Source organism: Streptomyces sp. NBC_01451, assembly GCF_036227485.1.
GTDB lineage: Bacteria > Actinomycetota > Actinomycetes > Streptomycetales > Streptomycetaceae > Streptomyces.
This window is the reverse complement of sequence record NZ_CP109479.1, coordinates 6243304-6300974: the sequence shown is the minus strand read 5'-3', so window position 1 is coordinate 6300974 and position 57671 is coordinate 6243304. Positions and strand designations below refer to the sequence as shown.

General features: G+C 70.1%; 45 protein-coding genes and 2 pseudogenes (2 of these 47 only partly in view). 28 read left to right on the top strand and 19 right to left on the bottom strand.

Annotated features, from left to right (window positions below; genetic code table 11):
• On the bottom strand, positions 1-389 hold the 5' portion of the coding sequence (locus OG595_RS27690) for a GAF and ANTAR domain-containing protein (protein ID WP_329276618.1). It extends 307 nt beyond the left edge of the window; 389 of the gene's 696 nt are visible here — the first part of the coding sequence; its start codon is at positions 387-389; the stop codon falls past the left edge of the window.
• Positions 390-798: 409 nt separating this feature from the next.
• Between OG595_RS27690 and OG595_RS27685 the strand changes: the two genes are divergently transcribed.
• The 5 genes from OG595_RS27685 (at position 799) to OG595_RS27665 (ending at position 6013) form a co-directional block, all read left to right on the top strand.
• A complete protein-coding gene (locus OG595_RS27685) occupies positions 799-1206 on the top strand; it encodes an STAS domain-containing protein (protein ID WP_329276616.1) in 408 nt (135 codons plus the stop codon).
• 654 nt (positions 1207-1860) lie between these two features.
• Positions 1861-2652: a GAF and ANTAR domain-containing protein gene (locus OG595_RS27680; protein WP_329276614.1), complete on the top strand. Its 792-nt coding sequence runs from the start codon at positions 1861-1863 to the stop codon at positions 2650-2652.
• A 6-nt stretch (positions 2653-2658) separates the two neighbouring features.
• The gene (locus OG595_RS27675) at positions 2659-3390 is read left to right on the top strand and encodes a GAF domain-containing protein (protein WP_329276612.1); all 732 of its coding nucleotides are present in this window, start codon (positions 2659-2661) and stop codon (positions 3388-3390) included.
• Between the two features lie 87 nt (positions 3391-3477).
• Positions 3478-3717: a heavy-metal-associated domain-containing protein gene (locus tag OG595_RS27670; protein ID WP_329276610.1), complete on the top strand. Its 240-nt coding sequence runs from the start codon at positions 3478-3480 to the stop codon at positions 3715-3717.
• 19 nt (positions 3718-3736) lie between these two features.
• Positions 3737-6013: a heavy metal translocating P-type ATPase gene (locus OG595_RS27665; RefSeq protein ID WP_329276608.1), complete on the top strand. Its 2277-nt coding sequence runs from the start codon at positions 3737-3739 to the stop codon at positions 6011-6013.
• Between the two features lie 738 nt (positions 6014-6751).
• Here OG595_RS27665 and OG595_RS27660 read toward each other — a convergent pair.
• Together OG595_RS27660 and recD2 are read right to left on the bottom strand one after the other, a co-directional pair.
• Positions 6752-8050, bottom strand: coding sequence for a citrate synthase (locus OG595_RS27660; protein WP_053743838.1), 1299 nt, complete (start codon positions 8048-8050; stop codon positions 6752-6754).
• Between the two features lie 240 nt (positions 8051-8290).
• Complete coding sequence (gene recD2, locus OG595_RS27655; protein ID WP_329276604.1) at positions 8291-10555, bottom strand: SF1B family DNA helicase RecD2; 2265 nt, start codon at positions 10553-10555, stop codon at positions 8291-8293.
• 183 nt (positions 10556-10738) lie between these two features.
• Here recD2 and OG595_RS27650 point away from each other — a divergent pair.
• Positions 10739-11962 (top strand): annotated as a pseudogene (locus tag OG595_RS27650) (RNA-guided endonuclease InsQ/TnpB family protein).
• Between the two features lie 113 nt (positions 11963-12075).
• Here OG595_RS27650 and OG595_RS27645 read toward each other — a convergent pair.
• Positions 12076-12441: a hypothetical protein gene (locus OG595_RS27645; RefSeq protein ID WP_329276601.1), complete on the bottom strand. Its 366-nt coding sequence runs from the start codon at positions 12439-12441 to the stop codon at positions 12076-12078.
• Positions 12442-12714: 273 nt separating this feature from the next.
• Between OG595_RS27645 and OG595_RS27640 the strand changes: the two genes are divergently transcribed.
• The 5 genes from OG595_RS27640 (at position 12715) to rbsD (ending at position 18795) form a co-directional block, all read left to right on the top strand.
• Positions 12715-13797 (top strand): LacI family DNA-binding transcriptional regulator, encoded by a 1083-nt coding sequence (locus OG595_RS27640; RefSeq protein WP_329276599.1) that lies wholly within the window; start codon positions 12715-12717, stop codon positions 13795-13797.
• Complete coding sequence (locus OG595_RS27635; RefSeq protein WP_329276597.1) at positions 13794-15332, top strand: sugar ABC transporter ATP-binding protein; 1539 nt, start codon at positions 13794-13796, stop codon at positions 15330-15332. Before OG595_RS27640 ends, OG595_RS27635 begins: the two co-directional genes overlap by 4 nt.
• On the top strand, positions 15322-17277 hold the full coding sequence (locus OG595_RS27630) for an ABC transporter permease/substrate-binding protein (RefSeq protein ID WP_329276595.1): 1956 nt from the start codon (positions 15322-15324) through the stop codon (positions 17275-17277). The genes OG595_RS27635 and OG595_RS27630 overlap by 11 nt, the downstream gene beginning before the upstream one ends.
• Positions 17278-17377: 100 nt before the next feature.
• Positions 17378-18403, top strand: a complete 1026-nt coding sequence (locus tag OG595_RS27625) for a ribokinase (protein ID WP_329276593.1) — start codon at positions 17378-17380, stop codon at positions 18401-18403.
• Positions 18400-18795 (top strand): D-ribose pyranase, encoded by a 396-nt coding sequence (gene rbsD, locus OG595_RS27620; protein ID WP_329276592.1) that lies wholly within the window; start codon positions 18400-18402, stop codon positions 18793-18795. The genes OG595_RS27625 and rbsD overlap by 4 nt, the downstream gene beginning before the upstream one ends.
• A 22-nt stretch (positions 18796-18817) precedes the next feature.
• Here rbsD and OG595_RS27615 read toward each other — a convergent pair whose 3' ends face one another.
• The 4 genes and pseudogenes from OG595_RS27615 to OG595_RS27600 all read right to left on the bottom strand — a co-directional run.
• The gene (locus OG595_RS27615; protein ID WP_329276591.1) at positions 18818-19465 is read right to left on the bottom strand and encodes a dihydrofolate reductase family protein; all 648 of its coding nucleotides are present in this window, start codon (positions 19463-19465) and stop codon (positions 18818-18820) included.
• Between the two features lie 467 nt (positions 19466-19932).
• Positions 19933-20730, bottom strand: coding sequence for a sugar phosphate isomerase/epimerase family protein (locus OG595_RS27610; protein WP_329283238.1), 798 nt, complete (start codon positions 20728-20730; stop codon positions 19933-19935).
• Positions 20731-20780: 50 nt separating this feature from the next.
• Entirely contained in the window at positions 20781-21938 is a 1158-nt protein-coding gene (locus tag OG595_RS27605) for a dihydrodipicolinate synthase family protein (RefSeq protein WP_329276589.1), read from the bottom strand.
• Positions 21935-23176: pseudogene (locus OG595_RS27600) on the bottom strand (Gfo/Idh/MocA family protein); the annotation flags it as partial. The gene OG595_RS27605 and the pseudogene OG595_RS27600, both read right to left, overlap by 4 nt.
• Positions 23177-23395: 219 nt before the next feature.
• Here OG595_RS27600 and OG595_RS27595 point away from each other — a divergent pair.
• Positions 23396-24442, top strand: coding sequence for a LacI family DNA-binding transcriptional regulator (locus OG595_RS27595; RefSeq protein WP_329276587.1), 1047 nt, complete (start codon positions 23396-23398; stop codon positions 24440-24442).
• 438 nt (positions 24443-24880) lie between these two features.
• On the opposite strand, the gene OG595_RS27590 is transcribed toward OG595_RS27595, so the two are convergent.
• Positions 24881-25654, bottom strand: coding sequence for a maleylpyruvate isomerase N-terminal domain-containing protein (locus OG595_RS27590; RefSeq protein WP_329276585.1), 774 nt, complete (start codon positions 25652-25654; stop codon positions 24881-24883).
• 695 nt (positions 25655-26349) lie between these two features.
• Between OG595_RS27590 and OG595_RS27585 the strand changes: the two genes are divergently transcribed.
• The 5 genes from OG595_RS27585 (at position 26350) to OG595_RS27565 (ending at position 30084) form a co-directional block, all read left to right on the top strand.
• Positions 26350-26745, top strand: coding sequence for a nuclear transport factor 2 family protein (locus OG595_RS27585; protein ID WP_329276583.1), 396 nt, complete (start codon positions 26350-26352; stop codon positions 26743-26745).
• Between the two features lie 900 nt (positions 26746-27645).
• Complete coding sequence (locus OG595_RS27580) at positions 27646-28086, top strand: hypothetical protein (RefSeq protein WP_329276581.1); 441 nt, start codon at positions 27646-27648, stop codon at positions 28084-28086.
• Positions 28087-28088: 2 nt separating this feature from the next.
• Positions 28089-28724: a hypothetical protein gene (locus tag OG595_RS27575; RefSeq protein ID WP_329276579.1), complete on the top strand. Its 636-nt coding sequence runs from the start codon at positions 28089-28091 to the stop codon at positions 28722-28724.
• A gap of 172 nt (positions 28725-28896) precedes the next feature.
• Positions 28897-29532: a hypothetical protein gene (locus tag OG595_RS27570; protein ID WP_329276577.1), complete on the top strand. Its 636-nt coding sequence runs from the start codon at positions 28897-28899 to the stop codon at positions 29530-29532.
• 105 nt (positions 29533-29637) lie between these two features.
• The gene (locus OG595_RS27565; RefSeq protein WP_329276575.1) at positions 29638-30084 is read left to right on the top strand and encodes a hypothetical protein; all 447 of its coding nucleotides are present in this window, start codon (positions 29638-29640) and stop codon (positions 30082-30084) included.
• Positions 30085-30171: 87 nt separating this feature from the next.
• Here OG595_RS27565 and OG595_RS27560 read toward each other — a convergent pair whose 3' ends face one another.
• Entirely contained in the window at positions 30172-31599 is a 1428-nt protein-coding gene (locus OG595_RS27560) for an alkaline phosphatase family protein (protein ID WP_329276574.1), read from the bottom strand.
• Between the two features lie 248 nt (positions 31600-31847).
• On the opposite strand from OG595_RS27560, the gene OG595_RS27555 reads away from it, so the two are divergent.
• Positions 31848-32822, top strand: a complete 975-nt coding sequence (locus OG595_RS27555) for a bifunctional helix-turn-helix transcriptional regulator/GNAT family N-acetyltransferase (protein WP_329276571.1) — start codon at positions 31848-31850, stop codon at positions 32820-32822.
• A gap of 10 nt (positions 32823-32832) precedes the next feature.
• Positions 32833-33645: a sugar phosphate isomerase/epimerase family protein gene (locus OG595_RS27550; protein WP_329276569.1), complete on the top strand. Its 813-nt coding sequence runs from the start codon at positions 32833-32835 to the stop codon at positions 33643-33645.
• Positions 33646-33648: 3 nt separating this feature from the next.
• On the opposite strand, the gene aroA is transcribed toward OG595_RS27550, so the two are convergent.
• Complete coding sequence (gene aroA / locus OG595_RS27545) at positions 33649-34896, bottom strand: 3-phosphoshikimate 1-carboxyvinyltransferase (protein WP_329276567.1); 1248 nt, start codon at positions 34894-34896, stop codon at positions 33649-33651.
• A 488-nt stretch (positions 34897-35384) separates the two neighbouring features.
• On the opposite strand from aroA, the gene OG595_RS27540 reads away from it, so the two are divergent.
• The 6 genes from OG595_RS27540 to OG595_RS27515 all read left to right on the top strand — a co-directional run bounded on the left by OG595_RS27540 (position 35385) and on the right by OG595_RS27515 (position 42312).
• Positions 35385-37232, top strand: coding sequence for a glycoside hydrolase family 3 protein (locus OG595_RS27540; RefSeq protein WP_329276565.1), 1848 nt, complete (start codon positions 35385-35387; stop codon positions 37230-37232).
• A 214-nt stretch (positions 37233-37446) separates the two neighbouring features.
• Complete coding sequence (locus tag OG595_RS27535; RefSeq protein WP_329276563.1) at positions 37447-38124, top strand: hypothetical protein; 678 nt, start codon at positions 37447-37449, stop codon at positions 38122-38124.
• Positions 38125-38347: 223 nt separating this feature from the next.
• Positions 38348-40897: a sensor histidine kinase gene (locus OG595_RS27530; RefSeq protein WP_329276561.1), complete on the top strand. Its 2550-nt coding sequence runs from the start codon at positions 38348-38350 to the stop codon at positions 40895-40897.
• Entirely contained in the window at positions 40894-41322 is a 429-nt protein-coding gene (locus OG595_RS27525) for a roadblock/LC7 domain-containing protein (protein WP_329276559.1), read from the top strand. The genes OG595_RS27530 and OG595_RS27525 overlap by 4 nt, the downstream gene beginning before the upstream one ends.
• Entirely contained in the window at positions 41319-41708 is a 390-nt protein-coding gene (locus OG595_RS27520; RefSeq protein ID WP_329276557.1) for a DUF742 domain-containing protein, read from the top strand. Before OG595_RS27525 ends, OG595_RS27520 begins: the two co-directional genes overlap by 4 nt.
• A 25-nt stretch (positions 41709-41733) precedes the next feature.
• On the top strand, positions 41734-42312 hold the full coding sequence (locus tag OG595_RS27515) for a GTP-binding protein (RefSeq protein WP_329276555.1): 579 nt from the start codon (positions 41734-41736) through the stop codon (positions 42310-42312).
• Between the two features lie 77 nt (positions 42313-42389).
• On the opposite strand, the gene OG595_RS27510 is transcribed toward OG595_RS27515, so the two are convergent.
• From OG595_RS27510 to OG595_RS27490, 5 genes are all read right to left on the bottom strand, one after another.
• Positions 42390-43850 (bottom strand): aminopeptidase, encoded by a 1461-nt coding sequence (locus OG595_RS27510; RefSeq protein WP_329276553.1) that lies wholly within the window; start codon positions 43848-43850, stop codon positions 42390-42392.
• A gap of 130 nt (positions 43851-43980) precedes the next feature.
• Positions 43981-44376 carry a hypothetical protein gene (locus OG595_RS27505; RefSeq protein ID WP_329276551.1) on the bottom strand — a complete coding sequence of 132 codons (396 nt, stop codon included), beginning with the start codon at positions 44374-44376 and terminating at the stop codon, positions 43981-43983.
• 143 nt (positions 44377-44519) lie between these two features.
• The gene (locus OG595_RS27500; RefSeq protein ID WP_329283235.1) at positions 44520-48224 is read right to left on the bottom strand and encodes an ABC transporter ATP-binding protein; all 3705 of its coding nucleotides are present in this window, start codon (positions 48222-48224) and stop codon (positions 44520-44522) included.
• A 243-nt stretch (positions 48225-48467) separates the two neighbouring features.
• Positions 48468-49514, bottom strand: a complete 1047-nt coding sequence (locus tag OG595_RS27495; RefSeq protein ID WP_329276549.1) for an esterase-like activity of phytase family protein — start codon at positions 49512-49514, stop codon at positions 48468-48470.
• A gap of 156 nt (positions 49515-49670) precedes the next feature.
• On the bottom strand, positions 49671-50531 hold the full coding sequence (locus tag OG595_RS27490) for a serine hydrolase (RefSeq protein WP_329276547.1): 861 nt from the start codon (positions 50529-50531) through the stop codon (positions 49671-49673).
• A gap of 259 nt (positions 50532-50790) precedes the next feature.
• Here OG595_RS27490 and OG595_RS27485 point away from each other — a divergent pair, with 259 nt between their 5' ends.
• A complete protein-coding gene (locus OG595_RS27485) occupies positions 50791-53130 on the top strand; it encodes a glycosyltransferase family 39 protein (protein ID WP_329276545.1) in 2340 nt (779 codons plus the stop codon).
• A gap of 253 nt (positions 53131-53383) precedes the next feature.
• Positions 53384-54193: an endonuclease I family protein gene (locus tag OG595_RS27480; protein ID WP_329276542.1), complete on the top strand. Its 810-nt coding sequence runs from the start codon at positions 53384-53386 to the stop codon at positions 54191-54193.
• 109 nt (positions 54194-54302) lie between these two features.
• On the opposite strand, the gene OG595_RS27475 is transcribed toward OG595_RS27480, so the two are convergent.
• Both OG595_RS27475 and OG595_RS27470 read right to left on the bottom strand, forming a co-directional pair.
• Positions 54303-54947 carry a hypothetical protein gene (locus OG595_RS27475; RefSeq protein WP_329276540.1) on the bottom strand — a complete coding sequence of 215 codons (645 nt, stop codon included), beginning with the start codon at positions 54945-54947 and terminating at the stop codon, positions 54303-54305.
• Positions 54948-55535: 588 nt separating this feature from the next.
• Positions 55536-56270 (bottom strand): ferritin-like domain-containing protein, encoded by a 735-nt coding sequence (locus OG595_RS27470; protein WP_329276539.1) that lies wholly within the window; start codon positions 56268-56270, stop codon positions 55536-55538.
• 581 nt (positions 56271-56851) lie between these two features.
• Here OG595_RS27470 and OG595_RS27465 point away from each other — a divergent pair.
• Positions 56852-57286, top strand: coding sequence for a DUF6193 family natural product biosynthesis protein (locus OG595_RS27465; protein WP_329276538.1), 435 nt, complete (start codon positions 56852-56854; stop codon positions 57284-57286).
• Between the two features lie 10 nt (positions 57287-57296).
• Here OG595_RS27465 and OG595_RS27460 read toward each other — a convergent pair whose 3' ends face one another.
• A protein-coding gene (locus OG595_RS27460) for a thiamine pyrophosphate-binding protein (RefSeq protein ID WP_329276536.1) crosses the window boundary here: on the bottom strand, positions 57297-57671 show its final stretch. Its footprint extends 1314 nt past the window's final position; 375 of the gene's 1689 nt are visible here — the last part of the coding sequence; its start codon lies off the right edge, out of view — the gene reads right to left on this strand; its stop codon occupies positions 57297-57299.

Below are 57671 nucleotides of genomic sequence, written 5' to 3'. Positions count from 1 at the left end.
GCCCCGCGCTGGTGGTAGAGGCTGAGCACGCCGCAGACGCCGTCATGCCGGATCGGGACCGCCGTGACGGCGGTGAACCCCGCCCGCAGGACGGCCGGGGCGAAGCGCGGCCACCGGGTCCGGCTGATCGGGCGGGCCATGGGCAGGTCGACGAGCAGTTTGCCCGTGTGAGCGGTGCACGCACCCGGCCCTTCGAGCAACTGGCTCTGCAAGCGCTCCAGTCGGCACGTCCTGTCGTCGCTCGCCGAACTCTGCGCAGGGTGGCCGTCGAGGGGGAGGAGTACACACCCGGCCGCTTCGACTCGGGGCAGGCCGACCGCGTCCTGGACCAGCCGGTGCAGCAGACCTTCCTCGTCCTCAATGCGCACCGCGTCGTCGAGCAGACGCAACAGTGCATTTTCTACTCGGGGAGATTCTCCGGGGGCTGCCATGTCCGTACGCGACACCTGCTTCCGGTCCGGGAGCGAAGTTCTGGGAACTGTCCTTTCCACAGGACACCCAACCATGGGCCGACGACAAGTCAACCGTCGATATTGCGCCTGCCGAGGGCGGATATCGAGATGCCGAAAAGACCGGACAAGGCTATGTCGCGTATCGAATGAACAGGCGTTACGGTCCGATGTCGTCCGACATGAAACCGAAACTGTTCGCCGGTACGAACCAGGTGGTGGCGCCATTTCGCCGTGGTGTACGAAGGTGCTGCCGACCGGGACCCCGTCGGTGCCGCCGGGTCAGGGCCAAGGTCGGGGAGCGGTCCGGTCCTGCCCGGCCATCCGCGGGATATCGCCGGAGGTTCCCATGAGCGTCGACGAATCCGGCTTCGTCATGCGTGAACACATCATGCGGACGGATACGGAGAACACCATTGTCACCATTGTCATCGAACTGCGCGGAGAGATCGATATCCAGGCGTCCCTCACTCTGACGCCCCGGACGGACCGGCTCGTCGCCGGGCAGCCGCTGGACCTGGTGGTCGACCTGCGCGCGGTGACCTTCCTGGACGGCGGTGGCCTGCGGCTCCTGGACCGGATCCAGGATCGTGCCGTCGCCCGCGGTGGAGAACTGCGGATCGTGCGCGGCGCGGCGCGGGTGATGCGGGTCTTCCGGCCGGCGTGCGCCGAGCGGGACTTCACCTTCCTCGACGGTCTGCCCACAGGGCCGGGCCAGGACGACGGCCGTCCGCCCTGCGCGATCGGCGTCGTCTGACCGACCCCGAATCGAGTGGCCCGGCGCGGCTGTCCGCACGGCCGCCCTGTCGCCTCCCGCACCGGAACCCGGTTCCTCCTGCCCGCGAACCCGGCCGGCTCCCTGTCGTATACGACCGGGTCCGCGGCGTGACCATGGGGCACCGTCGGCGCGGGATGGTTGATGCCCCATGGCCGCTCAGGAGTTCCGAAACCGCCGCGCGGCCTTCCCCGGCAGCTCTGCCGGCTCCCCCACGGGGAAGGCCGCCGTCCCTGCCTGCGGGGAGGCGCCCTCAGCGACAGCCCTGCGGAGGTCTCGGGCGCGGCGGCGCGATGTCCGGCCACCGGCCGGGAGGACGTACCGCACCCCGTCTCTTCGGGCCGATCCACCGTGCGGGCTCCCGGCACAGGACGGCCTCGGGAGGCGCTCCGGGCAGACCTCGACCACGGTCGCGGATCGTTCCGCCCTTCCACATGCCGGCTCCCTGATACGGAGGTCAGCTACCGAGCACCTGCGCGCCGGGGTCCTGGGCATCCGCCACGATAGAAGGCGCACGGCAACCCCGACCAGACGTCCATCGGCCACAGCGGGAGGGTTGCCGGTCCGGTTCACGGCGGTGCGCAATACTGACCCCTCACAGTGGATGGCCGGGCATGACCGGCGGAGGTGTGACAGGTGTGGTCCCAACAGCGCGGTGACGACCCCTGGGACCGGCAGCACGTCACGGATGCCCTCGCCCGGGCCTCCCGGGGACCGGGCACCAGGCAGGTGCCCGCGGCATTGTGCCAGGCGACTTTGCGGCTTCTCCCGGTGACCGGCGTCTCGGTGTCCCTGGGCGCGGGCAACTCCGTACGCGCCCTGTGGTGCGCCAGCGACGAGACCGCGGCCCGTATCGCCGAGGCGCAGTACACGCTCGGTGACGGCCCGTGCCGGGCCGCGCTGGAGCTGGCGGCGCCGGTTCTGGCCGCGGACCTGACCGGGGGGCCCGATGCCCGCCGGTGGCCGGTTTTCTCACAGGCTGCGGTCGAACTGGGTGTCCGTGCGGTGTTCTCCCTGCCCCTCGGGACCAGCGGGCAGGCCATCGGCACCCTCGACCTGTACCGCGACGCCGTCGGCGCCCTGTCCGAACGGGAGCTGCGGATCGCTCTGCTGGTGCGCGACGCCGTCACCTACGCCGTGCTCAACCAGCTGCCCGGGGCGGAGGACAACGGCCGGTCGGCCAACGGCGGAGTAGCGTCGTGGGTGGAAGCCGCGGCGGCCGATCACGCGGAAGTCCACCAGGCCGTGGGAATGATCATGGTTCAGCTGGGGATCGACCCCCGGCAGGCGCTCGACCGCATGCGGGCCCGGGCCTTCGCCCAGGGACGCACGGTCACCGAGGTGGCTCGTGACGTCCTCACCCGCTCGGTCCGCTTCCACCCGGACGAGGACACCCGGCGCCGCGGTACAGACGAAGAGGGACGGTGAACGGTCTTGAACCGTGAACAGCAGCTCGCCGAGGCATTCGTCGGGCTCGCCGACACCCTCGCCGACGACTTCGATCCCGTCGGCCTTCTCGACCGGCTCGCCGAGCACTGCGTCGACCTCACCGGCGCCGACGAGGTCGGCATCATGATGGCCAACGCCCGGGGCACCCTGCGCACCATGGCCGTCACGGACGACGGGGTCGCCCTGTTCGAGCTGTTCCAGCTCCAGACCGGGCAGGGACCCTGTCTGGACTGCTACCGCACCGGGCAACCCGTCGACAGTGCCGACCTCCGTGAGGACACCGCCCGCTGGCCGCGGCTGGCGCCGCCGGCGGTGACGGCGGGCTACCGCGCGGCCCACGCCGTGCCCCTGCGGGTGGGACAGCAGACCCTCGGCTCCGTCAACGTCCTTCTCACCACGCCCGGTGGGCTGCCCGCCGGCGAGCTGCGGCTCATCCAGGCCCTCACCGACATGGCCGCCCTCGCCCTGATCCACTACAGCCCGGAGCCGACCCGCCCCACGGACATCCTCACCCGCGCCGAGTCGGTCCTGGCCGCCAAGGCCGCCGTCGAGATGGCCTCGGGCATGCTCGCCGAGCACGGACGGCTGACCCCGGCCGCGGCCCTGCGGGCCCTGCGCGCCTACTGCGCGGGAAACGGAGGCCGGCTCAGCGCCACCGCCCAGGCCCTCGTCAGACGGGAGCTGGACCTCTCGACCGTGCTGGCCGCCTTCCGGTGATCCGGTTGGATTAGTACCCCCCAGGGGTATAGCCTGAGTCTCCCAGGACGTCCCACGGGACCCGTACGCCCCGACGAGGAGAACGACATGACCACGCACACCGACACCCCGGGCTCCGTCACCGCCGTCTACCAGGTGACCGGCATGAGCTGCGGACACTGCGAAGGCTCGGTTTCGAGTGAGATCTCCGAGCTTGCCGGAGTGACCTCCGTGAAGGCCGTCGCCGCCACCGGCGAGGTCACCGTGGTGTCCGAGGCCCCGCTCGACGAGGCCGCCGTACGCGCCGCGGTGGACGAGGCCGGCTTCGAACTCGCCGGCCGGGTCTGACCGTACGGACGCGGCGACCATGACCAGTACCGGTACCGAGGCCCCGGCAGTCACGCCCCACGAGGTCGAGCTGACCATCGGCGGGATGACGTGTGCCAGCTGCGCGGCCCGCGTCGAGAAGAAGCTCAACCGCATGGACGGCGTCCTCGCCACGGTCAACTACGCGACGGAGAAGGCGAAGATCGCGTACGCCGACGGGGTCGGGGTCGACGAGCTGATCGCCACCGTCGTGAAGACGGGGTACACGGCCGAGGAGCCGCCCCCGCCGGTCGTCGTCGACGAGGCGACGGACGTCGGGCGGGACGCGGACCCCGAACTCGCCGGGCTGCGGCAGCGGCTCCTCGTCTCCGTGCTGCTCGCCGCGCCCGTCGTCCTGATGTCCATGATTCCCGCGCTCCAGTTCGACAACTGGCGCTGGCTCTCGCTGACGCTGGCCTCACCGGTCGTCGTCTGGGGCGGACTGCCGTTCCACCGGGCCGCGTTCACCAACGCGCGGCACGGCGCGGCCACCATGGACACCCTGGTGTCGGTCGGCACGCTCGCCGCGTACGGCTGGTCCCTGTGGGCGCTGTTCCGGGGCGACGCGGGGAAGCCGGCGATGCCGGGGATGGACGGGATGGGGATACGGGAGAGCTTCTCGTTCACCGCCTCCCGCACCGGCGGCACCTCGGAGATCTATCTCGAAGTCGCCGCCGGGGTCGTCGCGTTCATCCTGCTCGGACGCTATCTGGAGGCCCGCGCCAAGCGCCGCTCGGGCGCGGCTCTGCGGGCCCTGATGGAACTGGGCGCCAAGGACGTCTCCGTACTACGCGGCGGGCGTGAAGTGCGCGTTCCCGTGGGTGAGTTGGCGATCGGAGACCGGTTCGTCGTGCGGCCCGGGGAGAAGATCGCCACCGACGGCACCGTCGTCGAGGGTGCCTCGGCGGTCGACGCGTCGATGCTGACCGGCGAGTCGGTGCCGGTCGACGTGAGCGCCGGGGACGCCGTCACGGGCGCGACCGTGAACGCCGGGGGCCGGCTGGTCGTCGAGGCCACCCGCGTCGGCACGGACACCCAGCTCGCGCGGATGGCCCGGCTGGTGGAGGACGCGCAGAACGGCAAGGCCCAGGTGCAGCGGCTCGCCGACCGGATCTCCGGGATCTTCGTGCCGGTGGTGCTGCTGATCGCCGTCGGTACGTTCGGTGCCTGGCTCGGGGTCACGGGCGACACGGTCGCCGCCTTCACCGCCGCCGTCGCCGTCCTGATCATCGCCTGCCCGTGCGCCCTGGGCCTGGCCACGCCGACCGCGCTGATGGTCGGCACCGGGCGCGGGGCGCAACTCGGCATCCTCATCAAGGGCCCGGAGGTCCTGGAGTCCACGCGCCGCGTCGACACGATCGTCCTGGACAAGACGGGCACGGTGACGACGGGACGCATGACCCTCCAGGAGGTGTACGTCGCCGAGGGCGCCGACGAGAAGCAGGTGCTGCGGCTCGCGGGCGCCCTCGAACACGCCTCCGAGCACCCGGTCGCCCGAGCCGTGGCCGCGGGGGCCGCGGAACGGGTCGGGGCGCTGCCGGAGGCCGAGGACTTCGAGAACGTGCCCGGGCGGGGCGTACGCGGACGCGCGGACGGCCACGAGGTGGTCGTGGGACGGCTCGCGGACGGGCTGCCGGGGCCGCTGCCCGAGGAGCTGGCCCACGCGAAGGCGGAGGCCGAGAGCAGTGGACGTACGGCCGTCGTGGTGGCCTGGGACGGCGTGGCGCGCGGTGTCCTCACCGTCGCCGACGCGGTCAAGGAGACCAGCGCCGAGGCGGTGCGCGAGCTGCGCGCGCTGGGGCTCACGCCGGTGCTGCTGACCGGGGACAACCGGGCGGTGGCGGAGGCCGTGGCGAAGGCCGTCGGGATCGAGCAGGTGATCGCCGAGGTTCTGCCCGAGGAGAAGGTCGACGCCGTACGGCGACTCCAGGGCGAGGGGCGGACCGTCGCGATGGTCGGCGACGGGGTGAACGACGCGGCGGCGCTGGCCACCGCCGATCTGGGCCTGGCGATGGGTACGGGCACGGACGCGGCGATCGAGGCGAGCGACCTGACACTCGTGCGCGGGGATCTGCGGGTGGCCGCCGATGCCATCCGGCTGTCCCGGAGGACGCTCGCGACCATCAAGGGCAACCTGGTGTGGGCGTTCGGCTACAACGTGGCCGCGCTGCCGCTGGCCGCCGCCGGACTGCTGAACCCGATGATCGCGGGGGCCGCGATGGCCTTCTCGTCGGTGTTCGTGGTGACGAACAGCCTCCGACTGCGTACGTTCCGCTGAGATCGGCCCCTGACCGGCCGAAGTTACCGGCAGTACGCACAAGTAGGTGTCATAGTCCCTATGGAGTCCGACGCCAGCCTCACATAAGCTCTTCACAAGGCTCGCGCATCATCCTTACGCTTGGACCCCGGTCGCGACAACCGGGATCCCGCGTACCTAAAGGACATATGCGCGAGACGCAGATCACAGTGCTGTGAACGTAACCATCGAAGGGCTTCGAACGTCTAAGTTGGCGATGTCGGACAACGTCTTGGGGGGCGTTGGACGACGTCTGAGGATGTCTTGGGGGACGTCCTCGGAGATGCGTTGCCGGGACACGTACACCGGGAAGCTTGAGCGGCCCACCCCAGCGTGCGCGTCCCGGCACACCGCACACAGCAGGAGTACGGCGAGTTTTGCTCGTTTTGCTCGACAGCCGCCCCGGCGGCGCGCACAACAACGGCTGCTTCGGCGGCCTGCACACCAGTGATAGCGAATTCAGGCGCTGTCCTCCGAAACGCCCGGCCGGATCCCGTGGGGGGAATCCGCACCGGGACATGGGAAGGCGCCCTGTACGCCGGCCCGTGGGGGGACCGTCGGCAGGGCGCCTTCCGCTTTTTCGAACACGAACAAGGTCAGCGAAGCCGGATGTGGTTCACCCGCGTCCCAAAGGGGCGCGGGGAACTGCGCGACCAGCCACGACGAACCCGCGGGTCACGACGGACCCGCGGTTTCAGTGCCGCACTTCCCGCGGAGCTACTAGCGCTGCTCGACCGGCACGAAGTCGCGTTCCACCACGCCCGTGTAGATCTGGCGCGGGCGGCCGATGCGCGAACCCGGCTCCTTGATCATCTCGTGCCACTGGGCGATCCAGCCCGGGAGGCGGCCCAGCGCGAACAGGACCGTGAACATCTCGGTCGGGAAGCCCATCGCGCGGTAGATGAGGCCCGTGTAGAAGTCGACGTTCGGGTAGAGGTTGCGCGAGACGAAGTAGTCGTCGGAGAGCGCGTGCTCCTCCAGCTTCAGGGCGATGTCCAGCAGCTCGTCGGACTTGCCGAGGGCCGAGAGGACGTCGTGCGCGGCAGCCTTGATGATCTTCGCGCGCGGGTCGAAGGACTTGTACACCCGGTGGCCGAAGCCCATCAGGCGGACGCCGTCCTCCTTGTTCTTCACCTTGCGGATGAAGGAGTCGACATCGCCGCCGTTCGCCTTGATGCCCTCCAGCATCTCCAGCACGGACTGGTTGGCGCCGCCGTGCAGCGGACCCCAGAGCGCGGAGATGCCCGCCGAGATCGACGCGAACATGTTGGCCTGCGAGGAACCGACCAGACGGACCGTCGACGTCGAACAGTTCTGCTCGTGGTCGGCGTGCAGGATCAGCAGCTTGTCCAGGGCGGAGACGACGACCGGGTCGAGGTCGTACTCCTGCGCCGGCACCGAGAACGTCATACGGAGGAAGTTCTCGACGTAACCGAGGTCGTTGCGCGGGTAGACGAAGGGGTGACCGATCGACTTCTTGTACGCGTACGCGGCGATCGTCGGAAGCTTGGCGAGGAGCCGGATCGTCGAGAGGTTGCGCTGCTTCTCGTCGAACGGGTTGTGGCTGTCCTGGTAGAAGGTCGACAGCGCCGAGACGACCGACGACAGCATCGCCATCGGGTGCGCGTCACGGGGGAAGCCGCGGTAGAAGTTCTTGACGTCCTCGTGCAGCAGGGTGTGCTGCGTGATCTCGTTCTTGAACACGGAGAGCTCGTCCACGGTCGGAAGCTCACCGTTGATCAGCAGGAACGCCACCTCAAGGAAGGTGGAGCGCTCGGCGAGCTGCTCGATCGGGTACCCGCGGTACCGGAGGATGCCCTCCTCGCCGTCGAGGTAGGTGATCGCGGATTTATAGGCGGCGGTGTTGCCGTAGCCGCTGTCCAGCGTTACCAGACCGGTCTGAGCGCGGAGCTTCCCGATGTCGAAGCCCTTGTCGCCGACGGTGCTGTCGATCACCGGGTAGGTGTACTCGCCGTCGCCGAACCGCAGTACTACAGCGTTGTTGGTGTGCTCGCTCACGTCATCCCTCACCGACGTTGTGCCTCTTCTTCGAGGTGCCCTGACTGTCTCTACCATCCCCCATTTGGCGCAGGAGAGTGCACTCGGGGTCGACCATTGGGCCTATTGGCGGCACTGAGTGCCGCCAAGCTACTCATCCTGCCCCCCTTCGCCCTGGTTCCGGAAGTGCCCTGTGACCATTGTGACTCATTTGATCGATCATTTTTCGCGATCGTTTCAACGAAACGACGGCCGCCACGGCTAGGAACGCAGCCGGAAGTCCAGTGCGGTGCAGCGCCGTCCCGCGGACACCGTGCGCACCGCCTGGCCTATCGCCCTGCGTGAACCGACCAGGACGACCAGCTTCTTCGCCCGGGTGACGGCCGTATACAAAAGGTTGCGCTGGAGCATCATCCACGCGCCCGTGGTGACCGGGACGACCACCGCCGGGTACTCGCTGCCCTGGGAGCGGTGGATGGTCACGGCGTAGGCGTGGGCGAGTTCGTCCAGCTCATCGAAGTCGTACGGCACTTCCTCGTCCTCGTCCGTCAGTACGGTGAGGCGCTGTTCCACCTCGTCGAGGGAGGTGACGACGCCGACGGTGCCGTTGAAGACGCCGTTCTCGCCCTTGTCGTAGTTGTTGCGGATCTGCGTGACCTTGTCGCCGACGCGGAAGACCCGGCCGCCGAACCGCTTCTCGGGGAGGTCGGGGCGGCCCGGTGTGATCGCCTGCTGGAGCAGCCCGTTGAGGTTTCCGGCGCCCGCCGGGCCCCGGTGCATCGGCGCGAGCACCTGGATGTCCCGCCGGGGATCCAAGCCGAACTTGGCCGGAATTCGTCGTGCAGCCACATCGACGGTGAGCCGGCCGGCCTCCTCCGTGTCGTCCTCGACGAAGAGGAAGAAGTCCTTCATGCCGTCGGTGACGGGATGCTGCCCGGAGTTGATCCGGTGCGCGTTCGTCACCACGCCCGACTGCTGGGCCTGCCGGAAGACCTTGGTGAGCCGGACGGCGGGGACCGGGCTGCCGTCGGCCAGCAGGTCCCGCAGGACCTCGCCGGCGCCGACGCTGGGGAGTTGGTCCACGTCCCCGACGAACAGCAGGTGCGCGCCCGGGGCCACCGCCTTCACCAGCTTGTTGGCGAGCAGCAGGTCCAGCATCGAGGCCTCGTCCACCACCACCAGGTCGGCGTCGAGGGGACGGTCCCGGTCGTAGGCCGCGTCGCCGCCGGGCTTCAGTTCCAGGAGGCGGTGGACGGTGGAGGCCTCGGCGCCGGTGAGTTCCGCCAGGCGCTTGGCGGCGCGGCCGGTCGGGGCGGCCAGCACCACCTTGGCCTTCCTGGCGCGCGCCAGCTCCACGATCGAGCGGACCGTGAAGGACTTGCCGCAGCCGGGGCCGCCGGTGAGGACGGCGACCTTCTCGGTCAGCGCGAGCCGGACGGCCGCCTCCTGCTCGGGGGCGAGATCGGCCCCCGTACGCCCCCGGAGCCAGGTCAGCGCCTTGTCCCAGGCCACGTCACGGAAGGCGGGCATCCGGTCCTCCCCGGTGCGCAGGAGGCGCAACAGCTGGGCGGAGAGGGAGAGTTCGGCGCGGTGGAAGGGGACGAGGTAGACGGCTGTCACGGGCTCCGAGTCGCCCTCGGGGCCGGGGACCTTCTCCCGCACGACTCCGGGGTCCTCGCCCTCCTCCGGGGGCGCCGCGAGTTCGGCGAGGCACTCGATGACGAGGCCCGTGTCGACCTGGAGGAGCTTCACCGCGTCCGCGATCAGGCGTTCCTCGGGGAGATAGCAGTGGCCCTGGTCGGCGGACTGCGAAAGGGCGTACTGGAGGCCCGCCTTGACGCGCTCGGGGCTGTCGTGCGGGATGCCGACGGACTGGGCGATCTTGTCGGCGGTGAGGAAGCCGATGCCCCAGACGTCGGAGGCGAGGCGGTAGGGCTGGTTCCTGACGACGGAGATCGAGGCGTCGCCGTACTTCTTGTAGATGCGCACGGCGATGGAGGTGGAGACCTCGACGCTCTGGAGGAAGAGCATGACCTCCTTGATCGCCTTCTGCTCCTCCCAGGCGTCGGCGATCTTCTTCGTGCGCTTGGGGCCGAGGCCGGGCACCTCGATGAGCCGCTTGGGCTCCTCCTCGATGATCCGGAGGGTGTCCAGGCCGAAGTGCTGGGTGATCCGGTCGGCGAAGACCGGGCCGATGCCCTTGACCAGGCCCGAGCCGAGATAGCGGCGGATGCCCTGGACGGTGGCGGGCAGGACGGTCGTGTAGTTCTCGACCGTGAACTGTTTGCCGTACTGCTGGTGGGAGCCCCAGCGGCCCTCCATGCGCAGGGACTCGCCGACCTGGGCGCCGAGCAGCGCGCCCACGACCGTGAGGAGGTCACCGGCACCGCGGCCGGTGTCGACGCGGGCGACCGTGTAGCCGTTCTCCTCGTTGGCGTACGTGATCCGCTCCAGGACGCCTTCGAGGACGGCCAGGTGCCGTTCCCCCCGCACCGCCTGCTTCGGACCGCCCGCCTGTTTCGACATGATCCGACGCTACCGGGTTTCATCGGCAGTGCATCGGCGCCGACGGTGAAGCCGATCTCGTGACCGTGGGGCGGAGCGCCACAGTGTCGTTCCGGCGGAGCGGGACGCCGCGGGCCACGGGGGTGAATTGGGGAACGGATGTCCCCGGCGACAGGGGGTGTCGTATGTTCGTACGATCGGCGAATGCAGCTTCGGTACGCCTTTCGGTTGTATCCGGAGCCCGGTCAACGCGCCGCGTTGGCGCGGGCGTTCGGGTGGGCCCGTGTCGTGTTCAACGACGCGGTGCGCGCCCGCGAGGACGCCCGCGCGGCTCAGGCGGCCTACCCCAGGGCTGCTGTCCTGTCCCGGCAGTTGATCGCCCATGCCAAGAACACCCCTGAACGGTCCTGGCCGGCCGAGGTCTCCTCGGTCGTCCTGCAGCAGGCGTTGCGGGATGTGGAGGCCGCGTACCAAAACTTCTTCGCCTCGCTGAAGGGGGAGCGTAAGGGGAAGCGGGTGGGTGCGCCGCGTTTCCGGTCGCGTAAGGATTCCCGGCAGTCGATCCGGTTCACCGCGAACGCCCGCTGGAAGATCGCGGGCGGTGGGCGGTTGTCGCTGCCGAAGATCGGTGCTGTGAAGGTGAAGTGGTCGCGGGTCCTGCCCGTTGTGCCGTCGAGTGTGACGGTGATCATGGATACGGCGGGCCGGTACTTCGCTTCGTTCGTCATCGATACCGACTCCGCATCGGATCGGGCGCGCTGGGACGATCCGGACCCCGATGCCGCGATCGGCATCGACCTCGGTCTCACTCACTTCGCTGTCCTCTCCGACGGAACGAAGATCGACAGCCCGCGGTTTCTGTGCCGCGCGGAGAAGAAACTGAAGAAGGCCCAGCGGGAACTCTCCCGCAAGGAGAAGGGATCGAGGAACCGGGAATAGGCCCGCCGGAAAGTCGCTCACGCGGGGGTGGCCGATGCGCGCAAGGAGTTCCACCACCAGCTCTCCACGCGGTTGATCCGCGAGAACCAAGCGATCGCGGTGGAGTACCTGGCGGTATCCGGACTGGCGCGCACCCGCCTGGCCAAGAGTGTCCACGACGCGGGCTGGGCGCAGTTCGTGACCATGCTGGAGTACAAGGCGAAAAGGTACGGGCGGACGTTCGTGAAGATCGGGCGGTTCGAGCCCACCAGTCAGGTGTGCTCGGCCTGCGGGCACCGGGACGGGCCCAAACCCCTGCACGTGCGGGAGTGGATCTGTCCTGCCTGCGGCACTGTCCATGACCGGGACCACAACGCCGCGATCAATGTCAAACAGGCCGCCGGACTGGCGGTATCGGCCTGCGGAGCGCCGGTAGGACCGGGACTTGTCCCGGCGCAGCGCGAAGAAACAGGAAGTCAAGGAATCCCGCTCCGAGCACGTGCCGCGTAGCGGCACAGCAACGAACAGGATGGCCGGAATCCCCCTCCCTCAGGAGGGAGTACAAGTCAACGCCCGGCACCGACAGCCCGCCGCGGGCTGTGGACAACGCCCCCCGAAAGCGTTCAGCCCATGGCGGACGTGATGTGGTCAATCACCTTCCGGAAATCTTCCGACGGGGAGAACTCCACCAGCTCACTGTCCTCCAGCGCCACAGGGACATGGCCGGGCGCCCAGTAGTACGCCTGCCCCGCCTCGTACGTCTCATTGCCCTCGGCGGTGTGCATCAGCAGCCGGCCCTTGAGCAGGTAGCCCCGGTGCGGGCAATGGCAGGCGTCACCGGGCAGGCCCTTGAACGCCGGGCCCATGTCCGCTCCTTGCGGCAGGGTCACGTAGCCGACCGAGAAGCCGCCGCCGATCACCTGCGTGCGCAGCACGACGCCATCGCCTTCGAGCGCGATGGGAACATCGGTCCGAGTCGCTGCCGTCACGGCTCCTCCGCTCCGGGCCGTGAGCACCTGGTCGGCCGGCGGGAACTGCTCCGTGCGTCCAGCCTGGCACCGGTCCCCCAGCGTCCGCGACCGCACGGGGAGGGCTCCGAGGGTGCCCGGCGCGGTCGCTCGTCCCTGCGCCTCGCATCACGATCCGGTATCGAGAATCGGCCAGGGGCTTGTTTACGTGCGTGTAATCGATTCCAATCTGTCTCCAGTCGGTCGTGTAAACGATTCCACACGACTATGGAGCCACAAGGAGGTGGTCCGGCGATGGCGAGCATCAAGGACGTCGCCGCCGAGGCGGGCGTGTCCGTCGCCACGGTGTCGCGGGTCCTGAACGACCATCCGTCCGTCAGCGCGGACGCACGCGCACGCGTGCTCACCGCCGTCGAGGCGCTGGGCTACCGCCCGAACGCCGTCGCCCGCTCCCTGCGCACCGACCAGACCCGCACCCTCGGCCTGGTCATCAGCGATGTGGTGAACCCCTACTTCACGACCCTGGCCCGCTCGGTCGAGGAGGAGGCCCGCTCCCTCGGCTACAGCGTGATCATCGGCAACGCCGACGAACACCCCGAGCTCCAGGACCACCACGTACGGACCCTGCTGGACCGCCGTATCGACGGCCTGCTCGTCTCCCCCACCGACGGCGGCTCCCCGCTGATGCTGGACACCGCGCGCGGGGGCACCCCGATGGTCTTCGTGGACCGCTGGATCCCTGGCGTGGACGTGCCGGTCGTACGGGCGGACGGGCGCCGGGCGGTCCGCGATCTCGTCTCGCACCTGCACGGGCTCGGGCACCGGCGGCTCGCGATCATCGCGGGCCCGGCGGCCACCACCACCGGCAGCGAGCGCGTCGAGGCCTTCCGGGAGGCCCTGGCCGAGTACGGGCTACCGCTCCCCGACGCCTACACGGGGCAGGGCGACTTCCAGGCCGAGAGCGGGCGCCGGGTGACGGACGCCTTCCTCGACCTGCCCGAGCCGCCCGAGGTCGTCTTCGCGGCCGACAACCTGATGGCGCTGGGCGCGCTGGACGCGCTGCGCGCGCGTGGGATGCGGGTTCCGCAGGACATCGCGCTCGCGGCCTTCGACGACATCCCGTGGTTCGTGCACACCGATCCGCCCGTCACGGCCGTCGCGCAGCCCACCGGCGAGCTGGGGCGGGCCGCCGTCCGGGCGCTGGTCGACATGATCGAGGGACGCCCCCCGCAGTCCGTGACGCTGGCCGCGCACCTCGTCGTACGGCGGTCGTGCGGCGAGCCGGCCCCTCCCCCGACGCCGGCCGCCGCCTCATCCGAAGAGCGCCCCGCACAGCCCCGCGTACAGCCCCCCGTGACTAACAGGAGTCAGCCGTGAGCAACCAGGACGAGTTGCTGCGCATCGAAGGCATACGGAAGTCCTTCCCCGGCGTGGTCGCGCTCGACGGCGTCGACTTCGAGTTGCGCCGGGGCGAGGTGCACGTACTGCTCGGTGAGAACGGCGCGGGCAAGAGCACCCTCATCAAGATGCTCTCCGGCGCCTACCGCCCCGATGCCGGCCGTGTCCTCGTCGACGGCGAGGAGACCCGTATCCACGGGGCGCAGGATTCCGAGCGCCTCGGGATCGCCACCATCTACCAGGAGTTCAACCTCGTACCCGATCTGACGGTCGCCGAGAACATCTTCCTGGGGCGGCAGCCGCGCCGCTACGGGATGATCGACCGCAGGCGGATGGAGGCCGACGCCGCCGTGCTCCTGGAGCGCGTGGGTGTGACCGTGTCTCCACGCGCGCGTGTGCGTGACCTCGGTGTCGCGCGGCTCCAGATGGTCGAGATCGCGAAGGCGCTGAGCCTGGAGGCACGCGTCCTGATCATGGACGAGCCGACCGCCGTCCTCACCTCCGAAGAGGTCGAGAAGCTGTTCGCGATCGTGCGCACGCTGCGCGAGGACGGCGTCGGGATCGTCTTCATCACCCATCACCTGGACGAGATCGCCGCCCTGGGAGACCGGGTGACGGTGATCCGGGACGGGAAGAGCGTCGGGCAGGTGCCCGCCGACACGCCCGAGGACGAGCTCGTACGGCTGATGGTCGGGCGGTCGATCGAACAGCAGTACCCGCGGGAGGCCGCCGAAGCGGGCGCCGCTCTCCTCACGGTGGAGGGGCTCACCCGGGGCGGTGTCTTCCACGACGTGAGCTTCGAGGTGCGGGCCGGTGAGGTCGTCGGCATCGCGGGGCTGGTCGGGGCCGGGCGTACGGAGGTCGCGCGTGCCGTGTTCGGCGCCGATCCGTACGACCGGGGATCGGTTTCCGTGGCGGGTGCCGCCGTGCGCGGGAGCGATGTCGGGGCCGCCATGGCCGCCGGGATCGGGCTGGTGCCCGAGGACCGCAAGGGGCAGGGGCTGGTGCTCGACGCCTCGGTCGAGGAGAACCTCGGGCTGGTCACCCTGCGGGCCGCGACCAGGGGCGGGCTGGTCGACCTCAAGGGGCAGCGGGCCGCCGCGGCGAAGGTCGCCGAGCAGTTGGGCGTTCGGATGGCCGGGCTCGGCCAGCAGGTGCGCACCCTCTCCGGGGGCAACCAGCAGAAGGTCGTCATCGGCAAGTGGCTGCTCGCGAACACCAGGGTGCTGATCCTCGACGAGCCGACGCGCGGTATCGACGTCGGCGCCAAGGTCGAGATCTACCAGCTGATCAACGAGCTGACGGCCGCCGGTGCCGCCGTACTGATGATCTCCAGCGATCTGCCCGAGGTGCTCGGCATGAGCGACCGGGTGCTGGTGATGGCGCAGGGCCGGATCGCCGGTGAACTCACGGCCTCCGAGGCCACCCAGGACTCCGTGATGGCGCTCGCCGTCAGCACGAACTTCAGCACTGACAACGGAACTACTGCTGTGGAGGGCTCCCGTGGCCACTGACACGCTCAAGAGCACGACGGGCGCGAGTGGCGCCACGAGCGGCCTGCGCCGCGTTCTGCTCGACAACGGCGCGCTGACCGCGCTCATCGTCCTCGTCATCGCCATGTCGGCGCTGTCCGGCGACTTCCTGACGACGGACAACCTGCTCAACGTGGGCGTCCAGGCCGCCGTGACGGCCGTTCTCGCCTTCGGTGTCACCTTCGTGATCGTCTCGGCGGGCATCGACCTGTCGGTCGGTTCCGTCGCCGCCCTGTCGGCCACCGTCCTTGCCTGGGCGGCGACTTCGGAGGGCGTGCCGGTCCCGATAGCGGTCCTCCTGGCCGTCGTCACCGGCATCGCGTGCGGCCTGGTCAACGGCTTCCTGATCTCGTACGGCAAACTGCCGCCGTTCATCGCGACGCTCGCCATGCTGTCGGTGGGGCGCGGTCTGTCCCTGGTGATCTCGCAGGGTTCGCCGATCGCGTTCCCGTCGTCGGTCTCGCACCTCGGTGACACGCTGGGCGGCTGGCTGCCGGTACCCGTGCTGGTGATGGTGGCCATGGGGCTCGTCACCGCGTTCGTTCTCGGCCGCACGTACCTGGGCCGTTCCATGTACGCGATCGGCGGCAACGAGGAGGCGGCCCGGCTGTCCGGGCTGCGGGTGAAGAAGCAGAAGCTGGCGATCTACGCGCTGTCCGGGCTGTTCGCCGCCGCCGCGGGCATCGTGCTCGCGTCGCGGCTGTCCTCCGCGCAGCCGCAGGCCGCGCAGGGGTACGAGCTGGACGCCATCGCGGCGGTGGTCATCGGTGGGGCGTCGCTGGCCGGTGGTACCGGCAAGGCGTCCGGAACGCTGATCGGCGCGCTGATCCTGGCGGTGCTCAGGAACGGCCTCAACCTCCTTTCCGTGTCCGCCTTCTGGCAGCAGGTCGTCATCGGTGTCGTGATCGCGCTGGCGGTGCTGCTCGACACCGCGAGGAGGAAGAGCGGGGCCACGGTGGCGCCCGCCGGGGCGACCGGTGGCGGGGACCGGCGCAAGCAGGCGCTGACGTACATGCTGGCCGCTGTCGTCGCGGTGGCGGTCGTGGGCGCGACCTCGCTGCTGCACAACGGCTCGTCGGCCGCGACGAACCGGAAGGTGGGCCTGTCCCTGTCGACGCTCAACAACCCCTTCTTCGTGCAGATCCGGTCCGGCGCCCAGGCGGAGGCCAAGAAGCTGGGCGTGGACCTGACCGTCACGGACGCCCAGAACGACGCCTCCCAGCAGGCCAACCAGCTCCAGAACTTCACCAGTTCGGGCCTCGGGGCGATCATCGTCAACCCGGTGGACTCGGACGCGACGGGACCGGCCGCACGGGCCGTGAACAAGTCGGGTATCCCGCTCGTCGCGGTCGACCGGTCGGTCAACAACGCGGACACCGCCACTCTCGTCGCCTCCGACAACACGGCCGGCGGCCGGCTGGCCGCGAAGGCGCTCGCCGAGAAGCTGGGCGGCACGGGCACGATCGTCGTCCTCCAGGGCCAGGCGGGCACCTCCGCGAGCCGTGAGCGCGGCGCCGGCTTCAACGAGGGGCTGAAGGCCTACCCGGGCATCAAGGTCGTCGCCGAGCAGCCCGCCGACTGGGACCGCACCAAGGGCCTCGACGTCATGACCAACCTCCTCCAGGCCAACCCCGGCATCAGCGGTGTCTTCGCCGAGAACGACGAGATGGCGCTCGGCGCGATCAAGGCGCTGGGCGGCAAGGCCGGCAAGTCGGTGCAGGTGATCGGCTTCGACGGTACGCCCGACGGGCTCAAGGCGGTCGCGGACGGTTCGCTGTACGCGTCGGTCGCCCAGCAGCCCAAGGAGCTCGGCAGGATCGCCGTGCAGAACGCGCTGCGGGTCGCCGAGGGCGAGGGCGTCGAGAAGGCGGTGATGGTACCGGTGAAGGTGGTCACGAAGGAGAACGTGGCGGGGTTCGGCGGCTGAGCGGCACCTCGAACGGGTGGAGCGGGAACGGCCGGGCTCCTCTTTTCGAGGCGGCCCGGCCTCTCGGCCGGTACAACTGATGGGTATGGGGAGACTGTTCATGTACGACTACGACCTGCTGGTCGTCGGATCGGCCAACGCCGACCTGGTCACCGTGGTCGAGCGGCGGCCCGCCGCCGGTGAGACGGTGCTCGGGTCCGACCTGGTCGTCCACCCCGGCGGCAAGGGCGCCAACCAGGCTGTCGCCGCCGCCCGGTTGGGGGCCCGTACGGCGCTGCTGGCGCGGGTCGGCAACGACGGCCACGGCCGGCTGCTGCTCGACTCGATGCGGGACGCGGGCGTCGACACGGTGGGCGTCCTGGTCGGCGGGGCGCCGACGGGGGTCGCGCTGATCACGGTGGACCCGTCCGGCGACAACAGCATCGTCGTGTCGCCGGGCGCCAACGGGCGGCTGTCGCCCGAGGACATCCGGGCCGCGGGGAGCCTGTTCCAGGCCGCGCGGGTGGTGTCCGCGCAGCTGGAGATTCCGCTGGAGTCGGTCGTGGAGGTCGTACGGAACCTTTCTCCCGAGGGCCGGTTCGTCCTCAACCCGTCCCCTCCTCGCCCCTTGCCGCGTGAAGTCCTCACGGCCTGCGACCCGTTGATCGTGAACGAGCACGAGGCCAGGGTCATCGCGGGTGCGGACGCCGAGTTGGGCGACTCGCCGGAGGACTGGGCGAAGACGCTGCTCGCGCTCGGGCCGCGCTCGGTCGTCATCACCCTGGGCGCGGAGGGCGCGTTGGTCGCCGTACGGGCCGGGGAGCGGGTGCGGGTGCCGTCGGTGCCGGTGGAGGCCGTGGACACGACGGGGGCGGGCGACGCGTTCACCGCCGCGCTGGCGTGGCGGCTGGGCGCGGGCGAGTCGTTGGCCCGGGCGGCGGCGTACGCGGCCCGGGTGGGCGCGGTCGCGGTGACGCGGGCCGGGGCCCAGGACTCCTTCCCCACGGCGGCGGAGGTCGACGCGCTGTGCCGTGCTTCCCCGGGGGAAGCCGCGCCCGACAGCCGCTCCGCGGCGGGCCCGGCCCCCGGCGGGAGAAGCGGCCCGGAGCAGTCGACGGGCGACGCCGTGCGCGGTGGGTCCCAGTGAGGCGGGGCGGAATCCTCAACCGTCATCTCGCGGGCGCGCTCGCGGAGTTGGGGCACGGCGACGGGGTGCTGGTGTGCGACGCCGGTATGCCGATCCCGGCCGGGCCGCGCGTCGTGGACCTGGCCTTCCGGGCCGGGGTGCCGTCCTTCGCGGAGGTCCTCGACGGGCTGCTGACGGAGCTGGTGGTGGAGGGGGCGACAGCGGCGACGGAGGTACGGGGCGCGAATCCGGGGGCCGCGGAACTGCTGGACGGGCACTTTCCCGGCCTCGCCCTCACCCTCGTCCCGCACGAGCGGCTCAAGGAACTGTCGGCGGGGGCGCGGCTGGTCGTACGGACGGGGGAGGCCCGGCCGTACGCGAATGTGCTGCTGCGCTGCGGGGTCTTCTTCTGAGGCGAGGCGTGTGCGCGGCGCTTCAGCGGGCCGCTCGGGTGAACGTCACATGGGTGACCCCGGTGGGCGAGGACGTGGCCTCGACCTCGTAGTCCTTCTCGACACCCTCCAGGCCGTCCCAGAGGCGCACGCCCCGGCCCAGCAGCACCGGGACCACCACGACGTGCAGGTGGTCGACGAGTCCGGCGGCGAGGAAGTCGCGGACGACGGCGGGGCCGCCGCCGATGCGTACGTCCTGGTCGCCCGCGGCCTTGCGGGCCGTGTCGAGCGCCTCGGCGGGCGACGTGTCGAGGAAGTGGAAGGTCGTGCCGCCCTCCATCTCGATCGGCGGGCGCGGGTGGTGGGTGAGGACGAACGTCGGTGTGTGGAAGGGCGGGTTGGGCCCCCACCACCCCTTCCACTCCGGGTCCTCGTGCCAGCCGGGCGGGCCGAACTTCCCGGCGCCCATGATCTCGGCGCCGATGCCGGGTGCGAACTGCTGCGCGAAGGCGTCGTCGATGCCGCCGGTCCCGCCGGGACGGCCGGTCATCTCGTGCCAGAACCGGGTGGTGAACATCCACTCGTGCAGCACGTGACCGGCGTGTCCGAACGGCGCGTCACGGGTCAGCCCCTCACCGGTGCCGAAGCCGTCGAGCGAGATCGAGAAGTTGTGGACACGGGCGAGTGACATGACGGACGTCTCCTTTGCCTCTGCCGCTCCAGTCTCCCCGGATCGCCGGGTCATGCGCCACCGGGACGAGCGGTCAGCGGGAGGTGGAAGGCAGAAGGCGGGGACAGCTTCGAGGGGGTCCGGTCCGTCGACCGGGCCCCCTCGGCTTCCCCTCCGCACCAGAACCCCCGCAATCCCCCCGGATCCCCCTCCAGAAGCCCTGATGCCAAGTACGACGGGCGGGGTGGGGGGAGGGTTGTACGGCGGGGCCAAGATTTTTTCGGCCGCCACCACGGCTCGCCGGCGTCCGGCCCCGAACCGGCCTGCGCACGGAGCACCGCGCCCTGACGGAGAGCCTCACCGACGACCGCTCGCACGGCATCGAGATCCGCGCGTGAGGACACCGGACGGCGGTCCGGGCCGGTGATGCCGAGCCGCCCGTCCGCACCCGGCGCCGCGTGCTCCACCGGGTACGGACGACCGGGTCGTTACGCCGCGTGCTCCACGAACCGCGCCGCGGTCTCCGCGAGCACCTCGCGCCCGTCCCGGGCCCACAGCGCGTCGTTGAACAGTTCGACCTCGATGGGACCGGTGTAGCCGGCCGCCTCGACGTACGTCCGCCACTCCCGCATGTCGATCGAGCCGTCGCCGATCTGCCCGCGGCCGTTGAGGACGCCCTCCGGCAACGGGGTTGTCCAGTCGGCGAGTTGGAAGGTGTGGATACGGCCACCGGCACCGGCGCGGGCGATCTGCGCGGGCGCGTTGTCGTCCCACCAGATGTGGTACGTGTCCACCGTGACGCCGACCTGGTGGGCGGGGAAGCGCTCCGCGAGGTCGAGGGCCTGGGTGAGCGTCGAGACCACACAGCGGTCGGCGGCGTACATGGGGTGGAGCGGCTCGATGGCCAGCCGCACGCCGTGCCTCTCGGCGTACGGGCCCAGTTCGGTGAGCGCGTCGGCGATGCGTTCCCGGGCGCCGTACAGGTCCTTCGAGCCGGCCGGCAGGCCGCCCGACACCAGGACGAGGGTGTCCGTGCCGAGCGTGGCCGCCTCCTCGATGGCCCGGCGGTTGTCGGCCAGGGCCTCCGCGCGCTCCACCGGGTCGATCGCGGTGAAGAAGCCGCCCCGGCAGAGGGTGGTGACGGCGAGGCCCGCGTCGCGGAGCAGTTTCGCCGTCGCCTCGACGCCGTACTCCTGGACCGGCGCACGCCACAGGCCCACCCCGGGGACGCCCAGCTTCAGGCAGGCATCGGCCAGTTCGGGCAGGGACAGCTGCTTCACCGTCATCTGGTTGATGCTGAAGCGCGAGAGATCCGAGGTGCCGCCGTTCAATGGGCTCACTGGGCCACTCCGTACAGGGACAGCAGGTTCTTCATCCGCTCCTCCGCCAGCTTCGGGTCCGGGAACAGGCCCAGTCCGTCGGCGAGCTGGTAGGCGCGCGCGAAGTGCGGGAGGGAGCGGGCCGACTGGAGCCCGCCGACCATGGTGAAGTGCGACTGGTGGCCGGCCAGCCAGGCCAGGAACACGACGCCCGTCTTGTAGAAGCGGGTGGGTGCCTGGAAGAGATGGCGGGACAACTCGACCGTGGGGTCGAGGAGTTCACGGAAGCCCGCCGTGTTCCCGGTGTCGAGCACGCGGACCGCCTCCGACGCCAGCGGGCCCAGCGGGTCGAAGATGCCGAGGAGGGCGTGGCTGAAGCCCTGCTCGTCGCCCGCGATCAGCTCGGGGTAGTTGAAGTCGTCGCCCGTGTAGCAGCGCACGCCCTGCGGGAGGCGGCGGCGGATGTCGATCTCGCGCTGGGCGTCGAGGAGCGACACCTTGATGCCGTCGACCTTGTCGGGGTGGGCGGCGATGACGTCGAGGAAGGTGTCGGTGGCCGCGTCGAGGTCCGACGAACCCCAGTAGCCCTCAAGCGCCGGGTCGAACATCGGGCCCAGCCAGTGCAGGACCACGGGTTCGGCGGCTTGGCGCAGCAGGTGGCCGTAGAGGTCGAGGTAGTCCTCGGGGCCCTTCGCGGCGGCGGCGAGCGCGCGGGACGCCATCAGGATCGTCTTGGCGCCCGCCTCCTCGACCAGGGCGAGCTGCTCCTCGTACGCCTTGCGGATGTCCGCCAGGGAGGCGCCGGGGGTGGTCAGTTGGTCGGTGCCGACGCCGCAGGCGATGAGACCGCCGACGGACTTCGCCTCGGCCGCCGACCGGCGGATCAGCTCGGCCGCGCCCGCCCAGTCGAGGCCCATGCCGCGCTGGGCGGTGTCCATGGCCTCTGCCACGCCGAGACCGTGGGACCACAGATGGCGGCGGAAGGCGAGGGTCGCGTCCCAGTCGACGGCGGCCGGGGAGTCCGGGGACACGTCCGCGTACGGGTCGGCGACGACGTGGGCCGCCGAGTAGACCGTGCGGGAGGTGAAGGGGGTACCGGGGGTGAGGGCGAGCGGGGTGGCGCGTGGCTCGTACGTCGTCAACGCGCCTGTGGCGTCCGGGAGTTGGATGGTCACAGCGAGATCTCCGGAACGTCGAGACGGACGCCCTCCGCCGAGGACTTCAGGCCCAGTTCGGCGAGCTGGACACCGCGGGCGCCGGCCAGCAGGTCCCACTGGTAGGGCGCGTCGGCGTAGACGTGCTTGAGGAACAGCTCCCACTGGGCCTTGAAGCCGTTGTCGAACTCGGCGTTGTCCGGGATCTCCTGCCACTGGTCGCGGAAGGAGTAGGTCGCCGGGATGTCCGGGTTCCAGACCGGCTTCGGAGTCGAACTGCGGTGCTGGACGCGGCAGTTGCGCAGACCGGCGACGGCCGAGCCCTCCGTGCCGTCGACCTGGAACTCCACCAGCTCGTCGCGGTTGACGCGCACGGTCCAGGAGGAGTTGATCTGGGCGATGGCGCCGCCCTCCAGCTCGAAGATGCCGTAGGCGGCGTCGTCGGCCGTGGCGTCGTACGGCTTGTCGTTCTCGTCCCAGCGCTGCGGGATGTGCGTGGCGGTGAGCGCCTGGACGGACTTCACCCGGCCGAACAGCTCGTGCAGCACGTACTCCCAGTGCGGGAACATGTCGACAACGATGCCACCGCCGTCCTCGGAGCGGTAGTTCCAGCTCGGGCGCTGGGCGGACTGCCAGTCGCCCTCGAAGACCCAGTAGCCGAACTCGCCCCGGACGGAGAGGATGCGGCCGAAGAAGCCGCCGTCGATGAGCCGCTTGAGCTTCAGCAGGCCCGGGAGGAACAGCTTGTCCTGGACGACGCCGTGGCGCACACCGGCGGCGTTCGCGAGGCGGGCCAGCTCCAGCGCGCCTTCGAGGCCGGTGGCGGTGGGCTTCTCCGTGTAGATGTGCTTGCCCGCCGCGATGGCCTTCCGGATCGACTCCTCGCGCGCGGAGGTGACCTGCGCGTCGAAGTAGATGTCGACGGTCGGGTCGGCGAGGACCTCGTCGACGTCGGTGGAGATGTTCTCGGGGTCCAGGCCGTGCTGCTCGGCGAGCGCCTTCAGCGCGTGTTCACGGCGGCCGACCAGGATCGGTTCCGGCCACAGCACGGTGCCGTCACCGAGGTCGAGACCGCCCTGTTCGCGCAGGGCGAGGATCGAGCGGACGAGGTGCTGGCGATAGCCCATGCGCCCGGTCACGCCGTTCATGGCGATACGCACCGTCTTGCGTGTCACGTCTTTCCCTTCGTAGGTGCCACAGGGGCGGGGTACGCGGTGTACGCGCCGCGTACGCCCGGTGGAAGAGCAGCCCCTGGCGGCCCTACTGGCAAGCGTTGCAGCAAGCGCTTTCTATCTAGGGAGAAGCTAGCCTCTGTGCAGCGGTCTGGACAAGAGCACAGAGACGCCGAATTGTTCGAGGGGGCGAACAGCGGGGGCCGGAGGTCATAGGGTCTGCATCGGTATGGACCTGAAGACGCAAAATACGACAACTTACAGCGACGCGACAGGCGACACGTTGCGCGACCGGAGGACGACGACATGACGGTGACCCTGGCGGACGTGGCGGCCCGCGCCCAGGTCTCGCCCGCGACGGTGTCGCGCGTACTGAACGGGAACTATCCCGTGGCCGCATCCACCCGTGAACGGGTGCTGCGCGCCGTGGACGAACTGGACTACGTGCTGAACGGCCCCGCGAGCGCGCTCGCCGCGGCCACGTCCGACCTGGTCGGGATTCTGGTCAACGACATCGCCGACCCCTTCTTCGGGATCATGGCGAGCGCCATCCAGTCGGAGGTCTCGGGCCCGGGCGGGCGCGCGGGCGGCGAGCGGCTGGCGGTCGTGTGCAACACGGGCGGCTCCCCGGAGCGCGAGCTGACGTACCTCACCCTGTTGCAGCGGCAGCGCGCGGCGGCGGTCGTACTGACCGGCGGCGCGGTGGAGAACCCGCCGCACCTCGCGGCCGTCTCGGCGAAACTGCGGCGGCTCGCGGAGGCCGGGACGAGGGTGGTGCTGTGCGGGCGCCCGCCGGCACCGGACACGTCGGCGATCGCGCTGACCTTCGACAACCGCGGGGGCGGGCAGGAACTGACCGAGCACCTGATCGGGCTCGGACACCGGCGGCTCGGGTACATCGCGGGCCCGGAGGAACGGACGACGACCCGGCACCGGCTGGAGGGACACCGGGCGGCACTGGCGGTCCACGGGATCGACGAGGACCCCCGGTGGACCGTCTACGGACGGTACGACCGCAGGTCGGGCTACGAGGCCACGCTGGAGCTGCTGCGCCGGGACCCGTCCCTGACGGCCGTCGTCGCCGCGAACGACTCCGTCGCGATCGGCGCGTGCGCGGCACTCCGGGAGTCGGGACGACGGATCCCGGACGACGTGTCGGTCGCCGGGTTCGACGACCTGCCGTTCAGCGTGGACGCGGTGCCTTCGCTGACGACGGTGCGGTTGCCGCTGTCGGAGGCGGGAGCCCGGGCCGGGCGGATCGCCATGGGGCGCGAGGAACCGCCGCCCGGGGGGATCGCCACGGTTCGGGGGGAGCTGATGGTCCGGGGGTCTTCGGGGGTGCCGCGGAAGTAGCCGGTGACGCGGAAGTAGGGGGTGGCGCGGTGAGCGAGGGGCGGTTTTCCGCCCCTCGGTCGCGTGAGGCCTGGCTGGTCGGGTTTCTTCCCCGTCCGCAGCCCTTGTCGGCGCCGACGATGGCGGGTGTTGGGCGAGGCCGGGCGGGGCACCCGCCGGGCGGTGGCCGGACGGGGCACCCGGGTCCGGTCCATGACAGCCTCGAACCGGGTGCGGTCGGCCCGCCGACCTGGCGATAGGACAAGGGAGAGCCCTTCGCCCTTGAACCGCAGGACCGCAGGACCGCAGGACCGCAGGACCGCAGGACCGCAGGACCGCAGGACCGCAGGACCGCAGGCTGCCCAAAGCATGCCCGCAGCCGCGCGATGTCCATAGCCCCGGGCCCGGTGGTGCTCGCAGGAGCGTGCACCACCGACAGATGCGTCACGGGTGCGTGTCTTACGCGTTCGGGTCCCAGTCTGCGAGCTGCTCCATCGGCTCGGTGTCGCCGGTGGTCTCCAGGCCGTCGAGCGGGGTGCGCGCGTAGAAGTAGAGGATCAGTTCGCTCGCCGCGCCTCGTATCGCCATGTCGCCCGGCTCCGCGTCGGCGGCGAGGTCGTCGCAGCGGACGCCGCCGGCGTCGAGGGTCAGGCGCCAGGAGCGGCCCTCCGTCGCGTGCAGGTCGATGGTTGCCGGCTTGAACGGCCAGGGGACGGTCGTCGCCGAGACGGTCGTCAGGAACTCGTCGACGCCCTCGACCGCGACGTCCGTCGGCAGCGGCTGTGCGGCGCCCTGGGTGAGCTGGACGTCGTAGGTGTGGACGGCGAGCTCCTGGATCTGGTGCCGGGCCACGGCTCCGCTGGTCTGCGGGGCCTGCGAGCGGCCCCACCAGGTCCAGCAGCCCCGGTCCGGGCCGGCCTCCCGCATCGCGTCGAGCATGAGCTCGGTCGACTCGGCGAGCCAGGCGTCCAGGGCTTCGTGGTCGCGGGGCGCGGTCGGGGCGCCCTTCGGGTCCGTCCTCGCCGGGGGCTCAGCGCCCGGGCCCGCAGCGACGATGGCGGCCTGACGGCGGCGGCCGTCGCCGAGGTGCTGCGCCAGTTCGCGCAGCGTCCAGTCCGGGCAGCTCGGGACCTGGACGTCAAGGTCGGGGGCGGACGCGATCGCGGCGCGGAACGCGGCCGAGCGGTCTTCGATCAGCCGCAGGACCTCGGGGAACTCCAAGATGTTTTGCACGGCGGTTGTGTACCACGGCGCTCCACCCGCCGGACAGCGAATTTGTCGGACGAACGCGTCGACGGCCGGGCGGAGCGCCGGTGCCGGTGGCGGTGGCGGTGGCGGTGGCGAAGCCGTCCTGAGAATCCGCGCCCTGCTCGCCGACGGCGATCTCGATCAGGCTTGGACCGCCACTGGACCTACCCGCTGGGCCAAGAGCACCGGCGCGCAGCCGTGCGGCCCGCTGCGCGACGGATGCCGGGCTGTCGCTCTCGCCGGCCGAGGCCGAACACCTGCGTAACCGCACACCTGAATACCCGCACACCTCCACGGCGCCCTGTGTCGCGTCCTCGACGGCCACCCGGCGCCCGTGAACCCGCCGGACCGCCGCAGGCGCGTGCAGGTGTCGCCCAGCCATGGGCCCCTCCGGGCCACGCGTAACCCACAGCGGGTGCCAGGGCGCCCCCTGTGACACCCGCTCTGTGGCAACCGTCCGGTGACACCTGCCCTGGTTTCCCGTCCAGGGCGGGTTCGGTGCCCTTGGCCGGTTCTCCCCGACAGCCGGTCGGGGCGCCGCACGACGCAGCGGCCGAGGGCGGAGCAGGGAACGGTGGAGGCACGAGCTACCTGCTCCTGACCTGCGTACCACCTCGAACCCGAGGACAATGGGCCCCGTCGGTCGGACATCGCCCACACACCGAAAGGTGGCGATCATCATGACTGAGCACCCGCACGCGGCCCTCATTCGCAAGGGCTTCGACGCCTTCTCGCGCGGTGACATGGACACCCTGCGCGGAATGATGGCGGCGGACGCCACGCACCACGTGCCCGGTAGCCATCCCCTGTCCGGGGACTTCAAGGGCCAGGACGCGATCATCGACATGTACCGTCGGCTCGGCGAGGAGACGGCCGGGACCATGCGCGTCGCCCTGACGAACGTCCTTGTCGACGGCCGGGGGCACGTGGTCGCCGTGCACCGCTTCACCGCCGAGCGCCAGGGCCGACGGATCGACGAGCCCGGCGCCATCGTCTTCCGGATCGTCGGGGACAAGATCACCGACCTCGACGAGTGCGTCGAGGACATCGATCGCAGCAACGAGTTCTGGGCCTGAGTCACGGCTTTTGGACCGTCCGGACCATCGGGACCGTCTGAACCCGCCGGACCGTCCGGACCCTCCGGCGGGGTGCCCCGGCGTCGCTTCGGGCACCTCGCCCTTCACGCCGTCGTCCCCATGCCGGCCGGTCGGCACCACGGCGAAGTGGCGGCAGCCCGCCGAGCCGGGTTGCTGACGCTGCCTCAGACAGCTCCGTCACACCGGGTCCGCGGGATCCCGGATCGCGGTTCTCGCGAACCCGGCCACCCTACCAAGTCGCGGAGTTATGGACCGTCAACTCCCGGACTGGAGCACGTAGTTACCGTACGGTTCGGTAATTCCCGGTAGTGACTCCTCGGTAGTGTTTCGTTCATTGAGTCCGTTCACGCCCGATCTTGACGACCGTGCCGCATGGCTGCATGATCAGCGCTGAACCAGAGCCGCATAACCCCGAAGAAGTCTCCCCACAGGACTTGACCAGTCCCACACGACTTCTTCACATCAAAAAACGGGGCGCGAGGTCCTCGGACGGGGGCACTAAAAGAGTGCTGCCCTCCCTCGATGCTGCGCTTCTTCCACTTTCGCCCTTCCGTGCGTTTACGGATTCACCTCCAGAGACCCCCCACCTTCTTTCGGAGTCGTACATCACCCGCTCTTCACCCCTGCCTCATCAGCGTTGCCCCCTTCCCTTTTCGTGACCTCTTTCCTCACCTTCCTGCTATTTCTCAACAGGTGCGAAAGGGGCGCTTCCGCCTGCCCGAAAAAAGAATTCAATCAGCATTTAAATAAGTCGCCTCCGAACGGTTCCGGAAGTATTGACTTCACATCCGGAGGGCTCCATATTGATGGCCACCACCCCCCAACCTTCGAATTCGGATCTCACTGGAGGTCCGTTTTCGTGGACAGTCAGGAGACAAAGTGGCGATCACACTCCCGTTCAACCGCAAGGCGGTCCTGGCCGCCCTCGTGATCACAGCCGCAGCCGCCACCACGGTCACGGTGCCCGGAACGGCGGAAGCCCAGTCGGGCTCCCGTATCTGCGGGAATTACTGGGCAGCCCGGGCCAACGGAGAGACGGTCGGGATCATGGCCAAGGTCCTGGAGGTGCCCAAGGTCGACTTGGGCATCTGCCTCCGCGTCATCGACAAGACGAACAGCATCAACGGCCGGAGCCTGCCGGGCTACAACGGCCCCGTGACGTGGAACCCGCGTCAGGCCATACGGTCCTGGACCTGCGAGGAATTCGGCGATCTGTTCAGCGACAAGTACGGGAACGACCCCTGCCTCGACATGAACCGGGTGGACCTCATCGGCCAGGTGGCGAACCGTACGCCCCGCGAGATGTCGCAGGTGTACTGAGCATGCGCAAGAACACATGGTGGAATCGCGTCCTGTTGTGCGGAGTTCTCGCCGTCGCGACGCTGGCCACGACGGAGGGCACGGCGAGCGCCGCGACCCAGTGCTTCAGCCAGAGCTATTCCGACGGCGCGAATATCGTCCCCGGCACCGGCGGCGGAAACGTCACCCGCGCGATCACCCGGCAGCGGGCCGGCAACACCTGGGACGACTGGGTGTGGCGCGGCACCGAGTTCCAGTGCCCGCGCGGCCGGACCTGCGAATACGCGTGGGAGAAGTCGAAGACGACGACCACCGGCTGGGCCATCGGCGGCGGAACCGATCTCGGTAACGCCAGTTCGCCCTCCAAGAAGTGGTACAACACCGTGGTTTCCTTCGTCGGCGGCTACCAGAAAACCACGCAGTTGACCACTGCGTTCACCTGGACCGTGCATCTCAACGGCGGCGACGTGGCACAACCCGTTCAGGTGGCGGTCCGCCGCTGGACCCAGGGCGACTTCGCCGGCGGCTGGGTCAGGACGAACCGCGGCTGCCAGGGCGGCACCACCTACGAGTGGAACGGAAACGTCAGGTTCGGCGACTGGACCCGCAACGTCTTCGAGAAGGAAAAGGTCGGCTACGCCGTCAACGGCCGAATGTGAGCCGCCGTACCGGTGCATCAGCCAGTCGACTGTATCGACGTATCAACGCCTCGGTGAATCTTGAAATCGACGAATCAGTGAACCGGTGATTCGGTGATTCGGTGATTCGGTGATTCTCTCGAAGCGTTCATAAGTCATTCAGCGAATTCCCTTTCCAGGAAAGGAAACAAGCATGCCCAGTAGAACCTGGTTCAATCGCGTTCTGATGTGCGGGGCTCTCGCCGTCGCGACGCTGGCCACGACAGAGGGCACGGCGAGCGCCGCGACCCAGTGCTTCAGCCAGAGCTATTCCGACGGGGCCAATATCGTCCCCGGCACCGGCGGCGGAAACGTCACCCGCTCGATCACCCGGCAGCGGGCCGGCAACACCTGGGACGACTGGGTGTGGCGCGGCACCGAGTTCCAGTGCCCGCGCGGCCGGACCTGCGACTACGCCTGGACGAAGTCGAAGAACACGACCACCGGCTGGGCCATCGGCGGCGGAGTCGACCTCGGTAACGCCACCTCGCCCTCCAAGAAGTGGTACAACACCGTGGTCTCCCTCGTCGGCGGCTACCAGAAGACCACCGAGATCAGCACCAACTTCACCTGGACCGTGCATCTCCAGGGCGGCGACGTGGCACAGCCTGTTCAGGTGGCGGTCCGCCGCTGGACCCAGGGCGACTTCGCCGGCGGCTGGGTCAAGACGAACCGCGGCTGCCAGGGCGGCACCACCTACGAGTGGAACGGAAACGTCAGGTTCGGCGACTGGACCCGCAACGTCTTCGAGAAGGAAAAGGTCGGTTACGCCGTCAACGGCCGTATGTGAACCGGCAGTTCGCTCTCCCCTCCCCCCTCTCTCCCCATCCCCCGGGGCTCTCTGCCCTCCCCTGTCCTCTCTTCCCCTTCGCTCTCCACTCCTGGAGGAGTACGCATGAAGCTCAAGTTCATGAAGCGGCGCACGGCGACGATGGCGGCCGCCGCCTTCGCGGCCGGAGCACTGTTCGCGGTCGCGGTCCCCGGCACCGCCGAGGCCCAGTCGGGCTCCCGTATCTGCGGGAACTACTGGAAGGGCTACTACAACAACGGCCAGCAGGAGGTCACCTGGTCCCGGGTCATCGAGGTCCCCAAGAGTGACGGCGTCTCCTGCGACGTCGCCATCAACAGGACCGACAGGGTCGGGAACCCTCCACAGGAGACCGTGAATCTCGGTGTGAAGTGGGGTTCCCGGCAGCGGCTGCAAAACGTGACCTGCGAGTACTTCTCCCAGGAGATCCTCGACTCCAAGCACGGTGACGACGTCTGCAACAGCATGCTGCGCGCCGACAACGTGTTCCAGGTCAAGAACCGCACCATCAGCCAGTTCTACGTCAAGGCCTGACCCTGCGGCCCGGTTGCCCGACTCCCGCCCCACCGGGAGTCGGGCAACCGCCGGTTCACGGCCGGGAGGCTCTTCCCCGGCCTCGCCTCACAGATGCGGCCGACGCCCCCTCTCCTGCCTCGGGAACGACTGCGCCGCCCCCGGCAGCGTCGGCTTCGGGAGCGTCGCCACCTCCTCCTTCGCCCGGGCCAGCCGCTCCGCCGTGTCGTGCGGCAGCCCGGGCGGGCGGGGACGGGCCTCGCGGAAGCGGAACGCGGAGGTGAGGTCACCGAAGGTCTCGCGGCGCCAGTCGGTGATGTTGGGTTCCGCCACTCCCGTGAAGCGCTCCAGGAACTGCAACGCCGACGTGTGGTCGAAGGCTTCCGAGGACACCCAACCACCCACCGTCCAGGGCGAGATGACGATCGCGGGGACCCGGAAGCCGCCGCCGATCGGGAGACCGCCGATGAACTCGTCCGCCGTGCCCTCGGGCGGGGTCGGCGGGGGTACATGGTCGAACAGGCCGTCGTTCTCGTCGTAGTTGAGGATGAAGGCGGTCTTCCTCCATACCTTCGGGTTCGACGCCATCGCCTCGATCTTCGACGACACGAAGTCCGCGCCCGCCGCCGGCAGGTAGTCCGGGTGCTCCGACTGAAAGCTCGTCGGCATGATCCAACTCACCCTCGGCAGGCGGTCGTTGCGGGCGTCGTCCTCGAAGGTGCCCTCCGGCTGCGGGCGCACGCCCCGCTCGTACAGTTCCGAACCGGGTGCCGCCTGCCTGAACGACGCGAACTGCTCCAGCATGTTGCAGCCGTAGTCGTCGTCCTGCTGGTACACCTTCCAGCTGACGCCGGCCGCCTGGAGGCGCTCGGCGTACGTCGTCCAGCGGTACGGAGCCGGGGCCACGTTGCTGGTGATCGGGCCGCCCCGGGTGCCGCCGGGGTCGATGGTCCCCGTCATCCACATCAGGCGGTTGGGCCAGGTCGGGCCGAACACCGAGCAGCAGTAGTTGTCGCAGACGGTGAACGTCTCGGCGAGCGCGAACTGGAACGGGATGTCCTCGCGCGTGTAATAGCCCATCACGTAGGGGCCGTTGACGCCGTCCGCCTTGCGGTGGGCGGGCAGCCACTGGTCCATCCTCCCGTCGTTCCACGCCTCGTGCTGCACCGACCAGGCGTGACTGGTGGACGGGATCGCCTGGGCGCTCGACGTGCGGGTGTCGAGGTGGAAGGGGAGCAGGTACCCCTTCGGGTTCACGGCGTCCGGCTGGTAGAAGACGGAGCGGCCGTCCGGCAGCTTCGGCGCGTGCGGGTCGGCGAAGCCCCGTACGCCGGACAGGGTGCCGAAGTAGTGGTCGAAGGACCGGTTCTCCTGCATGAGCATCACCACGTGCTCGATGTCGTCGAGCGAGCCGTGGCGCGGCGGTCCGGCCGCGACGGCCTTCTGCACGCTCGGCGGGAGGAGGGAGAGCGCCGCGGCGGCGCCCAGCGTGCCCGCGGCGGAGCCAAGGAGTCTACGACGGGTCAACTCGGCCATGATTGCCCCTTCTTGAGCCTGTTGGACCTCCACTCTTCGCTCCGTCCGGCGAGAGACGTCAGGGGCGTCGGATGAACAGGTGAGCAACGGGTGGCATGGGGTTGGCCAAGCCGTGGGACACCGGAGCGGCGCATTGCCGCCCGGTTGCCGGGTCTTGAGGAACACCTCGCCCGGCCTCTACCCTCAAGACAGCAACATCTCTGACTGAGTCAACTGTCCGCAGTAGCAGTCACCCCACGAGGTGGTCCATGTCCGTCCAGGACATCCGTTCCTTCAACCGCTTCTACACGAACGTCATCGGCGCTCTCGACTACGGCAGCCGTCTCTACGCCCCCTACACCCTCACCGAGGCCCGCGTCCTCTACGAACTCGCGCACTCCACCCGTACCGACGCCGCCGATCTCCGAGCCGAACTCACCCTGGACGCCGGGTACTTGAGCCGTATCCTCAACAAGTTCGAGCAGGACGAGCTGATCGAGCGGGCGCCCTCCGAGCGTGATCCCCGGCGGCGGCACGTCACGCTCACCGGGCGCGGACGCGAGACCGCCCACCTGTTGAACGAGCGGTCGGCGCAGGCCATCGCCTCACTGCTCGCCACCGTGCCGGCCGCCGACCGGCCCCGGCTCTCGGAGGCGCTGCACACGGTCCGCTCGCTTCTCTCCGACGGCCGGCCCCCGCGCCGTGAGGACGTCGTGCTGCGTGAGCCCGACCCCGGCGACCTGGGCTGGATCGTGCAGCGCAACGCGGCGCTGTACTCGGCCGAGTACGGCTTCAACACCGACTACGAGGGCCTGGTCGCCCGGATCGTCGCCGACTTCGCCGAGGACCACGACCCGCATCTGGAGCGGGTGTGGATCGCCGAGCTGGACGGGCGGCCCGTCGGATGCGTGATGTGCGTACGGGACGAGGCGCCCGGGACGGCCCGGCTGCGGCTGCTGCTCGTCGAGCCGGAGGCGCGCGGCCTCGGTATCGGGGACCGGCTCGTCACGGCCGTCGTCGGCTTCGCGCGCGAGGTCGGCTACCGCGACCTCGTCCTGTGGACCCAGGACATGCTCACCGCCGCCTGCCGCATCTACCGGCGCCACGGTTTCGTCCTCGCCACCGAGAAGCCCCACCGCTCCTTCGGCAGGGACCTGGTCGGCCAGGACTGGCGACTGGATCTCCACACGGCGGCGGAAACGATGGATGCGCTGGAAACGACTGAAAGATGGAGTGACGGATAGGGTCCCTCGTATGAAACTGGCGTTCTCCACCCTCGGCGTGCCCGGTCTCCCCATCCACGATGTCCTGCGGCTCGCGACCACCCACGGCTATCACGGCGTCGAACTGCGCACGCATCCCGAAGAACCCGTCCACCTCGGTCTCGGCATGGCCGAACGGGCCGATGTGGCCGCCGAGTTCAAGGCGTCCGGCGTCGAGATCCTCGGCCTCGCCGGGTATGTGCGCGTCGCGGCCCCCGGCGACGACGAGCCCGTGCTCACGGAGCTCCGCGCGCTCCTCGAACTCGCCCGCGACCTGGGCGCCCCCTTCGTCAGGGTTTTCCCGGGAGGATCCCCCGGCGACGGCACCGACCAGAGCCCGGAGGAAGCGGACGCGACGGGGGCCCGGAGACTCGGCAGGGCCGCCGAGTACGCGGCCGACTACGGCGTACGCATCCTCCTGGAGACGCACGACTCGCATCGCACGGGCGCCGACGCGATCCGCATCCTGGGCCCGGTCGGACACCGTCAGGCGGGCGCGCTGTGGGACGTCATGCACACCTGGCTCGGCGGCGAGCAGCCGACGGACAGCTTCGCGGCCCTCTCCCCGCACCTCGGATACGTGCAGGTCAAGGACATCGCCTCGATCGAGGACACCACCCCGGTGGCGCTGGGCGCCGGGGTCCTGCCGCTCGGCGAGTGCGTCGAGATCCTCTCCCGGCACAGCTGGGACGGCTGGCTGTGCTGGGAGTACGAGAAGCGGTGGTACGAGGCCGCCGCCCCCCTGGAGGGCCTGCTGGGCGCGGGCCGCGAGCACCTCGCCCGGCTGCTCAACGAGTCGGCCTAGGCACTATCCGAGTACGTCCCTCAACTCACCGAACGCCTCGTGGAACCCGGGGAACGTCTTCCGTACGCACCCCGGGTCGTCGAAGGTGATCCCGGGGGTGCGCAGGCCGGTCACCGCGAAGGACATGACGATGCGGTGGTCGCCGTACGACTTGATGTCCGTGTCCTGGGCGAGGGGCACGCCGGGCGGACCGGGGTGGATCTCGATCCAGTCGGGTCCCGTCTCCACCCGTACCCCCAGCCGCCGGAGGTTCTCCGCGCAGGCCTCCAGCCGGTCGCACTCCTTCACGCGCGTGTTGGCCACGTCCTCGATGCGTACGGGGCCGGAGGCGAAGGGGGCGAGGGCCGCCAGGGTGGGCATGGTGTCGGAGATGTCCCGCATGTTGACCGTCAGGCCCCGCAGCTCGCCGGTGCCGGTGACCGTCGTGCCGTCCGCGTCCATCTCCACCCGCGCGCCCATCCGGCGCAGTACGTCGACGAAGCCGAGGTCGCCCTGGAGCGCGCCGGTGCCGAGCCCGGGGACCGTCACCTCGCCGCCGGTGAGGGCCGCCGCCGCGAAGAAGTAGCTGGCGGTCGAGGCGTCGGGCTCGATGGCGTAGGTGGTGGCGCGGTAGCCGCCCGGCGGGACCACGAAGACGTCGCCCTCCTTGCTCACCTCCGCGCCGAACGCCCGCATCATCGCGATGGTGATCTCCACGTAGGGCGCCGAGACGAGGTCGGTGACGTGGATGCGCAAGCCGTCGCGGGTGAGGGGGCCCAGAAGGAGCAGTGCGGTGAGGTACTGGGAGGACTGCCCGGCGTCGAGGGTGACGTCACCGCCCGCCACGCCGGCCGCCGCGATGGTCAGCGGGTGGTGTCCCTCCGCCTCCTCGTGCCGCAGGTCCACGCCCAGGTCGCGCAGGGCACGGGTGAGCGGGGCGAGGGGACGGCGGCGCATCTGGGGGGAGGCGTCGAAGCGGTAGGTGCCGTGGCCTGCGGCGACGAGGGCCGGGAGGAAGCGGGAGGTCGTGGCTCCGTCGCGGCAGTAGACGTCGGCCTCGGTGACCGCCGGGCCCTGCGGGCGGCCGTCGATCTGCCAGGCGCCGGGGGTTCGTCCGACCCGGTAGCCGAGAGCGACCAGGCCCTCGGCGAAGCCCTCCGAGTCGTCCGAGCGCAGGGGGCGTACGAGGGTGGTGACCCCGTCGGCTGCCGCGGCGAGGAAGAGGGCGCGCGCGGTGATGGACTTGGAACCGGGAATCTCTACGACGGCCATGACCCTATGCTGGCCCGCCCCGCGCCCCACGCGCCGGAACGTCCGCGAAATGGACCATGAACGGTGAGGGGTTCCGCTGGAAATGGGGCGGGATTCCGGCTGTCGGTTCACCGCGGCGCCGTCGTGGCTTGTCGCACCACCATGGGGCTTCGCCCCATCGTTCACTCCCGTACCGACTTCCCGGAATCGGCCACGATCCGGGAACCCACCTCCACCCCGGCCCGTCCAACCGTCACGACTGCCGGATGAGTCACCGCTGTGCGGTGTCGGCCTCGCTGCTGGCTGCGATCGCTGACGCACCCTCTCCAAACCGCCTGCGGCCGGCAGCGAGCCGTCACCGGTGCGCCCCCCTCCGATGCGCCGGTGACGGCCCCCTTTCCGGGGGCATTCAGCCATCTCGCGTTAGCGTGCGCACTCTTGACTGGAAGAAACTTCCCGGTTATTCGTGACTTCTCGGAAGTTTCCTTCACGAGGGAAGGAGCGCCTTCGTGCGCGACCAAGCTGAGCAGAACGCCGAGCAGAACGGGGCCGGTACCCGCCCTTCCAGACGCGCTCTCCTCGCCGCGACCGCCGGCACCGGTGCCGCGCTCGCCCTCGGCGGCGAAGCGCATCCGTCCGACCGCGGCGACAGTGACGCTCGCCTTGGCCGGATCATCGCCCGCATGACCCTGGAGGAGAAGGTCGGCCAGCTGTTCGTCATGCGGGTGTACGGGCACTCCGCCACCGCGCCCGACCAGGCCGACATCGACGCCAACCTCGCGGAGATCGGCGTACGGACGGCGGCCGAACTCGTCGCCAGGTACCGGGTCGGCGGGATCATCTACTTCTCCTGGGCGCACAACACCCGTGATCCGCATCAGATCGCCGACCTGAGCAACGGCATCCAGCGGGCCTCGCTCGCCCTTCCCCGCGGGCTGCCGGTGCTCATCTCCACCGACCAGGAGCACGGCATCGTCGCCCGCGTCGGCCGACCCGCCACCCTCCTGCCCGGGGCCATGGCACTCGGCGCGAACGGCTCACGCACCGACGCGCTGACCGCCGGCCGTATCGGCGGCGCGGAACTGCGCGCCCTCGGCATCCGCCAGGACTACGCACCCGTGGCCGACGTGAACGTCAACCCCGCCAATCCCGTCATCGGCGTACGGTCGTTCGGCGCCGACCCGAAGGCCGTCGCCGGGCTGGTCGCCGCGCAGGTCAGGGGCTACCAGCGGGCCTCCGTCGCCGCGACCGCCAAGCACTTCCCGGGGCACGGGGACACCGCCGTCGACAGCCACTACGGCTTCCCCGTCATCGAGCACACGCGCGAGCAGTGGAGCACCGTCGACGCGCCGCCGTTCCGTGCCGCGATCCGCGTCGGCATCGACTCGATCATGACGGCGCACATCATGGTCCCGGCCCTCGACGACTCCGGCGACCCCGCCACCCTCTCCCACCCGATCCTCACCGGCATCCTGCGGGAGCAGCTCGGCTACGACGGGGTCGTGGTCACCGACTCGCTGGGCATGCAGGGCGTACGGGAGAAGTACGGGGACGACCGCGTTCCGGTGCTCGCGCTGAAGGCCGGGGTCGACCAGCTGCTCAACCCGCCGTCGATCGACATCGCCTGGAACGCCGTCCTGACGGCCGTACGGCAGGGCGAGCTGACCGAGGCGCGGCTCGACACCTCCCTGCTGCGCATCCTCCGGCTCAAGAACCGGCTCGGACTGCTGGACCGCCCGTACGTCACCCATGCCGGGGTCGACCGGGCCGTCGGTGTGCGCGGCCATCTCCTGGCCGCCGACCGGATCGCCGAGCGGACCACCACCCTTCTCGTCAACGAGGGGAAGGTGCTGCCCCTTTCCCGGGTGACCCACAAGAGGGTGCTCGTCGTCGGGGCCGATCCCGCCTCGCCGTCCGGTACCACCGGGCCGCCTACCACCGTGCTGGCGAACGCCCTCACCGAGCTGGGCTTCACCGCCACCGCCCTGTCGACCGGCACCGCCCCCTCCGCCGCCGTCATCGCGCGGGCCGTCGCCGCCGCCGGGGAGGCGGACGCGGTGGTCGTCGGGACGTACAACCTGAGCGGCGCGAGCAGTCAGCGGACCCTCGTCACCCAACTCCTCGCCACCGGGCGGCCCGTGGTGTGCGTCGCCGTCCGCAATCCCTACGATGTGGCCCAACTGCCCGCCGTACAGGCATACTTGGCCACCTACTCCTGGACCGACGTCGAACTCCGGGCCGCCGCACGGGTGATCGCGGGGCAGGTCCGGCCGCGCGGAAGACTGCCGGTGCCGGTGCTGCGGGCGGACGATCCGACGCTCGTCCTCTACCCCATCGGCCACGGACTGTCGTACTGAGCGCGCCGCGGGACACGGTTGCTCCACCCGACTTCACCAGGACCGCTCGGCGACGGGAGGCAAGCAGGCGTACGTGCCGTACGCCGCACAACCGGCGCACCACCCCCAATAGGCGCAAATCCGCTGAACTTCCGGCGTGGCCCTGGCGTAGCGGGCGACGCTGGGCGCGGGTACTCGGGGGGATGCGATGCGCGAAGTGCGTTCTGTGGGGTCCATGGGGCCCGTGGGAGTGGTGTGCGGGCGGGTGATCGCCTGCGCACTGCTGATCCTGGTCGCGGTGTTCACGGCGACCGGATGCCAGCTGTCGTCGGGCGGTTCGGCGGGCGACTCGTCGGAGGGAGCGACCTCGGGGGCCGCCGAGGGCACGGCGGTCGGCCAGCGGCCCACACCGCCCCGGCCCACCGGTTACGGCACCGTCTTCCTCTCCATCGACGAGTGCAGTTCCTTCGGCATCACCAGTTTCACCGAGGTGCCCTGCACCAGTGAGCGGGCGGCGGCCCGGGTCGTGGCCCGGTACGACGGCAGGGTGACCGACGGTCCCTCGTGCCCGGCGACCACCGACTTCGTGCTCCACATCAGCGAACAGCGGCCCTCCGCCGACGAGGACGGCGACGGAGCGGTCCCGCAGGGCTACGCGTGTATGCGCAACCTCCAGGCCCCGCACCCCGGCGACCCGGGCGGCGGCGGAGGCCCGCGCACGATCGTCGGCGACTGCGTGTACAGCGCCGGGCGCGGGGAGGTGCGCGAGACGGCGTGCGACGGGAAAGGCAAGAAGAAGCCGGAGTACCGGGTGACCGAGGCCGTCACCAAACGCCTCAACTGCCCCACTTCCACCGCCCTTTACGTGCAGCTGGGCGGAGAGAGGCCGGTGGGCTGCGCAAAACCGGTATGACGGATTCCATTTTGTCGGCCGAATAACGAGTCGCTCCCATTCACCGGAACAACTCTTGTGATGAATTCGTGAATCGGTAGGCTCCCCCCTGTCATGGCGCGGACCCCTCTTTTTCGGACAGTCCGCCAGCACTCACAGGCCGGGAACCTCTGTGGCACTCCACGCACGCACGGCGCAACAGCAGCAGGATCGGGCTCCGCAGGCTGCCAGGGCTGCGAAGGAAGTGAAGGCTCCGAAGCGCCAGTTGTCGCTCAGGACGATCCTCCTCGTCCTGGCCCTGGTGCCCTGTCTGGCCCTGGTGGCCCTGGGCGCGATCAACTCGACCCACCTCTACGGCGACTGGCAGGCCGTCCACGACCGCAACGAGGAGGGGAAACGCTTCGGCACCCCGCTCGTCACCGTCTTCTTCAACCTCCAGGCGGAGCGGCGGCTCAGCGCGGCGGCGCTCGCCGACCCCAAGGGCGACCGGTCCGCGCTGACACGTCAGCGCGAACTCACCGACAAGTCCGTACGCAGCCTCGACGCGCTCGGCGCCTCGCCCAGCTCTCTCGGCGACGCCTTCCGAAAGGTCACCCTCGGGCTGAAGGGACTGCCCGGCCACCGCGACGCCGTGGACAAGCGGTCCGCCGACCAGCAGCAGACGTTCGACGCCTACACCGGCGTGATCGCATCGAGCATGCAACTGTTCGAGGACTTCAGCAACGTCGGCTTCGGCGGGACGTCCGTCCTCACCCGGCCGGCCCTCGACGCGCAGTGGGGCCAGGAGATGATCTCGCGCGAGGACGCGATCATCACCGCAGGCGTGGCCGGCGGCCGACTCACCAGTGAACAGCGCTTCCGGATCGCCGAGTTGATCGGCAGCCAGGAACACATCTACAGCGACAAGGTCGTTCCGCAACTGCCCGACAACCGCACCAAGGCCTACCAGGCCGTGCTGTCCGGCGCCGACTGGAAACGGAAGACCTCGGTCGAGCAGAGCCTCCTGAACAGCGCGGACGCCGACGCCGACGGCAGGACCGCCGTCTCCGCCGCGCTCGGCAAGAAGTGGCAGCAGAGCGTCGCGGGGATCACCCCCCAGCTGCTGGGGGCCAGCAACGCCTACTCGGGTGATCTCGTCGCCTCCACCGAGGACGAACTCGACGGACTGATGACCAACATGATGGTCAACAGCGCCGTGAGCGCCGCGGCCGTGCTGCTGATGCTGTTCCTCTCCCTGCGCCTGACCGGAACGCTGCGCCGCCGGATCTTCGGTCTGCGCGCCGAGGCCCTCGAACTCCAGGAGCGGCTGCCCGACCTCGTGGAGCGGCTGCGCAGGGGCGAGAAGGTCGACACCGACGCCGAACTGCCCGAGATCCGGCACGGCGACGACGAACTCGGCCAGCTCGGCCAGGCCCTCAACCAGGCCCGCGGTTCGGCCCTGGACACCGCCGTACGGGAGATCGAGCTGTACCGCGGCTTCGAGCGGCTGCTCCAACGCATCGCCCGGCGCACCCAGTTGCTGATCGGCATGCAGCTGAAACGTCTCGGCGAGATGCAGCGGCGGCACGAGGACCCCGAGGTCCTGGAAGGCCTGTTCGACCTCGACCACCTGGCGGCCCGGCTGCGCCGCTACGAGGAGAACCTGGTGATCCTCGGCAGCGGGACACCGCAGCGGCGCTGGCGCAGGCCCGTCCTCCTGCTGGACATCATGCGCTCCGCCCAGGGCGAGGTGCAGGACTACCGGCGCATCCGCATCGACACCGACGGCGAGACCTGGCTGTCGGAGCGTGCCGTCGGCCCCATGGTCCACCTCCTCGCGGAGCTCATGGAGAACGCGGTGTCCTTCTCCCGGCCGCCGACCCCGGTCGAGGTGACCGCCTCCCAGGTGGGGCGCGGGGTCGCGATCGAGATCGAGGACCGCGGCATGGGCATGGACCCGGAGCAGTACGCCGAGGCCAACGAACTGATGGCCGCGCCGCCTCGCATGGACGTGATGTCCCGCGCCGACGACGCCCGTCTCGGCCTGTACGTCGTGGCCAGGCTCGCCGCCAACCTGGGCCTCCAGGTCGAGCTGCGGCCCTCGTCGTTCGGCGGCACCCGGGTCGTCGTACTGGTCCCGGCGGAGCTGATCTCCGCCGGTCAGCCGGGGCAGGAGCGGCCCGTCGCTCTTCCGGCGGCCCCTGGGCCCGAGGCCGCCGCGGTCCCGGACCGGCTCGCGCTGCGTGCGGCGACCGCCCGCACCGGACCGGGACACGCCCCCACCCGCCCCGCACCCCCGGCGGCCCCCGTCCCGGACCCGCTCACACTCCGCGGACCGGCCGACACCTCCACCCGCCATGTCCCCCGGCCGCACACCGGGCACGACGGGCACGCCGCCGACCAGGAGACGTACGCGCGTCCGCTCATCGGCCCCTGGATCGCACCGTCGACACAGCAGCCCACACCGCAGGCACCGCCGGCCCGCCCCACGCCGCCCCCCGCCCAGGCACCCGCTCCGGGCGCCCCCGCCGCGAGCCAGAACCCCCTGCCCCGGCGCGTCCGGCAGGCCAGTCTCGCCACCGAACTCCGGGAGGCTCCGCCCTCGTACGGCACCGAACCCCGGCGCACCGGCCCCGGCACCGGGGCGCAGCCCCTCCCCCGCCGGACGGGCACCCGCTCCGGTGCCACCGTCGGTGCCTTCCAGCGCCAGTCCAGGGCCGCCCGGCTCAGGCCCGACACCGATCACCAGCCCAGCCACCAGCCCACCAACCCCTCACCGGGACCCGACCGGGCCCGGAAGGAAGACGGACGATGACTCTGCGAACCACTGCCACCAACTCCGACCTCGACTGGCTGCTCGACCGTCTGGTCGACCAGGTTCCGGGCACCCGGGCCGCGATCGTGCTGTCCGACGACGGGCTGGTGGTGAGCCAGTCCAGCAGCGTCGCCCGGGTCGACGCGGAACGCCTGGCCGCCATCGCCACCGGTCAGCAGAGCCTGGCCCGCGGAGTCGGCGAGGTCTTCGGCGGCGGCGGCGTCCGCCAGGTCATCATCGAGCTGGACGAGCTCTGGCTGTTCGTCAGCGCGGCCGGCCGGGGCACCCATCTGGCGGTCGTGGCGGACCAGGAGGTCGACGCCGAGGTGATGGCCGTGGCGATGGACACCCTCGTCCAGCAGGTGGGGCAGCGGCTGGGGACCGAGGTCCGGGTCCAGCGGCTGGAGGGCGGGGGGCGTGAGTGAGCCACTGGGCGGACGCGTCGCCGGACGACGATGAGGCCGAGGAGAGCCTGGTCAGGCCGTACACGATCACCCATGGCCGGACGGCCTCGGTGCGGGACGACCTCACCCTCATCACGGTGATCGCCACCGTCGCGCCGGACGAACGCCACGGCGACCGGGGTCTGCAGCCCGAGCACCGGACGATCCTCCGGCAGTGCCGTACGCCGGTGGCCCTCGCCGAGGTCGCCGCCGGGCTGAACCTGCCCGTGGCGGTGACGAAGATCCTCGTGGGCGATCTCATCACGCTCGACCGGGTGACCGCCCGGCCGCCGCTGGCTGTCGCGGTCGGCCAGGAACCCGACATGACTCTTCTTCAGGCGGTGAAGGATGCCCTACTCAGACTCTGACGAACAGACCGGGTCACAGGTGTCCGTGGCCGGGACGCCCACCGCGCCCGCCGCGGTGAAAATACTGATCGCGGGCGGCTTCGGTGTCGGCAAGACCACCATGGTCGGCTCCGTGAGCGAGATCCCGCCCCTGCACACGGAGGAGCAGCTGACCGCCGCGGGCCTGGGTGTGGACGACCTCGACGGCATCGAGCAGAAGACCACCACGACCGTGGCACTGGACTTCGGCCGGATCACGGTGAGCAGCCGGCTCGTCCTGTACCTGTTCGGGACGCCGGGCCAGGAACGTTTCTGGTTCATGTGGAACGACCTGGTGCACGGGGCGCTCGGCGCGGTGGTCCTCGCGGACACCCGACGGCTGGAGAGCAGTTTCGCGTCGATCGACTTCTTCGAGAGCCGTGGCGTCCCGTTCGTGGTCGGCGTCAACTGCTTCCACGGGCTGCGGGACCGCACGGTGGACGAGGTGCGGGACGCGCTCGACCTCGACCCGAACGTCCCGGTCGTCATGGGCGACCTGCGGGACCGGCTGGACAGCCGGGACCTGCTGGTGGCCCTGGTCAACCGGCTGATGGCGGGCCGCCCGCCGACCGCGATCGGCGGCTGACCACCCGACGACGCGGCCCCCGGTGACTTGTCACCGGGGGCCGCGTGGCGTTCAACTGCCCATGTTCTCCACGGTCGTCACGGCCGCAGGGTGGGCTCCCGCTCGATGTCGCGCCTGTCGAGCCGGGCGTCGTAGGTCGCCAGCGGCTTGGCCACCGACGGGTTCGACCGGACGGCCGTCGTAGCGACGCCGGCCCACTCCAGGATGCGGGCCGTGGCGAGCGCCTTCTGCTCGGGGACCAGGCCCGCGACGTTCGCGCCGTGGTTCAGGCCGGGGGCGGTGAAGACGTACGAGTCCTTCGCGCCCTTGCCGAGGCGGAAGCGCTCGGCGCCCCACGGGTCGTTCTGCCCGTACACGAACAGCATGTGCTGGGCACGGTTCCTGACCCAGTTGTCGACGTCACGCATCGCCCGCGGCTGGAACTTCATCGAGATGTCCCGGGGGACGAAGTTGCGCGGCGGCTGGTAGCCGTAGCGGATGTACTTCTTCTCGATGTGGGGGAACTTGATGGTGGGCGCGCCGAGTTGGGTGCCCGCCTGGTAGTAGTACGGCGTGTACGGCTCCAGGCCCTGGTCGGTGTAGAAGGAGAACCCGGAGATCGTGTCGATCGAGGTCCAGATGTCGTCGTCGGTCGCGTTCTTCGCGTCCGCCGGGATGGACTCGCAGTCGGCGAGCAGGCTGTACTGCCAGAAGCCCCACACGTAGTCGAGGACGACGGCCTCGTACGCGCGGTCCAGGCTGCCGATGGTGTCGAAGGTGAAGCCCTCGGCGGCGGCGACCTCCGCGTACTTCTTCTCCAGCGGCTCCCGGCGGACGAGCGCCTCGCGCTGCACGGCGTTCAGCCGGTCGCGGCACTCCTTGGTACCGACGCCCGCGAAGAACCGGTCGTACGCCGAGTCCTCCTTGTTCACCACGTCGTTGGGGGCGACGTACGCGACGACGCCGTCCATGTCACGGGGGTAGAAGCGCTCGTAGTACGTGGCGGTCATGCCGCCCTTCGAACCGCCCGTGGAGAGCCACTTCTTGGCGTAGATCTTCTTCAGCGCCGTGAAGACGCGGTGCTGGTCGCTGGCCGCCTGCCAGATGTCCAGCTTGGACCAGTCGGCCGGGTCGGGCCGGGACGGGGTGAAGAAGCGGTACTCCAGGGAGACCTGGTTGCCGTCGGTGATCCGCGTCGGCTCACTGCGGCTGGGGTTCGTGTTGACGAAGTACCCGCTGGTGAAGAAGACCGTCGGGCGCGAGACGTCCTTGTGCAGGACGGTGATCCGCTGCTGGAACGTGCCCTTGGACGGGTGCCGGTGGTCGATCGGCTGGGTGTATTCGAGGACGAAGTACCGGTAGCCGGTGTACGGCTTCTCCTGGATCAGGCTCATGCCCGGGATCGCGAGGAGCTGGTCCTTGATGTCCGAACTGGCAGTGCTGGTACTGCTTCTGGTGCCGGATATGGCTTCCGGCTGAGCGGCGGTCGCCGCCCCCGCCGTGCTCACCGTGCCGATGAGCACGGCCAGCGCGAGCAGCCATCTGAGCGCCTTGCGCATGCACCCTCCCCTATGAAACATCTGTGCGCCGGAAGCTATCGGAGCAACTACCGGCGCACCAGGGGACATAGGGAAATCCCTCGGGCAGGGGATCGGTAAATAGGGTCGGGGAAGGGGCCGGGGCGGGGATTCAGCACCGAATCCAGCCGGAGCTGACCGATCCCCGGCCGACCGCCCCCTGGATCCACACCTGCCGTCGCCCCGCGTGCACGGTCACCGGGCCGGCCCGCTTGGAGAACAGTCCCTCGTCGACGACCGGCCGTCCGCCCCGCGCCCGTACGCTCACCGACATCCACTGGCGGGCGCCCGGCCGCTTGGGCACGGTCACCGCGCAGATGTAGCCGCTGCGCCGGTAGACGCGCACCTCGCCGGTGGAGAAGGTCAGCGTGCGCACCTTGCGGCCGGAGCACGCGGCGGCCCCGGCGGCTGCGTCGGCCGTGGCCGGGCCCGCGAGGGCGAGCACCCCGGACGCGGTCAGCACGGCCAGTGCCAGTGCCACGCGCCGCCGTACCCAACCAGCGCTCACCGTCTCCCCTCCCGTTGCCGCGCATTACCGTACTGATGTACGGACGCACGGCACCTGTCGAACGGTTGCGTGGCAATTCGGCTACCGGCCGGCTGTGGCTGGTCGCGCAGTTCCCCGCGCCCCTGACTGCCCCTACGGGGCGTTCAGGCGCGGAACGAGGTGACCGGCTCTTCCTGCTCCGGCGCGCCCACGAACGTGCGCCACAACTCGGCGTACTGGCCGTCGAGTTGGAGCAGTTCCTCGTGGGTGCCGTCCTCCGCGACCCGGCCGTGGTCCATGAGGACGACCCGGTCGGCGCGGGCCGCCGTGGTGAGGCGGTGGGCGACGACAAGCGTCGTACGGCGGCCCGCGAGGCGGTCCGTGGCCTGGTTGACCTGGGCCTCGGTGGCCAGGTCCAGTGCCGCCGTCGCCTCGTCGAGGAGCAGGATGTCCGGGTCGACCAGCTCGGCGCGGGCCAGCGCGATCAGCTGGCGCTGCCCCGCCGAGAGGTTGCGTCCGCGCTCGGCGACCTCGTGCAGGTAGCCGCCCTCCAGCGTGGCGATCATGTCGTGCGCCCCGACCGCCCGGGCCGCCGCCTCCACCTGGGCGTCGGTGGCGTCCGGCCGCCCGTACGCGATGGCGTCCCGCACGGTGCCCTGGAACAGATAGGCCTCCTGCGGCACGACCCCGAGGCGATGCCGGTACGAGGTGATGTCGAGGGCGCGCAGATCGGTGCCGTCGACGGTGACCCGGCCGCCGGTCGGGTCGTAGAAGCGGGCGACCAGCTTCACGAGCGTCGACTTGCCGGCGCCCGTCTCCCCGACGAAGGCGACGGTCTGCCCGGCCGGAATCGTCAACCGGACACCGCTCAGGGCCTCTTCGGCGTCGTCGCCGGACCCGTACGCGAAGTCCACGTCCTCGAAGGCGATGTCGCCGCGCAGGGAGAGCACCTCCAGCGGCTCCTCGGCGGCCTCGGTCGAGGTGCGTTCCTGGAGGAGTTCCTGGATGCGGCCGAGCGAGACGGTCGCCTGCTGGTATCCGTCGAAGACCTGCGAGAGCTGCTGCACGGGTGCGAAGAACAGGTCGATGTAGAGGAGGTAGGCGACCAGCGCGCCGGTCGTCAGCGTGCCGTTCTCGATCCGCCCCGCCCCCACGATCAGCACCGCCGCCGCCGCGACCGAGGCCAGCAGCTGTACGAAGGGGAAGTACACGGAGATCAGCCACTGGCCCCGGACCCGCGCCCGGCGATAGCTGTCGCTGCCCTCCGCGAACCGCTCGGAGCCCGTCCGCTCGCCCCGGAATGCCTGCACGATCCGCAGCCCGGCCACCGACTCCTGGAGGTCGGCGTTGACCACGGACACCCGCTCCCGGGCGAGTTCGTAGGCCTTCACGCTCGCCCGGCGGAAGTAGAACGTGCCGACGACCAGCACCGGGATGGTGACGAACACGACGAGCGCGAGCTGTACGTCGATGACCACCAGGGCGACCATGATGCCGAAGAAGGTGACGACGGAGACGAACGCGGTGACCAGCCCCGTCTGCAGGAACGTGGAGAGGGCGTCGACGTCGGTCGTCATCCGCGTCATGATCCGCCCGCTCAACTCCCTTTCGTAGTAGTCGAGTCCGAGGCGTTGCAGCTGGGCGAAGATCTTCAACCGGAGTGCGTACAGCACGCGTTCGCCGGTACGGCCCGTCATCCGCATCTCGCCGATCTGCGCCGCCCACTGGACGACGACGGAGACCAGGGCGAGCGCGGAGGCCGCCCACACCGCGCCCAGGGCGAGTTGGGAGACGCCCGAGTCGATGCCGTGCCGGATCAGGATCGGCAGCAGCAGCCCCATCCCGGCGTCCACGGCGACGAGCCCGAGGCTCAGCAGCAACGGCTTCCCGAAGCCGCGCAGCAGCCGCTTCAGCCCGTACGACTCCTCGGGCGTGACCGCGCGCGCCTCGTCGATGCCCGGGGTGTCGGCGGCCGGGGGCAACGCCTCGACCTGGGCGAGGAGTTCAGGTGTGGCCGGCATGCCGCTGAACGCCGTGTCCTTGCGTTCGCGGTCCCCGGCCCACAGCCTCGGCGTGACCCCGCGCTCGGCGTCGAACTCGGCGTCCAGCTCGTCCCGAACGGAGGTGTCCTCGGGCGGAACGGAGGCGGGCAGGGCGCGGCCGGGCGAGACGCCGCCCAGCTCGTCCGGGTCGGTCAGCAGTCGCCGGTACAGGGCGGAACGGGCCTGGAGTTCGTCGTGGGTGCCGAGGTCGGCGAGGCGTCCGTCGTCGAGGACGGCGATGCGGTCGGCGAGGCCGAGGGTCGAGCGGCGGTGCGCGATGAGGAGGGTCGTCCGGCCCGCCATGACGTGCTTGAGCGCCTCGTGGATCTCGTGCTCGACACGCGCGTCCACGGCGGAGGTGGCGTCGTCGAGGACGAGGAGACGGGGGTCGGTGAGGATCGCGCGGGCGAGTGCGACGCGCTGGCGCTGACCGCCGGAGAGGGTGAGGCCGTGCTCGCCGACCCTGGTGTCGTAGCCGTTCGGCAGCTCGGCGATGAACCGGTCCGCCTGGGCGGCGCGCGCCGCGGTCAGGATCTGTTCGTCGGTGGCGTCCGGACGGCCGTAGGCGATGTTGTTGCGGACGGTGTCGGAGAAGAGGAACGAGTCCTCGGGGACGAGCCCGATCGCGGCCCGGAGGGAGTCGTGGGTCAGTTCGCGGACATCGTGCCCGCCGATCAGAACGGCCCCGCGCGTCACGTCGTAGAAGCGCGGCAGCAGGAGCGAGACGGTCGACTTGCCGGAGCCGGAGGAGCCGACAACGGCTAGGGTCTCGCCGGGCCGGATCTCGAAGCTGAGCCCGTCGAGGACGGGGTGCTCGGGGTCGTACCCGAACGAGACGTCGTCGAACTCGACGGTGGCGGGGGCGTCGGCGGGCAGGTCCTTGTCCCCGTCGGTCAACGACGGCCGGGTGTCGATGAGTTCGAGGACGCGCTCGGTTCCGGCCCGCGCCTGCTGCCCGACGGTCAGCACCATGGCGAGCATGCGCACCGGCCCGACGAGCTGGGCGAGATAGGTGGAGAAGGCGACGAACGTACCGAGCGTGATGTGCCCGCCCACGGCCAGCCAGCCGCCCACCGCGAGCATGGCGACCTGGCCGAGCACGGGCACGGCCTGGAGCGCCGGGGTGTAGACGGAGTTGAACCGGATGGTCCGCAGCCGCCCCGCGAAGAGCCGCCGCCCGACCTCCCGGAGCTTCCCGGTCTCCTGGTCCTCCTGCCCGAACCCCTTCACCACGCGTACGCCGGTCACGGCGCCGTCCACGACACCGGCGACGGCGGCGGCCTGGGCCTGCGCGTACCAGGTGGCCGGGTGGAGCTTCGTACGGCTGCGCTTGGCGACGATCCACAGGGCGGGGGCGACGGCGAGGGCGACCAGGGTGAGCGGGAGCGACAGCCAGGTCATGATCGCGAGGGAGATCACGAAGAGCAGCACGTTCCCGAGGGTCATCGGGAGCATGTAGAAGAGGCTCTGGATCAGCTGGAGGTCGCTGGTGGCCCGCCCCACGATCTGGCCGGTCGACAGCTCGTCCTGGCGGCGCCCGTCGAGCCGGGTGATCGTCTCGAACATCTCCGTCCGCAGGTCGTACTGGACGTCGAGGGCGAGCCGGCCGCCGTAGTAGCGGCGGATGTAGGTGAGGACGTAGACGAGGACGGCGGCGACGACGAGCGCCCCCGCCCAGGGGGCCATGGAACGGCTCCTGTCGCCGATGACGTCGTCGATGATCACCTTGGTGATCAGCGGCACCAGCGCCATGAGGGCCATACCGCCGAGGGACGCGCCCAGGGAGAGCACGACGTCCTTCGGATACCGCCACGCGTATCCGACCAGCCGCCGCGCCCATCCCGGTACCGGAACCTCTTTCCCCGGTACTTCGTCCCCAGGTACCGCCTCCCCCGGTACAGATGCCGCTTCCGGCGCCGGTTCCCGTTCCGGTTCGTGTCCCGGCTTACGCCCCCGCTGCTCTGCCACTCCGGCGCCTTCCGTAGATCCGCGTTTCCGCACTCCGCCGGTAGGCACCAACACGCGGGGAAGGGGATTTCATCCCTCCGCAACGATTCCGGCTACGCCCGGCTACGGCGTCCGGACCCGCAGGAAGTAGAGGCGGGTCGTCTGTACGGCGTTCTGGTTGTCGTCGCTGACGAGGAGAACCCGCAGGCCGCCGTGGGTGCGGCCGGTGACGGCCATGCCCTCGATGTTGTCGAGGAGGGGGTTGGGCTGGGGCTGCTTGGCGGTCGCTCCCAGTGACGGGCAGTTCACGATGTCGGCGAGAAGGGTCTTCCTGACGAGGCGTACGCCGTCGTCCTGGCCGGTGAGGCTGTCGACCGCGCGCGTGTCCGTGGCGTGGCGCGGGTCGGCCAGGTAGAGGCGGACGGTGTTGCCGACGCCGGCGGTGAAACCGCGCTCCAGGACGAGGAGGCGGCCGTCGGGGATCGCCGCGACCTCGGGGACGCCCAGGCCGGTGTCGGTGCGGTAGGCGTACTGGGCGCCGAGCGCGAAGGAGCCGGAGCTGCCGGAGTGGCCGCCCCTGCGCTCCCAGGTCTGCCAGCGGACGATGCCGGTGGAGTCGCCGGAGATCGCGTACTCCATGGAGGCGAGGAGCGTACGGCCGCCGGGGAGGAGGGTGAGCCCCTCGAAGGTCTGGTTGGCGGTGGCACGGCCGGCCGGGGTGACCTTGAGCGCGTCCGGCACCGGGAGACGGTCGAGGATGCGTCCGTCGCGGGAGTAACGGCGTACGGAGGGTTCCGTCTCGGAGGAGACGAGTCGGGTGCCGTCCCGGTCGACGACCAGGCCCTCGGAGTCGAGCGCGGCGCCGGTCTCGTCGGCGAGGGGCACGACGCTCGTCGGGCTCAGGGTCCGCGGGTCCAGGGTGAACAGGGACGAGCGGTCGGAGAGGGCGGCGAGGCCGCCGTCGCTGTCCACGGCGAGCGCGGAGAGGTTCCCGACGAAGGTGCCGTCGTACGTCGTCTTGTCGAGGGCGTCGGAGAAACGGTCGAGGGAGACCGTGGGTGAGCAGGCCCTGGTGACGGCCGGGTCGGCGTTGGCCGGTCCGGCGGCGGTCAGACAGCTGGCCGCCGCCAGGCCGGCGGTGACGGTGGTGAGCAGGGTTCGCAGGCGCATGGCGGCCACCGTAGATCGGGTCGGTGACGGCGGGGAGGCGCTGCGGTGAAGTCGGCTCGCGACCGGCCGGCCATCGGCCGTCCGTCGGCCGTCCGTCGGTCGGCGGTCAGCGGTCAGCGGTCAGTCGGCGGTCAGCGGTCAGCGGTCAGTCGGCGGTCAGCTCGCGGCCAGATCCCGGTGGACGACCTTGGCGACGCCCTCGATGGTCGTGATGCCGTAGTTCCAGGTGCTGTTGCCCTGGGTGAGCACCGTGATCATGTAGTCGTGGCCGCCGCCCTTGAAGGTACCGACGCTGTGCACCCGCCAGCCGTTCGTCGCGCGTTCCAGCCAGCCGTTCTTGACGTGCACGGAGACGCCCGAGGGTGCGCCCTTCGGCGTGCCCCAGCGCTGGGACGCGATGACCTCGCCCATCAACTGCTGTATGTACGCACGGGAGTTGTCGGTCAGGATCGCGTTGGTGATGGTGGTGAGCGCGAGCAGCTTCTGCTCGTCGCGGGCGGTGATCTGGGTGAGGCCCCAGTAGCCGTTCGCACCGGGTTTGGTCTGCGTCATGCCTGCCGCCGCGACGAAGGCCTTGATCTTCGTCAGACCCAGCTGGTTCCACAGCTTCGTGGTCGAGGCGTTGTCCGACTTGGTGATCATGGCCTTCGCGAGGCTCTTCTCGGTGGCCGTCAGGGCGCGGTTGGTCTTCTGGGCGTCCCAGAGCAGGGCAGCCAGGACGGTCACCTTGACGACGCTGGCGGAGTCGTAGGCGGTCTGCGCCCGGTACACGCAGGTCGTCCTGGTGGAACGGTCGAAGACACCGACGCTGATCGAGCCTCGGCGGCCGGAGAGGGCGGTGGTGATGTCCCGCTTCAGCTTGGTGGCGAGGGCCGGCTTGGCGGACGTACAACTGACCGCTGCCGCCGCCGCGTCGGCGGGTGTGGCGGTGGCCACGAGCGAGAGCACGGTCGCGGCGCAGACGGCGGCGCCGCCGAGCAGGCGGGCGCGCGCGGATCTGGATATGTGGTGAGTCATGGAGGCTTCCCATCCCCGTGAAGGACATCAACGCGCCCCCGGCACGCTGGTGTTCTTCTGACTCACACGCACATGCGAATGGTTGTACGCCCAGTCGCACTTTTCTGCGAATCTGCTTCGCGAATCTTCCTGGGGAATCCTCTTGGGGAAAGCTCTTGGGGAAAGCCCGCACCGCGCGTAACGCACTGTTGCCCTGATTCACAGGTCACCCCCAGGCATGTCACAGCGCGCGCCCACCCCCCGTCCGGACGATTCGATGGTGACATCTGCCACCGATCCGCACCCCCACGCCCAGGAGATCCCCGCCGCCGCCGATCCCGCGGCCCCCGAGGCTCCACCGGCCCCCGCCGAGTCAGGCACACCCGAGAAGGCGCCGCGCTGGTCGCTGCCCGCGCTGCTCGCGATCATGCTGCTGGCCGGGGTCCTGTACTCCTGGAACCTGTCCTCCTCCAGCCTCAACAGCTTCTACAGCGCCGCGATCTACAGCGGTACGCAGAGCTGGAAGGCCTGGTTCTTCGGCTCGCTCGACGCGGGCAACTTCATCACCGTCGACAAGCCACCGTTCGCGATGATGATCATGGGCCTGTCGTGCCGCGTCTTCGGCTTCGGGACCTGGCAGATGATGGCGCCCGAGGTCGCGGCCGGCCTCGGCACGATCTGGATCCTGCACTCCTCCGTGAAGCGGGTCTTCGGGCACGTGGCGGCCACGATCGCCGCGCTCGTCCTCGCGCTCACCCCGATCACCGTCGCGATCAACCGCGACAACAACCCGGACACCGTCCTCGTCCTGCTGATGGTCGGCGGGGCGGCCCTCGCCCTGCGCGCGGTGCGCACCGACAAACTGCTGCCGCTCATCGGCTCCGCGGTCCTCTTCGGGCTCGCCTTCAACACGAAGATGCTCCAGGGCTACATCGCGCTGCCCGCCGTCTTCGCCGTGTACGTGTACGCGTCGAAGCTCGGCTGGCGGAAGAAGGCAGTCAACCTGGCCCTGGCCGCGGTCGCCCTGGCCGTCTCCAGCTTCTGGTGGGCCACGGCGGTCTCTCCCGTCCCGGCCGACGACCGCCCGTACATCGGCGGCTCGACCGACGGCTCCGCCTGGAACCTGATCATGGGTTACAACGGCCTGGGCCGCGTCCTCGGCGGCGAGGGCAACGGCGGCGGGGGCGGCGGCGGAGGCGGCACCTTCGCCGGCACCGCGGGCATCGGCCGGATGTTCAACGACATCCTCGGCGGCCAGATCTCCTGGCTGATCCCCTTCGCGTTCCTCGCGCTCGCCGCCGGCCTGGTGCTGTGCGGACGGGCCCCGCGCACCGACATGACGCGCGCCGCGCTCGTCCTGTGGGGCGGCTGGCTGGCACTGCACTACGTGACCTTCGCCATGGCCGAGGGCACCATGCACCCGTACTACACGACCGCGCTCGCCCCCGGCATCGCGGCGCTGACCGGCGCCGGCGGCGTCATGCTGTGGCGCGCCTTCCGCGGCGGCGACGCCCGTTGGTCCTGGGTGCTGCCGGCCGGCCTCGCGGTCACCGGCGTCTGGGCCATCGTGGTACTGCGCCGTGCCACCGGCTGGAACACCTGGCTGTGGCCGACGATCGCCGTACTCATGGTCCTCGCGATCACGGGCCTGTTCGTCCTGCGGACCGCGAGCTCCGGTACGCGGGTCCGGCTGCTCGGCGCCTCCGTCGTCGCGGCGATCGTGGCGGCCCTCGCGGGTCCGACGGCCTACGCCGTCTCGCCCGCCTTCTCCTCCGCCGGCGGCGGCATGGGCGGCACCAACCCGACCGCGGGCCCGTCGAGCGGCGGCGGCATGGGCGGTCCCGGCGGCGGAGGCGGCCGGGGCGGCTTCGGCGGCAACGGCGGCGGTCCCGGCGGCCAGCAGAGCGGCACCCAGCCGGGCGGCCAGGCGAACGGGGAGCTTCCCGGCGGCGGTAACGGCCAGATGCAGCCGGGTGGCGGCAACGGTGAGCTCCCACAGGGCGGCGGCGCACCGGGTGGCACGAACGGACAGTTCCCGGGCGGCGGCACGGCTCCCGGCGGCGGGACCACCGGCCAGAACGGCGGGACGGGTACGGCTCCCGGCGGCAACGGCGGCACGAGCGGCGGCCCCGGTGGTGGTGGCGGTATGGGCGGTGGCGGTATGGGCGGCGGTGTCAGCAACGAGCTGATCACCTACCTGGAGAAGCACCAGGACGGCGCCAAGTGGCTGCTCGCGGTGTCCAACTCGCAGGGCGCAGGCCAGCTGATCCTCAGCACCGGCAAGCCCGTCATCTCGATGTTCGGCTTCACCGGCCAGGACAAGGCGATGACCTTGGCCAGGCTCAAGGAGTTGGTGAAGAAGGGCGAGCTGCACTACATCCAGCTCGGCGGCGGCATGGGCGGCGGTATGGGAGGCGGCGACCAGGAGCTCACCACCTGGGTGCAGAAGTACGGCACGGCGGTGAAGGAGAGCGACTACAGCAGCAGCGCGGCGTCGGACTCCGCCGACTCGTCGGACACGTCCGACTCGACGGCCGAGGAGAGCGGTTCGGGCACCCAGTCCGGCGGCACCCAGTCCACGTCGACGATCTACCGGCTGGACGCGTCGGACGTCGGCTGAGCCCGCCCGGCACCGGTTGACACCGTGTGGCCCCCGACCGGAACACCGGTCGGGGGCCACACCCGTTTCCAGACCACCTCATGGGCTCTCCTTGGCTCTCCCTGGCTCTACGCGCGTCAAATCGAGCCGAAATCAGATGAGTTGCCGGTTCAAGTCACTCAACAGACACGCGCAGTTCATTGCCCGAAACGCATGTCCATGTCACGCTCCCGGATGTCTCCCCCATTCGACACGCGTAGAACGGACACCCCCGATGCCCGCGACGCTGATACGCACCCGCCGTTGGAAGACCGTGGCACTCGCCACGTCGACCGTTCTGGCGGCCCTCGCCATCCCCACGATGACCGCCACCCCGGCCGGCGCGACCACCACCGCGTACGACGCCACGTACTACAAGAACGCGATCGGCAAGACCGGTACGACCCTCAAGTCCTCGCTGCACACGATCATCAGCAGCCAGACGAAGATCTCGTACTCCGCGGTCTGGGACGCACTCAAGGTCACCGACCAGGACCCGAACAACAGCAGCAACGTCATCCTGCTGTACAGCGGCGTCTCGCGCAGCAAGTCCCTCAACGGCGGCGACGTCGGCGACTGGAACCGCGAGCACACCTGGGCCAAGTCCCACGGCGACTTCGGCGAGGCGATCGGCCCCGGCACAGACCTGCACCACCTGCGCGCCTGCGACGTCCAGGTCAACAGCACCCGCGGCAACCTGGACTTCGACAACGGCGGCAGCACGGTCACCAACGGCGGCGGCAGCACGGTCGACTCCGACTCCTTCGCACCGCGCGCCGCGGACCGGGGCGACGTGGCCCGCATGATCCTCTACATGACGGTTCGCTACGAGGGCGACGACGGCTGGGCCGACCTGGAGCCCAACGAGAAGGTCGGCAACGGCAGCAACCCGTACATGGGCAAGCTCGCCGTCCTCAAGGCGTGGAACGAGGCGGACCCGCCCAACGCCTTCGAGGAGCGCCGCAACGACCTCATCTACACCAACTACCAGGGCAACCGGAACCCGTTCATCGACCACCCGGAGTGGGTCGAGGCGATCTGGTAGCCGGTCCGGCGACGGACGCCCACGGCGCCCTGAACTCTCCTTGTTCTACGGGGAGTTCAGGGCGCCGTCATGGAAGCACGCGAACCGGCCGGAGCGCTGGGCCTGGCTGTCAGACCTTCCGCAGCCGCAGCTGCATCTGGCAGCCGCCGGAGCGTCCGTCGGTGTCGATGCCGATGGTCACCGGGCTGCCCTTGAACGCCGTGTGGTTCTGGTCCGAGGGCAGGGAGTTCAGGCACTGGCCGCCGTCGCCGTCCGCGAAGTACCTCACTTCGAGGATGATATCGGAGCGGCCCGAGACGGTGAAGGTGAGGTTGCAGAAGCCCGGCCTGTTGTCGGTGTCGACCCGGACCTGGGACCCGAAGGTCCTGAACTTCTGGATCGGCATCTGGAACGTGCCCGGGCTTCCGCACTGCCCCGCGTCGCCACCGGCACTGGCCTGGAAGCCGTAGGTGATGGACGCGCCCGAGAGCGTGTTGTTCGGGTCGAAGACGCCGAAGGACAGCTGGCAGCCGCCCGAGCGGTTGTCGGTGTCGAACCGGATCGCCCGGGTGAAGTCCGGGTCGACGCCCCACTGCTGCCCCGACAGCCCACCGCACTGCCCGGCATCGCCGTCCGGGTTGAACCGGATGCCGATCTCCGCCGGGGCGGCGGTCGCGGTGTTCTCCGATGCCTGCGCCGTCGTACCGGACAGACCGGCGATGAGCGCGCCGGCGGCAAGGACACCGGAGAGCGCTCTCAGGCGTGAATTCCTCATACTGTTTCCCCTCCCAGGGCATCGTGGGCACACGTCGGCCACGTAGTGGCGTGAGTGAACGCGATGACCGCGTGAACCTCGGCGGCGCCTGGTCAGTGGCGCCGCGTTTCCTGCGTTGCGTTGCGCTTCAGGACGCGACAAGAACCCCCCGTTGCCGCGCGGACCCAGTATGAGTCGCCCGAGGCGGGGACCGCACTGCCGGTAACGGGCCAATCTGCGGAGCGTGACCACCGAACGGGCCAAACCGGTCGCCCGGTACGTCCACCCTGCGGCGTATCACCAGCTCAGCACCCACAGCGGCCGCAGGGCCAACTTCCTCGCTACGGAGCCATATTCATCCGGCACAGTCCACCAACCGCCCAAAACGGGGAGAGGGAAAGGGCTTGCATCGATCTTGACGCCCCGCCCCGGCGACCCATGACCCAGATGACCAGGTCCAGGCTCAACTTCCCTTACAGATAGGTGAGTTCACTGGATGCGCACGCGAGTGGACCGGCTCGCAAGCCGTGCCCGGGGGCCCTGGGAGTCGGGGCTTCCGGGCTGAATCGCAGGCACGGGAGCCTGCGTTCCAGGAAGCTGTTCCGGGTGTCACCGCATGCTTGACCATGCGTCTTCCGGGCGGGGTGCCAGTACTGCGGAGACCACCGCACCGGCGGACGCCATGACGTCGGCGGCGAATCGAAGGCGCCCGATACCGAGGCGGCGGAGTGCCGAGCCGTGGTCAGCGGCGACGACGAGGGAGACCGCGAACAGCAGCAGTCGCCAAAGGACCATCACCGGGCGGCGTACTGGGCGGGGCAGTTCCACCACGGAGGCGTGCAACCGCTCGCAGTGGAACGGGACATGGCGCTGCTCGTCGGCCAGGATCCGCCCCGCCACATCCGAGGTGAGCGCGTCAGGGGCGCCATCACGTAGGACCCGGTAATAGCGCAGCGCCACCACTTCAGCGATCGTCAGCACCAGCAGTTCCAGGCGCAGGCCCATGAGACGCCGCAACCGTACGAAGACCCTGTCGCTCCAGTGACCGGTCAACGTCGGTACGCCACCCGCAGCCAGCAGCCGAGCGAGCAGGCGGGCGTGATTCTGTTCCTCGGCGACGAAGAGCCGGACGGCCTGCGCGTAATCGGCATCGCCGGCCTGGTCCGCTTTGCCGACGAGGTTCACGCCGTCACCGTCCTCGCCGATCTGGAAGCGCTGAATACTGGCCCACACCGCGGGATGCAGAGTTGCCCCTTGCCCCCAGTCCGGGTCCCCCTGGGCGTGCCGACGCTCCCGCTCGTCCTCGAACCGCTGCGTCCACTTGGCGAATCCGCCCGTCTGCACCCGGTCACCCCTCTCCGGGACACGGCCATCGTGCCCTGGTGGGAGACGACGCCCGGCGGACACCGAACCGTTCCGCCAATGCCTGGCCGGTCATTGCCTCGTGCGCGAGCACACGACAACGGCCCTGGGATCGCGGCGTACGCGACCCTTCGGTGCTCGGCGTGCACCACTACTGCACCAGATCGAGCGGGGAACAGAGAGGCACCACGGTGAATACGGTCTGGCGCGAGCTGGGGGTGCGAGTTCGATTCTGGTCACCCACTCTTCTCGAAGCACCTGGTGAGCAGCGTGTTACTACTCATTGTCCAGATCTTGTTCCGCCCTCGCGCCCCAGACGCGGCTGATGACAGGGCGCACGCAGAGGGCACGGGGCCACGCCATTGCGGCGGGAGTCGCTGGCGAGGCAGAGTCTGGAGTCGCCCCGGGTAGCCGTTCAGAGTGCCGTCGGCTGATGGGGATTCCTCAAATCGGCTCTGCCCATGGTTCTGCGAAAGCCCGGGCAGGAGCACACTGTGGCGGTGGACCCGAGCAGCCAAGCCTCAGAACCGCCTCCCCTGCCTCCAAAGCCGGTTCTGCCCGACATGGCCGCAGCGCGCAGTGACGGGCCGGCCGCCGCCGTCGAAGCTCGTTGGCTGTCTCTACAGCTCAGCTGGCAGTGGGCACGCGATGTCCACGAGATTCGCTCGCCAGGGCACCCCTATCCGGGCATCGTTCCGCTGCTGGAGGCCGCTGCCGCGGCACCACGACTGCGGCGGCTGTATCCGTTCACCAGTCATTTCGCTCTGCTCTTCAGCAGCCGCACCAGCTACCCCTGGATCTTGCAGGCCGGATCCATCGAGCCTCTACGCAACGGATCGTTCAAGGTCCGTCGCCGCGATCCTCTTACGATGATCGGCGAAGTCGAAACTGCCGCAGAGGCCGTGGGGCTGGCATTGGGACTCCTGCCCGTCGACTTCGAGCCGGTCGTCACCGCCTCCCCGACAAGCACACGTGACAGCGCCCGGCCACGCCGGTAGAACCTGTCGATCAGCCCAGATGCGTCGCCGCGAACATCCGCAGCACCGCCGGAAGCACCACCACCGAAGGCCCCGCCGTCGCAAGGGACTTGGCGAGGTCCGTCTCCAGTGTTTCCGCCGACGTCCGGAGACCCGGTACGCCGAACGACTCAGCCAGCGCCACAAAGTCCGGTCGCGCCAGCTCCGTGCCCGTCGTCTCGCCGAACGCGTCCGTCATGTACTCGCGCAGGATGCCGTAGCCGCCGTCGTCCACGATCAGCCACGTCACGTTGAGGTCGTACTGCCGGGCCGTCGCCAGCTCCGCGATCCCGTACAGGGCGCCGCCGTCGCCCGAGACCGCGAGGACCGGGTGCGTCGGGTCGGCCACCGCCGCTCCCAGGGCCGC

Coding starts and splice junctions, on each gene's coding strand:
- OG595_RS27685 (WP_329276616.1), top strand. CDS start 799: ATGAGCGTCGACGAATCCGGCTTCGTCATGCGTGAACACATCATGCGG.
- OG595_RS27670 (WP_329276610.1), top strand. CDS start 3,478: ATGACCACGCACACCGACACCCCGGGCTCCGTCACCGCCGTCTACCAG.
- OG595_RS27665 (WP_329276608.1), top strand. CDS start 3,737: ATGACCAGTACCGGTACCGAGGCCCCGGCAGTCACGCCCCACGAGGTC.
- recD2 (WP_329276604.1), bottom strand. CDS start 10,555: ATGTCGAAACAGGCGGGCGGTCCGAAGCAGGCGGTGCGGGGGGAACGG.
- OG595_RS27640 (WP_329276599.1), top strand. CDS start 12,715: ATGGCGAGCATCAAGGACGTCGCCGCCGAGGCGGGCGTGTCCGTCGCC.
- OG595_RS27625 (WP_329276593.1), top strand. CDS start 17,378: ATGTACGACTACGACCTGCTGGTCGTCGGATCGGCCAACGCCGACCTG.
- OG595_RS27615 (WP_329276591.1), bottom strand. CDS start 19,465: ATGTCACTCGCCCGTGTCCACAACTTCTCGATCTCGCTCGACGGCTTC.
- OG595_RS27610 (WP_329283238.1), bottom strand. CDS start 20,730: ATGACGGTGAAGCAGCTGTCCCTGCCCGAACTGGCCGATGCCTGCCTG.
- OG595_RS27595 (WP_329276587.1), top strand. CDS start 23,396: ATGACGGTGACCCTGGCGGACGTGGCGGCCCGCGCCCAGGTCTCGCCC.
- OG595_RS27585 (WP_329276583.1), top strand. CDS start 26,350: ATGACTGAGCACCCGCACGCGGCCCTCATTCGCAAGGGCTTCGACGCC.
- OG595_RS27575 (WP_329276579.1), top strand. CDS start 28,089: ATGCGCAAGAACACATGGTGGAATCGCGTCCTGTTGTGCGGAGTTCTC.
- OG595_RS27570 (WP_329276577.1), top strand. CDS start 28,897: ATGCCCAGTAGAACCTGGTTCAATCGCGTTCTGATGTGCGGGGCTCTC.
- OG595_RS27565 (WP_329276575.1), top strand. CDS start 29,638: ATGAAGCTCAAGTTCATGAAGCGGCGCACGGCGACGATGGCGGCCGCC.
- OG595_RS27560 (WP_329276574.1), bottom strand. CDS start 31,599: ATGGCCGAGTTGACCCGTCGTAGACTCCTTGGCTCCGCCGCGGGCACG.
- OG595_RS27555 (WP_329276571.1), top strand. CDS start 31,848: ATGTCCGTCCAGGACATCCGTTCCTTCAACCGCTTCTACACGAACGTC.
- OG595_RS27550 (WP_329276569.1), top strand. CDS start 32,833: ATGAAACTGGCGTTCTCCACCCTCGGCGTGCCCGGTCTCCCCATCCAC.
- aroA (WP_329276567.1), bottom strand. CDS start 34,896: ATGGCCGTCGTAGAGATTCCCGGTTCCAAGTCCATCACCGCGCGCGCC.
- OG595_RS27535 (WP_329276563.1), top strand. CDS start 37,447: ATGGGGCCCGTGGGAGTGGTGTGCGGGCGGGTGATCGCCTGCGCACTG.
- OG595_RS27525 (WP_329276559.1), top strand. CDS start 40,894: ATGACTCTGCGAACCACTGCCACCAACTCCGACCTCGACTGGCTGCTC.
- OG595_RS27510 (WP_329276553.1), bottom strand. CDS start 43,850: ATGCGCAAGGCGCTCAGATGGCTGCTCGCGCTGGCCGTGCTCATCGGC.
- OG595_RS27495 (WP_329276549.1), bottom strand. CDS start 49,514: ATGCGCCTGCGAACCCTGCTCACCACCGTCACCGCCGGCCTGGCGGCG.
- OG595_RS27490 (WP_329276547.1), bottom strand. CDS start 50,531: ATGACTCACCACATATCCAGATCCGCGCGCGCCCGCCTGCTCGGCGGC.
- OG595_RS27480 (WP_329276542.1), top strand. CDS start 53,384: ATGCCCGCGACGCTGATACGCACCCGCCGTTGGAAGACCGTGGCACTC.
- OG595_RS27475 (WP_329276540.1), bottom strand. CDS start 54,947: ATGAGGAATTCACGCCTGAGAGCGCTCTCCGGTGTCCTTGCCGCCGGC.
- OG595_RS27465 (WP_329276538.1), top strand. CDS start 56,852: ATGGCCGCAGCGCGCAGTGACGGGCCGGCCGCCGCCGTCGAAGCTCGT.